The following is a 57,671-nucleotide window of genomic DNA, read 5'->3' on the forward strand; positions in this document are numbered from 1 at the left end:
GGCTGGCATTGGCTTCATACAATATTGGTTGGGGTCATGTGAACGACGCACGGATCATCACCGAGCAACAAGGCGCAAGCCCTGATAAATGGGCCGATGTAAAAAAACGCCTGCCGTTATTAATCAAAAAGAGATACTACCGAAAAACCAAATATGGCTATTCACGCGGTGATGTTGCGGTGCAATACGTTGATAATATTCGCCGTTATTACGACGCGCTGGTATGGCTCGATGAAAATGATGCGATCAGCACACCGACCACGGAACCCGATGAGGCTGAACAAATAGCTCAACCTGCGGCTCAAGCTGCTGAGATTAAAAATCAAAAGCCTGCCACAATACAAACCACGCTCTCCCCAACAAAAGATGACAGTATAGATGAGCTGTCACCGTCAAAAAAAGATAACGGCGAACAATAAAAATAACTTTAAATGCGATAGGTACTCGCAAACTAAAATATCTATTTACTTGTCATCAAATGATCACTACTGTGTAGTATCAAGTATATAATTAACTTATATCTTTTCTCACTCTCACATTTTCAGGAGCAACCATGTTAAAACGTCGGCGTACTCATTCGTTCAAACGCAACGTGATTTATTCATCATCCACACGCCGCAGAATCATGCTGCGTAATTTACATAAAAAAGTTATTTGGCGCCGTCGTATGTTTGCGATGCAGCAAATGGCAGAATTAAGTACAGCTACGCCTGTAGGTTAAGCCTTCAGGTCGCGCTGCGCTTGTTTTTTAGCTTTGATCTCTTGGCGGCGACGTTTAAAGAAGTCTGAAATTGTTTGTCCACATAATTCACTTAATACCCCAGCTTCTACATCAACTTGATGATTTAACCTTGAATCTTGCAATAAATTCATTATTGAACCCGCAGAGCCTGTTTTTTCATCCGCAGCACCAAACACTAGCCGCTTAATACGACTGTGTACCAGTAAACCCGCGCACATTGAGCACGGCTCCAACGTGACATACAGCGTACAATCGATTAAGCGATAATTATTAAGTGCCTTACCACCTTCGCGAATTGCTATCATCTCAGCGTGAGCAGAAGGGTCATTATCTGTAATTGAACGATTATACCCAGCTGCAATCAACTGGTTATTTTTAACTAGCACTGCCCCCACAGGAATTTCATCCAATTGTTCAGCCTTGTGGGCGTACTCAAGTGCTTTTGCCATCCAATATTGATCATCAAATTGCTCGGTCATCAACTTACCTTTTAACTAATTATTGTTTAATTATACTCACTTAGGCGATTAAAACGCTAAACATAGTACTTAGTGATAAAAATAAACCAAATTAAAGCAGCTTTTACATGGCTCACCCTAGGTGATATACGCTATAATCTCCCGCTTTTTTTATTTAGCTCACAACACACGGGTAGCAAATGAAATTTCCTGGACGCCGCAGGCATAAACATTATTTTCCAGTGGAAGCCAAAGATCCACTAACAAATCAACTTAACGCCAGTGATCGGTTACAGCGCAGCTATATTACCGGGATCGATCAAATCGTGGTTGATATAGAAGCTAAAGTTGATCAAGCTTTTCTTGATGAATTTCAGCTGCGTAGAGGTATGTCGCAGGTTATTAATAATGATATTACCAATGCATTATATGACCGCTTAAAACTCAACGATATGGTCGACTATGAGTTTGCCGGTGGCACCATTGGTAACACGATGCACAATTATTCAGTGCTTGCTGATGATCGCTCAGTGCTACTTGGTGTAATGAGTGAAAACATTAAAATTGGTAGCTACGCTTATCGCTTTTTATGTAACACCTCCAGCCGTGTAGATTTAGATTATTTGCAACCTGTCGATGGCCCTATTGGCCGCTGCTTCACTTTAATTGATGATACCGGCGAGCGTACCTTTGCAATTAGCGCCGGGCTGATGAATCATTTACGCCCTGAATCAATTGATAAAGAGCTAATAGAAAACTCATCAGCTTTAGTGATCAGCGCTTACTTAATGCGTACACAAGGTTCTGAGACGATGACCGAAGCAACTATGCAAGCGGTCAAATATGCTAATGATGCTGACGTGCCAGTAGTATTAACGCTTGGCACTAAATTCCTAATCGAGCAAGATCCAACCTGGTGGGCAGAGTTTGTTGCTAAGCATGTTGATATTTTAGCGATGAATGAAGAAGAAGGGCTAGCAATCACAGGTTTTGAAGATCCACTACTGGCTGCAGATAAAGCGCTAGATTGGGTCGATTTAGTGATCTGCACAGCAGGTGAAAAAGGCTTATTTATGGCAGGCTTTGTTGACGAGCAATTTAAACGGGAAACTGAATACCCGTTATTACCTGGTGCAATAGCTGACTTTAACCGCTATGAATTCTCTCGCGCTATGCGCAAAGCCGATTGCGAAATGCCAATCCGCGCTTACAGTCACACCGCCCCTTTCATGGGTGGCCCTGACTCAATTAAAAATACCAATGGCGCCGGTGATTGTGCATTAGCAGCAGTGTTACATGACCTATCAGCCAACGTTTATCACAAGCTCAATGTGGGTAACTCGGCCAAACACCAACAACCTGCAATGACCTATTCATCATTGGCACAGATCAGTAAATATGCCAACCGTGCAAGCTATGAAGTATTAGTACAACATTCACCTCGCTTATCGCGTGGTTTACCTGAGCGTGAAGATTGCTTAGAACAAGTCTACTGGGAACAGTAGACTTACCTTATCAATTAAAAGATAGAAATATCGAGCTTTTTAGATAGCAGCTCCAGGGCTGCTATCCCTGCCACTGAATTACCGTATGAATTCAACCCAGGCGAATACACCGCCACGGTAAATTTACCTGGTAGCACAGCCAAAATGGTGCCCGACACACCTGATTTACCCGGCATCCCCACTCGGTAACCAAAATCACCTGCAGCATCATATAAACCACTGGTAAATAACAAAGAGTTTAACTGTTTAGTTTGCAAGCTGGAAAGCACTCGCTTATCACTCAAATGGCAAAGACCTTTATTCGCCAAAAAATTATACGCTTTAGCTAATTCAACACAGTTAAGCTCTATTGCACAAAAATTAAAATAAGCCCACAGCACATCATCAACTTCATTATGAAAATTGCCAAACGACTTCATCAAATGCCCCATAGCAGCATTACGATGGCGAAATTCATATTCAGAATTGGCAACTTTTTTATCAATCACGATTGTTTTATTACCTGACAAAGTTCGAAAAGCTTCAAGCATTGAATGCATAGGTGCTGACAAACGACTGTATAACGCATCACAGGTCACAATAGCGCCAGCATTTATAAACGGATTACGTGGTACACCTTTTTCAAACTCAAGCTGTGTCAGCGAGTTAAACGCCGTACCAGAAGGCTCTTTGCCTACCCGTTGCCATAGTTCATCCCCATAACGCTGTAAGGCAAGTGTCAATGTCATCACTTTTGATACAGACTGAATAGTAAAACGCTGAGTACACTCACCTGCACAAAAGGTCTGTCCATCCGTTGTGTAGATAGCAATGGAAAATTGATTGGCATCAACCTCAGCTAGCGCGGGGATATAATCAGCCACTTTCCCCTGAGATAGCAATGGTTGAACTTCAGCGGTAATTTCATTTAAGACATGTTGGTAATCAGAGTTAGCCAATATCGTCCTCACTCTCTATGTTGATAAAAACAAAATTCTAACACGATAGTTGGGATCAGTTGATGCCATTTGTAGATAAAGTTTTGCGGGTTTCGGGTTTCGGGTTTCGGGTTTCGGGTTTCGGGTTTCGGGTTTCGGGTTTCGGGTTTTTCAAGATTAAAATGCAAGAGAGTTAAAAGGGCAAGCTGTATGATTACGCTCTGAGGAGTTCGTGGCGTTCTTTTATCCGTGGGTGTCAGATACTCAACCCCCGCTACGGTGTCTAGGTTGACGCTGTACGACTGAAAGCTGTGCGGCTGACGTGACTGCTTAGAATACAAAAAACCCGTCACATAGCTGTAACGGGTTTCTTTAATTTGGAGCCTGGCGATGACCTACTTTCACATAACAAATGCTACACTATCATCGGCGCTGTTTCGTTTCACTACTGAGTTCGGCATGGGGTCAGGTGGGTCCAAAACGCTATTGTCACCAAGCAAATTTGGTGTAAGTTCGATTTAATCAAACTTACTAAAATTTGGAATTTCTGATAATAAAAAGTCTTCAGTAATCTACTTTAGTTCTATTAACTTCTGCGCTTAAACTATCACATAAAAATCTGTCTGGAACAGATTTTAACGCACGTAGTGCGGCTTTAGTAATTTACATGGACGTAAATTATAAAACGCGTTTGGCGTTGTATGGTTAAGCCTCACGGGTAATTAGTACAAGTTAGCTTAACATATCACTATGCTTCCACATCTTGCCTATCAACGTTGTAGTCTTCAACGGCCCTTCAGAGACTTTAAAAGTCTAGTGAGAACTCATCTCGAGGCCTGCTTCGCGCTTAGATGCTTTCAGCGCTTATCAGTTCCGAACGTAGCTACCGGGCAATGCCATTGGCATGACAACCCGAACACCAGCGGTTCGTTCACTCCGGTCCTCTCGTACTAGGAGCAACCCCTCTCAATTCTCAAACGCCCACGGCAGATAGGGACCGAACTGTCTCACGACGTTCTAAACCCAGCTCGCGTACCACTTTAAATGGCGAACAGCCATACCCTTGGGACCGACTTCAGCCCCAGGATGTGATGAGCCGACATCGAGGTGCCAAACACCGCCGTCGATATGAACTCTTGGGCGGTATCAGCCTGTTATCCCCGGAGTACCTTTTATCCGTTGAGCGATGGCCCTTCCATTCAGAACCACCGGATCACTATGACCTACTTTCGTACCTGCTCGACGTGTCTGTCTCGCAGTTAAGCTGGCTTCTACCATTACACTAACCGTACGATGTCCGACCGTACTTAGCCAACCTTCGTGCTCCTCCGTTACTCTTTGGGAGGAGACCGCCCCAGTCAAACTACCCACCAGGCACTGTCCGTAACCCCGATTCAGGGGCCAACGTTAGAACATCAAAACTACAAGGGTGGTATTTCAAGGACGACTCCACAAAAACTAGCGTCTCTGCTTCTTAGTCTCCCACCTATCCTACACATGTAGGTTCAATGTTCAGTGCCAAGCTGTAGTAAAGGTTCACGGGGTCTTTCCGTCTAGCCGCGGGTACACAGCATCTTCACTGCGATTTCAATTTCACTGAGTCTCGGGTGGAGACAGCGTGGCCATGGTTACACCATTCGTGCAGGTCGGAACTTACCCGACAAGGAATTTCGCTACCTTAGGACCGTTATAGTTACGGCCGCCGTTTACCGGGGCTTCGATCAAGAGCTTCGTCCGAAAACTAACCCCATCAATTAACCTTCCGGCACCGGGCAGGTGTCACACCGTATACGTCATCTTGCGATTTTGCACAGTGCTGTGTTTTTAATAAACAGTCCCAGCCACCTGGTCACTGCGGCTCCCGTCCGCTTAGAGAGCAAGTCTCATCACAGATAGGAGCGTACCTTCTCCCGAAGTTACGGTACGATTTTGCCTAGTTCCTTCACCCGAGTTCTCTCAAGCGCCTTAGTATTCTCTACCTGACCACCTGTGTCGGTTTGGGGTACGATTCGGTATAATCTGAAGCTTAGAGGCTTTTCCTGGAAGTATGGCATCAGCAACTTCATCACCTTAGTGACTCGTCTCGTGTCTCAGCCTAACAGCAACCCGGATTTACCTAAGTCGCTAGCCTACTCACTTTCACATGGACTACCAACGCCATGCTTGCTTAGCCTGCTCCGTCCCCCCATCGCAATTATACCAAGTACGGAAATATTAATCCGTTTCCCATCGACTACGCCTTTCGGCCTCGCCTTAGGGGTCGACTTACCCTACCCTGATTAACATGGGATAGGAACCCTTGGTCTTCCGGCGTGCGGGTTTTTCACCCGCATTATCGTTACTCATGTCAGCATTCGCACTTCTGATACGTCCAGCATACCTCCCGGTACACCTTCAACCGCTTACAGAACGCTCCCCTACCACTTGAGCATACCCCGAAACTATCTTTTATCATCACCGACTCACGTTCGGGTGACGCTTGAACGTTGTGCGCTTCGCGCTGTCAACGTTAATCAAAATAGCTTGGGTGGTATGCTCAAATCCGCAGCTTCGGTGCATAGTTTAGCCCCGTTACATCTTCCGCGCAGACCGACTCGACCAGTGAGCTATTACGCTTTCTTTAAAGGATGGCTGCTTCTAAGCCAACCTCCTGGCTGTCTGGGCCTTTCCACATCGTTTCCCACTTAACTATGACTTTGGGACCTTAGCTGGCGGTCTGGGTTGTTTCCCTCTTCACGACGGACGTTAGCACCCGCCGTGTGTCTCCCGGATAGTACTTTACGGTATTCGGAGTTTGCAAAGGGTTGGTAAGTCGGGATGACCCCCTAGCCTTAACAGTGCTCTACCCCCGTAAGTATTCGTCCGAGGCTCTACCTAAATAGATTTCGGGGAGAACCAGCTATCTCCCGGTTTGATTAGCCTTTCACTCCTAGCCACAGGTCATCCCCTAACTTTTCAACGTTAGTGGGTTCGGTCCTCCAGTTGATGTTACTCAACCTTCAACCTGCCCATGGCTAGATCACCGGGTTTCGGGTCTATACCTTGCAACTATTCGCCCAGTTAAGACTCGGTTTCCCTACGGCTACCCTAATCGGTTAACCTCGCTACAAAATATAAGTCGCTGACCCATTATACAAAAGGTACGCAGTCACAGAACAAGTCTGCTCCTACTGCTTGTACGTACACGGTTTCAGGTTCTATTTCACTCCCCTCACAGGGGTTCTTTTCGCCTTTCCCTCACGGTACTGGTTCACTATCGGTCAGTTGGGAGTATTTAGCCTTAGATGATGGTCCACCTATATTCAGTCAAAGTTTCACGTGCTCCGACCTACTCGATTTCACTTAAAATGTCTTTTCATGTACGGGACTATCACCCTGTATCGTGGCACTTTCCAGAGCCTTCCATTAACACATAATAAGCTTAAGGGCTGTTCCGGTTTCGCTCGCCGCTACTTCCGGAATCTCGGTTGATTTCTTTTCCTACGGGTACTTAGATGTTTCAGTTCTCCGCGTTCGCCTCGTTAACCTATGTATTCAGTTAACGATACCTGCAAGCAGGTGGGTTTCCCCATTCGGAAATCCTAGTCTCAAGTGCTTTTTACTAGCTTGACTAGGCTTATCGCAAGTTAATACGTCCTTCATCGCCTCCAACTGCCAAGGCATCCACCGTGTACGCTTAGTCACTTAACCATACAACCCAAACGGGTCTTGCTTGGTCTTTGCTACTTATGCTGCCTTGCTTTCTATTTTTGCTTGGTTACATAACACGTTATGCGCCCAGCGACAAAAATATTAGCGGCGTTGCCTAAGCATCAAATCCACGTCGCAATACTAAACAATAAAGTTTAGTCATACGTTAGTGACAGTTTAACTTCGCCAGAAGTTAATATTGAATACTAAAGTAGATACCAATCAATCAACTCATAAGAGTTAACTAAATGGCACTGAATGATACTGCTATCATTCTTTTTTACTTTTGAAAACTCTGTACAAATAACACTGTTATTTATACGAATTTTATTATCAGCTTTTCCAAATTTTTAAAGAGCATATTAATTAGTTAAACCCAATGGGCAAAACTAACTAACAATCATCTGTGTGGACACTACGAACAAATAAGTTCTAAATCGTATAAGGAGGTGATCCAGCCCCAGGTTCCCCTAGGGCTACCTTGTTACGACTTCACCCCAGTCATGAATCACTCCGTGGTAAACGTCCTCCCGAGGGTTAGACTATCTACTTCTGGAGCAACCCACTCCCATGGTGTGACGGGCGGTGTGTACAAGGCCCGGGAACGTATTCACCGCGTCATTCTGATACGCGATTACTAGCGATTCCGACTTCATGGAGTCGAGTTGCAGACTCCAATCCGGACTACGACGCACTTTAAGTGATTCGCTTACTCTCGCGAGTTCGCAGCACTCTGTATGCGCCATTGTAGCACGTGTGTAGCCCTACACGTAAGGGCCATGATGACTTGACGTCGTCCCCACCTTCCTCCGGTTTATCACCGGCAGTCTCCTTAGAGTTCTCAGCATTACCTGCTAGCAACTAAGGATAGGGGTTGCGCTCGTTGCGGGACTTAACCCAACATCTCACAACACGAGCTGACGACAGCCATGCAGCACCTGTATCAGAGTTCCCGAAGGCACCAAACTATCTCTAGTAAGTTCTCTGTATGTCAAGTGTAGGTAAGGTTCTTCGCGTTGCATCGAATTAAACCACATGCTCCACCGCTTGTGCGGGCCCCCGTCAATTCATTTGAGTTTTAACCTTGCGGCCGTACTCCCCAGGCGGTCTACTTAATGCGTTAGCTTTGAAAAACAAGTCCGAGGACCCGAGCTTCTAGTAGACATCGTTTACGGCGTGGACTACCAGGGTATCTAATCCTGTTTGCTCCCCACGCTTTCGTACATGAGCGTCAGTGTTGACCCAGGTGGCTGCCTTCGCCATCGGTATTCCTTCAGATCTCTACGCATTTCACCGCTACACCTGAAATTCTACCACCCTCTATCACACTCTAGTTTGCCAGTTCGAAATGCAGTTCCCAGGTTGAGCCCGGGGCTTTCACATCTCGCTTAACAAACCGCCTGCGTACGCTTTACGCCCAGTAATTCCGATTAACGCTCGCACCCTCCGTATTACCGCGGCTGCTGGCACGGAGTTAGCCGGTGCTTCTTCTGTAAGTAACGTCACAGCTAAGCTCTATTAAAACTTAACCTTTCCTCCTTACTGAAAGTGCTTTACAACCCGAAGGCCTTCTTCACACACGCGGCATGGCTGCATCAGGCTTGCGCCCATTGTGCAATATTCCCCACTGCTGCCTCCCGTAGGAGTCTGGGCCGTGTCTCAGTCCCAGTGTGGCTGATCATCCTCTCAAACCAGCTAGGGATCGTCGCCTTGGTAAGCCATTACCTTACCAACTAGCTAATCCCACTTGGGCTAATCTTTTGGCGTGAGGCCCGAAGGTCCCCCACTTTGGTCCGTAGACATCATGCGGTATTAGCAGTCGTTTCCAACTGTTGTCCCCCACCAAAAGGCATATTCCCAAGCATTACTCACCCGTCCGCCGCTCGTCAGCAAAGGTGCAAGCACCTCTCTGTTACCGCTCGACTTGCATGTGTTAGGCCTGCCGCCAGCGTTCAATCTGAGCCATGATCAAACTCTTCAATTAAAAGTTTTTTGTCTTTCGACAGCTCAATGAATTCTGAATTATTTAATATCTTTCGATATTGAATTGACTGTGCAGCAATAAATAAATTTATTGCTGTTGGTCACTCAGTTCAATTGAGACTCTAAATTTGTTTGCGTCATCTAGCGAACTAGAATCTGCTGTTAGAACTCAATCTGTACGAGTGCCCACACAGATGATTGCTTTATATTGTTAAAGAACGTTGCGATTAAAGCGCATTGCTTTATCTCGCTAGGGCTGCGCATGTTACGCTTTCCTATTTTTTTGTCAACACTTAATTTTAAACTTTCTAAAAAATCTAAACTCAAGTTTTACTCGACTTACTAAGTAGCTCATGCCCCGCTATGCGTTGCGCTCTGCCGTCTCAGTGGGGTCGCATTATAGGGAGATCCAAAAACAGATCAACCCTTTTTTGAAGAAAACTTTAAATAAAACACTGTTCGTTCAAAAATCAAACCAAACTCTACAAAAGAGATACTTTTTTAACTTCAAAATAACTTTATGCGGTTATAAAACGCAAAAGCCCGATGAAAATCATCGGGCTTTTGTTGGAAAGCTTTAAGTATACTTAGATTAAGCTATACCATATTGCTCACGATAGGCTTTTACAGAAGCTAAGTGCTCATTCATAGTGCCTTTCGTTTCAAGGTAACTAATAAGATCTGCTAGTTTTACTATTGAAACAACTTTAGTACCAAAGTCACGTTCTACTTCTTGAATCGCAGAAAGCTCAGCTTTACCTTTCTCCTGACGATCAAGTGCTATTAAGACACCACTTAAATCAGCGCCATTTTGCGCAATGATTTCCATTGATTCACGAATAGCAGTACCCGCTGTGATCACGTCATCAACTAACATGATTTTACCTTTCAGCTCAGAACCAACTAATGTGCCGCCTTCGCCGTGTGCTTTCTTCTCTTTACGATTAAAGCAATAAGGCACATCTTTATCGTGATGATCAGCAAGTGCAACTGCAGTGGTTGTTGCAATTGGAATGCCTTTATAAGCTGGACCAAATAAAACATCGTAGTCAATCGCCGCATCTTCTAGGGCTGCAGCATAAAAACGACCAAGACGTGCAAGATCACGACCAGTATTAAACAAGCCAGCATTAAAGAAGTAAGGGCTAGTACGGCCAGATTTTAAGGTAAACTCACCAAACTTTAGCACCTGCTTTTCAAGCGCAAATTCAATAAACTCGATTTGATAATCTTTCATTACTATATAAACCTATTCTTTATTAAGCTAACGCTTGTTTTTGAACGTCAATGATTTCACGGATTGAATACTTAGCAAGAGTTAGTAACTCATCAAGCTCATCAAACGAGAATGGTTCCCCCTCTGCGGTACCTTGAATCTCTATGATTTTACCGGTTTCAGTTAGAATCACATTCATATCAGTTTCAGCGTCAGAATCTTCTAAATATTCTAAGTCTGTAATTGCTTGGCCTTTATAGATACCAACCGAAATTGCCGCGATCATAAATTTAAGTGGGTTTGAATTGATCATCCCCTTACTACGCATATGGGTAAGCGCATCAACTAATGCCACACAAGCACCACTAATAGACGCAGTACGAGTACCGCCATCAGCTTGAATAACATCGCAATCGATAGTGATGGTATTTTCACCTAACGCTTTTAAGTCAACTGCGGCACGCAGAGCACGTGCAATTAAACGTTGAATTTCCATAGTACGACCGCCTTGCTTTCCACGCGCCGCTTCACGACCATTTCGAGTATGGGTTGAGCGCGGCAACATACCGTACTCAGCTGTGATCCATCCTTTACCTTGGCCTTTCATAAAACGCGGTACACCTGATTCAACAGTTGCTGTACAAAGTACTTTAGTGTTACCAAACTCTACCAACACAGAGCCTTCGGCATGCAAAGTGTAGTTACGGGTAAATGTAACCGGTCTAATTTGGTTAGGTGTTCTTTCGCTTGGACGCATTAACGATCCCCTTAATTCATAATTTTACGTATTATAAGTCGATGTGTACTCAGATGCCATGCTGATTTAAACAAAAGCCAATTGTAAAATTCTCATCAACAAAATTTCCGCTAGAGCTTAGACGGTGTTACGGTATAATCACGTTAAAATTGTTTAAATAAAACTAGGAAACCATCCATGATCCACAGTATGACTGCCTACGCGCGTCGCGAAATTAAAGGCGATTGGGGCACTGGCACGTGGGAAGTTCGTTCAGTTAACCAACGTTACCTTGAAACCTTTATTCGCGCACCTGAGCAATTTCGTGGCATGGAGCCGGTAATTCGTGAACGTCTGCGTAAACATTTGCAGCGCGGCAAGGTCGAAGTATTTTTAAAGTTTGTTGCTAATCCTGCACATGTTGGTGAGCTTTCTATTAATGAAGCATTAGCAGCACAGCTCATTAATAGTGCTAAGTGGGTACAACAGCAAAGCAATGGTGACATAAACCCTGTTGATATCCTGCGTTGGCCTGGTGTTATGGAAGCCGAAGAGCTTGACATGGATAGCGTAAACACAGCACTTATTGCAGGTTTTGATCAAGTAATTGAAGATTTCAAATCAGCACGTGGTGATGAAGGTGCAAACCTTGAAGAAATGATCGCCACTCGCCTTGATGCTATTTTAGAACAAGTAGCCGTTGTGGAAACTCACATGCCAGAAATAGCAAAATGGCAGCGCGAAAAGCTCAACCAAAAATTAGAAGATTTAAAAACTGATATTGACGAATCTCGCCTAGAGCAAGAACTAATCTACCTTGCACAAAAGCAAGACGTAGCAGAAGAACTTGATCGTTTAAAATCACATGTCAAAGAAACTAAAAAAATCCTTAAAAAAGGTGGCGCATGTGGTCGTCGTTTAGATTTTATGATGCAAGAGTTTAACCGCGAAGCCAACACCCTCGCCTCTAAATCAATCAACAGTGATATTACCAATGCAGCGGTTGAGCTTAAAGTGTTGATTGAGCAAATGAGAGAGCAGATCCAAAATATAGAATAGTATTTCCAGCTGCTCTTAGCTGTTCACAACCCCCTAATAAACCTAGCTTTTGCTAGGTTTTTTGTTTTCCATGGTTCATAATAGTTTCTTATTGTTTGCACCCAAGTGGTTACCAAAACGGTTACTAAACGTTTTGGTAACCACTTAATCAAACTTCTAGCCTAATTAGAGCCTAGTTATTTAATGCTATTCCAGATAGGTAACTCTTGCCAGTTTTCAGGAAAGCCCATTTCTGTTACGTCTATATTATAAGTATCAATTAAGCTGGCTAACTTTTGCTTCCAATGGTGGTTAGGACTAATTAAATCCATAAAGTAAGCACACATAACTAATGTGTTGTATAACTGCTTCGTTGTATCACTAAAGCTATCAAGTAAAATTTTATCGCCATTGGTTGGCAGCTTCATGGTGAACGTAAAATCTCGATTGTATAAACGGCAGTGGTGAGCACAAATATTACGCACCGTAGTTATGTGGTGTAAAAAGGATGAAAGTATTGTTTCTTTTATTTTATATGAATCTGCAATATCATTTTTCAGTGCTCGACGCGCTATCGCATCATAGCTTCTTGAAAGCCAGCCGAAGCTCATTACTTCAGCAACAATCCAAATAGCGGGTGTTTGCTCTTCATATTTGTGGTTTTGTTTTTTTATATTGGTATCTGACGTTCGTTGAATTTCAGCACAAATATTACTAATGAAGTCCTCGTGATTAAACTTAGTTATAAAAGCAGCCGCATCTAAGTGCGCATGTGAGCCATGCTTTTTTGCTAAATGGTATGCCCATTGAGTTCGCAGAGAAACTTCTATTCGTTCAATGGCGTCAAGCAGTAACAGCCTTAGCTCTCTATCAAAAGAATACAGATTCAAAACTTGTTCAAATGTAATACCAGACTTGAAAGTATGATTTTGATGTTCTTCAATAAATGCCCACCAATAAGTGCCTAGCCTATAATAATTGATATGGCTAAGATAAAAGGCAGCTGATTCTTTATTATTAATTACTAGACCACGCTTTTCTAGAAGCTCGACTTGCTTTTCAAACGTTATAGGGGCTTTAAGGAACTGCATGAAGGCTAAATCCTTTTATCATGCTATAGAAATAATTAACCCCTCGCAGGGCGCTGAGCTTACGGGTAGCGGGAGGGGTGTTGTTACGCGTAATTATAGAGCTTAAAAGTATAATTTCAAGATATTTGTATATACCTAAGAAGTATACTTGAGTGATAAATACACTTTATAAGTATAAAATCAAACAAACGGATCTAGTAAATCTTCGTCAAACACTAAGCCTTTAAGATTGTTACTGTGGATGATGTTTTTAAACTCATCAGTACAATAAACTTTTTGAGCACCTTCCAGCTTAGACTTAAATAATAACTTGCTTTGTATGTCGTCTTGCTCAAAGGTAAGTAACTCTAAACCGTCTTCAAAGCCATCTTCGTATTTGGTTAAACACATGTCTTTTTGCTCTTGTCCGAAGGTAAGCAAATTAAACAACATCATGTTATTGCCTTCAGCTTTAACGGGTAAAAACTCTCCAAAACTTGCTAAACGCTCTTTCAATAACTCATATACTGGCATCTTCATTATTAGAAATTTGCCTAGCAGCGATATGTCATAGTCTTGCTTTTTAGCTTTACCAAAATAATCAAAATTTAACCCCTCGGGCCATAGATGACTAAATTCGATATTATTTAGTGAGGCTGACATAAACATCTTTAATACAGTATCTGGTTCAAGGTCACTGTGCTTTGAAAGTATTTTTGATAGTTCAACAATATTAAAGTCGATTACGTCGTATGTGTAAGCTTCGTTTTTGATTTGATATACAGTCACTATAAAGCCTTCCAGTTTTCGTCTTTTGGTGCAAGTAAACCTGCGGGTACAGTACCCGTTTTTATTTTAACTTTAACAGTTTTTAGCCTGTTCAAAAATAAAGCTTTAGGCGTAGCCGCATTACCAAAGTTAGTATTTATCCATGTCTCATAATTATATCTGTGTAGCTTTCGATGAGGCGGCGAAGCTGGACTATCCCAATTTTGTTCTTTATTTTTTTCAAAATTAATTAACCATACGCCGTTGATAGGATCGTTAATACCGACTCCATGTAGATGAAGGTTAAGCCTTGTTTGTAACATGTTCGCTGATTGGTACTGCCCTTTGCCACAAATAATATGATGAGCTTCGTGCAAATTAGTTGGTTTAGGTTCCCCTATTGCAGCCAAGTGACGAGCAAGCTTTTTTGTTGGATGATGCTTTTCTTGTTTTAATTGCGTAACTGAAGAACTCGCACTCAGCTCACGATATTCTTTTAAATCTGTTTGTAAGCGAGCATGAGCTGTAATTCTCTCTTTCTCTTTTTGCAAATGATTAAAGTCACGAGCCATCTTATTTTTAAGCTCTTCGCTCGCCTGCCCCTTTTGAGCTATTCGCTTGTTATGAAAATCTTTAGCTTTTAACTCATAATTATAAATAGCCATTTCTAAGGGTGAAGGGTTCTGAGGCCTTTCAGGGTGAGGGTACTGCTGTAATTGTTTCATAAAAACGCTCTTCCTTGATTATTTGATTACGATTGGGTGTATAATACAAAAACTAAACAGTTTATCAATTTTTATGTATGTTTTTCGGTACTGACTTAAGCTTACCTCCTCTTTAGTAAAATAATCTCTATGCACCAGAAACCGACTCCAAGTGGTTACCATAGCGGTTACCAAACACAGTTAAAACACTCTAAAACAAGATTAAACCATTGATAACGAAAATGTTTTAAACACCACCCCATATTCAGATCCAAAATATTGAGTAATCACTAACTCACTCAACTTGAGCAAAATCACTTAAATAAAGTACAATATGAATATTAAAGGCTTGAGTTACTCGTAACTCAAGCCTATTTATTTTTAGTAGAGAACAAATTAATGACGCAAACTCGCGGAAACTTATTTATATTATCAGCGCCATCTGGTGCAGGTAAATCAAGCTTAATTAATGCTTTATTAGCAAAGCACAGTGATATGAAAGTATCGGTTTCGCACACCACTCGCGCACCTCGCCCTGGTGAAGAAAACGCGGTGCATTATCATTTTGTATCGGTTGATGAGTTTAAAGCCCTCATTGATAAAGATGATTTCTTTGAGTGGGCGCAAGTTTTTGACAACTACTACGGCACCTCAAAACAAGCAATTGAGCAGCAACTTGCAGCCGGTATTGATGTATTTTTAGATATTGATTGGCAAGGTGCGCGCCAAGTTCGTGACTTGGTCGCTGATGTTGAGACAATTTTTATTTTGCCACCTTCAAAAGCTGAGCTTGAATCACGTTTAAATAATCGTGGTCAAGATTCGCAAGAAGTCATCGCGGGTAGAATGGCGCAAGCACAATCGGAAACGTCACATTTCAACGAGTATGATTATGTAGTGGTTAACGATGATTTTGCTACTGCACTCAAGGAAATCGAGACTATTGTGCTCGCCAAGCGCTTATCGCTACAAAGCCAAGTCATTCGTCATCAAGAGTTGCTGACTGATCTGCTTAAATAATCGTTATTTTTATTAAGCGCGTATTTTATTTGTTTAAATTAACCACAAGCTATTGGCGAATCTGACTGTGTGCAGTAAACTACGTCTTTGCTTAAAAATTTATTTGGAGTGCTGAAGATGGCTCGCGTAACTGTTGAAGATGCAGTAGATGCAATTGGTAATCGTTTTGACTTAATTTTAGTTGCGGCTCGTCGTGCCCGCCAAATCGCTGTTGGTGGTAAAAAACCATTAGTAGACCCTGAAAACGATAAACCAACAGTTGTTGCTTTACGTGAAATTGAACTTGGTTTAGTTGATAGCTCATCGATGGATCTGATTGATCGTGAGGAACAACAACACCAAGAAGCAGCTGAAATGGCTGCGGTTGCAGCAATTGTAGGCGGCAACCAATAATCTGACTTCCTTGTCTGATTTAGCCAACGGGGTAGTATTTCTACGCTAGCCGTTGGCAATCCCTTCTTTTCATCGTATATTCTTAACATACCGTTATCTATTTGCTTCACGAGAACATTGGAGTGTGAATGTATCTTTTTGAAGGTCTAAAAAAGAAAATCTCAGAATACTTACCTGCTGCTGATGTAGAGCTGGTACAAAAAGCGTACGTGGTAGCCCGAGAGGCCCATGAAGGTCAAACTCGCTCAAGCGGCGAACCTTACATTACTCACCCTGTTGAAGTAAGCCAAATTTTGGCTGGCATGCATTTAGATCATGAAACATTAATGGCTGCATTAATGCATGACGTGATCGAAGACACTGACTTTAGTCAACAAGATTTAGCCGAAATATTTGGCGATACCGTTGCCGAGTTAGTTGAAGGCGTTAGCAAGCTCGATAAACTCAGCTTTAAAGATAAAAAAGAATTCCAAGCTGAAAACTATCGCAAAATGATCATGGCAATGACTCAAGATATTCGAGTTATTTTGATCAAGTTAGCCGATCGTACACATAATATGCGCACGCTTGGTGCGCTTCGCCCAGATAAACGCCGTCGCATAGCACGTGAAACACTAGAGATTTATGCACCCATTGCAAATCGTTTAGGTATTCATGATATCAAGAATGAACTAGAGGATTTGGGCTTTCAGGCTCTTTACCCTATGCGTCATCGTGCTTTAAAGTCAGAAGTCGCTAAAGCTCGCGGTAATCGTAAAGAAGTCATTTCAAATATCCAAACAGAAATAGCAGCGCGACTTGAAGAAGCAGGTATTAAAGCAACCGTTTCAGGACGCGAAAAACACTTATATAGCATTTACAAAAAAATGCTGAATAAAGAACTGCTGTTCAATGAAGTGATGGATATATACGCCTTTAGAATTGCCGTTGAGTCAATGGACACCTGTTATCGCGTGTTAGGCGTTGCCCATAACTTATATAAGCCGATTGAAACACGCTTTAAAGATTATATCGCCGTGCCAAAAACCAATGGCTATCAATCGTTACATACCTCGTTGGTTGGCCCACACGGTATTCCGGTGGAAATCCAAATTCGTACTCACGATATGGATCATATGGCAGACAAAGGGGTAGCTGCACATTGGATGTATAAAAAAGCCGGTGATAGCGCAGGTCACACTGCGCAACAGCGTGCTCGCCAATGGATGCAAAGCCTACTTGAGTTGCAACAAAGTGCGGGCTCATCGTTTGAATTTGTTGAAAACGTTAAAACCGAACTGTTCCCTGAAGAAATCTACGTGTTCACTCCAGATGGTCGCATAGTCGAGTTACCTATGGGCGCAACCGCTGTTGATTTTGCTTATGCAGTTCATACTGATGTGGGGAATACCTGTGTAGGTGCACGCGTTAATCGCAAGCCTCACCCACTCAGTAAAGCACTCGATACAGGGCAAACCGTTGAAGTTATAACTAGCTCTGGTGCGCACCCAAATGCTACTTGGCTTAACTTTATTGTTACAGGTAAAGCCCGTTTAGGCATCCGTAACTATCTGAAAAGTCAGCATCATGAAGAGGCCTTATTACTTGGTCGCAGATTACTCGATTCAGCATTAGGTGAAACTAAGTTTGATGACTTACCGAGCGAAAATATTAACCGAGTACTTGAAGAGCATGAGCTTAATACTGTATTAGAGTTATTAGTTGAAATTGGCTGCGGTAATTTAATGAGTATGCTGATCGCACGGCGCCTATTACAAAATGACAATGATGATTTAGGCGATATGACTAAAAATGCTAAAGCGACCATTATAGGCACTGAAGGCATGTTAGTTAATTACTCTAAATGTTGTAGACCCGTGCCTGGAGATGCAATCACTGCACATATCAGCCAAGGTAAAGGCATCACCGTGCACCGCCAAGAATGTAAAAATATTCGCGGCTGGGAAACTGAGCGCTCTAAATATTTAGTGGTTAAGTGGGATGATAACCCAGAAAAAGAATATATTGCTGCACTGCGAGTGGAGATTATCAATCACCAAGGTGCCTTAGCAAAACTAACCAATGTAGTGGCAACAACCCAGGCAAACATCGTGGAAATTGCCACTGATGAAAAAGAAAGTAATTTATACGTGATAGATTTAGGGATCACCGTGAAAAACCGTGTCCATGTTGCTAATATCATGCGCCGCATTCGCGTTATGCCTGATGTACAAAAAGTCTATCGTAAAAAATAACATAGGAAAATCATGAATAAAGCATTTATTTCTACCGATCAAGCACCTGCTGCAATCGGTACTTACAGTCAAGCAGTTAAAGTTGGTACAGCCGTTTATTTATCTGGTCAAATCCCTTTAGTACCGGCAACGATGGCAGTGATCTCTGAAGACTTCGCAGAGCAAACACATCAAGTATTTAAGAATATCAGTGCGGTTTGTCAAGAAGCCGGTGGTAGCATTCAAGATTTAGTAAAAGTTAATATTTATTTAACTGACTTATCTAATTTTGCCACTGTAAATGAAGTAATGAGCCAATATTTTAAAGCTCCTTACCCTGCCCGTGCAGCAATTGGTGTTCGTGCACTTCCAAAAAACGTGCAAGTTGAAATTGATGGCATTATGGAATTACCTTCAACAAATTAACTTCATTATACCCAAGTCACATCTTATGGTGATTTGGGTATAGCAACACATCTAAGAATAAAGAATTAGCTAAACTAACCTATTCTAGTCTCACCTTCGATTTTCTTGACACCTATTCAAATCTCTAGCACTCTATCATTATATAATTATAAAAACCTTTAACTTAAATGTTGTAAAAGGATAATCCGTGTTTAAGCTTGCTCATAACGGTAATGTATTACTCGATGTTATAGAACATTCGCCACCAAGTGCTGCCTTTATTATAGAAGCACTGAAAAAATCGACATTCTGTGAATGCCGGATAGATCATGACGCCATAAACGCTTTTTTTAAAGAACCCAATAGTGAACGTAGTTTAGTTGTAGCAAGTAAACATGATGCCACCCTGACAGTAACTATTAGTGACGATAAAATGTTAGCCACTGGTGAGCTTACAACTGCACAAGGTGGTAAAGCTTTAGCGCTTGCACAAGCTAAACAACAGCTGATCAAAGCAGGCGTTGCCAGAGGCTATAAGCAGGCTTTTTTAGAACAGCTTTTACAACAGCAATTTGAATTACCAGCAGGCACAACGGCTAAAGGCATACTCGCGAAAGGTCGCTTGCCAGAAGACGGAAAATCATCAAAATTACTCCCTCAAGTACAAACCTTAAAAGAACGGTTAAAAACCCCAAAACTGCGTGAAGACGGCACTGTTGATATGCGTGATTTTGGCAAGTTAGCCAGTGTTGAACCAGGTACAATATTAGTTAGACAACAGCCTGCAACCCCAGGTAAAGAAGGTTTTACTGTCAAAGGTGATGTTTTGCCGGCAAAAGCGGGAGAAAGTAGCCCGTTAGTCGCTGGTGAAGGCAGCGAAATATCAAAAACCAATCCACTAGAGTTAATCTCAACCATTGCAGGCGTACCGGTAGAAATTAAAAATGGTATGCGCGTTGATGATATTTTTACTATTGGCGATGTCACAGTTAAAAGTGGCCATATTAATTTTGATGGTAGCGTGATTGTTACTCATAACATTGAGCCAGGCATGAAGGTTACCGCCAAAGGTGATATCACCGTTATGGGCACGGTCGAATCCGGTGAATTAACAGCCCAAGGCGATATTACAATTAAACAAGGTGTAATTGGCCACCAGCTAGATGATAAAACGCTTTCATGCAAAATTATTAGTAACGGTAATATTCACCTTTCTCACGCACAATATAGTTACCTAGCTGGCAATAATATTTTTATTGAACGCCAAGCAAGCCACTGTGCAATGAAAGCCACACAGTTATTACAAATTGGCCAAACAGATAATCCGCAAGGTAAATTATTTGGCGGTGAAATTCTTGATGCAGGGATGATCATAGCTGGTGAAATTGGCAATGAGTCTGGTGCAAAAATGCTTATCAACATGGCAGCATCAGGGCAAGCGATAACCGCTGAAACTGATGAATGCTTAAAAGAGCTCGCTAAAACTGACGAGCAACTTGATACGTTGCAAGCCACTATCGAAAAAGCTGATTTACTCAAAGATGCTGAAAAGAAAAAACTACTGTTAGCAAAAATAGGCGCCACTCAGAATCATTACTGTCAGCAAGCAGAGCAATTAGAAAAGCGCTTATCAAATTTGGAACAACATTTATATGGCTTGCTCAATAATGCTAATTTAGCGGTCAATAAAAAATTGCATTCTGGGGTCGAAATTCATATTTTCGATAAAGTATTAAAAACTAATCGCAGCTATCCTCCTTGTAACGTAAAACTGCAAGGAGGCAAAATAGAGATTGAATTTAAAACCAGTTGATCACAAGCAGATAGAGACTAACAGCTGATAGTCTCTATTTCTCGTCTACGTTATAAAATACCAGCCACTTGCTGTTTTAACTCTGCAGGCCACACGCCTACTTGTACTTGGCCTATATGCGATTTTTGCAATAACAACATAGCCAAACGTGACTGACCAATACCACCGCCGATTGTTTGTGGCAACTCTTTAGCAAGCAATTGTTTGTGCCAATCAAACTCTAAACGCCCTTCATCACCAGTAATTGCTAGCTGGGCCACTAATGCCTCGGGTGATACACGAATACCCATTGACGATATTTCGAATGCATCTTCAAGCACTGGGTTCCATAATAAAATATCGCCATTTAAGCCACTGTACTGCTCGCAGGTTTGGGTTGACCAATCGTCATAATCTGGCGCGCGTACATCATGAATTTTACCATCTGCCAATGCGCCACCAATACCAATTAGAAACACCGCACCATATTCTTGAGTAATGGCTTTTTCGCGCTGCTTAGCGGTAAAATCCGGATACATTTGACGTAGTTGCTCACTGTGCACAAAGGTAATTTCAGCAGGTAAAAAAGGGCTGATAGCAAATTCATCAGCAACAAACTGCTCAGTTGCTTTTAAGCTTTTATACAAAGCGCGTACTGTTTCTTTTAACTTGTCTAAAGATCGTTCTGTACTGGCACAAATTACTTTTTCCCAATCCCACTGATCAACATACACAGAGTGTATCGGGCTTAATGACTCTTCATCCGGACGCAATGCTTTCATATGCGTATATAAACCTTCGCCAATTGCAAAACCGTGATCTGCCAAAGTTTTACGTTTCCATTTCGCCAGTGAGTGAACCACTTCAAATTGGCTACCTGGAATGGTTTTAACATTTACCGCAACCGCATTTTCAGTGCCACTTAGGTTATCTTGAATACCATCACCTACTTTAGCCAAAATTGGGGCTTGCACTTCAATTAACCCTAATTGTTGCTCTAATTGCTGTGAAAAATACTGTTTCACTTTGCTAATTTGCTGCTGTTGCTGCATAAATTGTGAACTCATAATAATTGGCCTCATTCCCAGTTATTGTTACTTGCTAAAAGTGCATGATTGCGCTGCAGCAACCATGTCGTTAAAGCAATCCTCAAGCATTTAGCAATTTAATTCAATAACCAACAACAAAAAGAGCTTTAATATATTAATTAAATCAATTTAATGGTATAAAAAATAAAGATTCAATAATTATGACGCTTTATTTATATGGAAAATTATCAAATCGATAATCTCGATAAACAGATCCTTCACGCTTTAATGGATAATGCCCGTATTGCCTATGCAGAATTAGCCAAACGTTTCGCTGTTAGTGCAGGCACTATTCATGTTCGCGTTGAGAAAATGAAACAAGCAGGGATCATCACCGGTACCCAAGTAAGCATTAATGCCAAACAACTGGGCTATGACGTCTGCTGTTTTATTGGCATAAACCTTAATAATGCCCGTGACTACCCACAAACCTTATTGCATTTAAAGGAGCTTGAAGAAGTTGTAGAGGCTTATTACACAACCGGTAACTACAGTATTTTTATTAAGGTAATGACGCGTTCAATTGATCATTTACAAGATGTACTGATCAATAAAATTCAAGCAATCGAAGCAATACAATCAACCGAAACGCTAATATCACTGCAAAACCCAATTAGCCGCTCAGTAATGCCTTAGCTCACTAATTCCCGTATAATAGCGGCAATTTTATGAGTTCAGACAAGGCTAAAAATGGAAACTACTCGCTACCATCGTATAAAACACATACTCGATCGCCGTCAAACCGATTTAACCGTGTGCTTAGAAGATGTGCATAAACACCATAACTTGTCTGCTATTGTCCGTAGTGCAGATGCAGTGGGTTGCCATCATGTGCATGCGGTATGGCCAGAAAATCAAAAGTGGCTAACCAATAACACCTCCGGCGGCAGTAAAAACTGGATAGCCACTCATCTACATAAAGATATTGATAGTGCGGTGGCGATGATGCGCCAGCACAACCCAAAAGTACAAGTGCTTGCCACTAACTTAAGTCCTGATGCTGTTGACTATCGCGAGATTGATTACACGCTACCTACAGCGATTATTGTCGGCCAAGAAAAAACCGGCATCTCAGCGCAAGCACTCGCCCACGCGGATAAAAATATCATTATTCCGATGCAAGGCATGGCGCAGTCACTTAATGTGTCTGTAGCAGCGGCATTAATTTTATTTGAAGCACAAAACCAGCGCCTTAAAGCAGGTTTATACCAACGAACTATGCTTGACGAAACTATAAAGCATAAGATGTTATTTGAAGGCTGCCACCCGATCATTGCGCAAAAGTGTAAAGAAAAATCATTGCCTTACCCAATACTTGATGACAATGGTGAGATCATTGCGGATGAAGCATTTTGGCAGCGGTTAAAACATGCTTGATGACTAAAGCGTTCACACGTAAACTAAAAACCATCTAAAAATTAATGATTTGAGCCTATTTTGTCAAAGCCAGCTTTAAGCCGCTATCCAATCACTGATCTCAAAGGCGTTGGCCCAAAAATGGCTGAGCGCCTTAAAAAGCTGGGGATCAGCACAGTACAAGATATGCTCTTTCATTTACCGCTGCGTTATGAAGATCGCACCCGAGTTTATAATATCTGTGATTTAGCGGTGCATAGCCATGTGACGATTGAAGCAAGCATAGAAACCAGTCAGATCACTTTTGGTAAGCGGCGTATGCTGGTGTGTCAGGTAAACGATGGTACTGGCAGGCTAACATTGCGGTTTTTTAACTTCAGCGCAGCACAAAAAAATGCCATGAGTACTGGTAAGGTGATTCGCTGTTTTGGTGAAATACGCCGTGGCAGAGTGGGCTTTGAAATGACTCACCCAGAATACAGCCTTTGCGATACACCGAGTGAACAACCAACAGCAACCACGCTAACGCCAGTTTATCCAACAACAGAAGGTTTAAAGCAACTCTCTATTCGGGCTTTAAGTGATCAAGCAATTGAATTACTGAATAAATATCAAGTTGAAGAGCTATTACCAGCGCAATTTCAACATGCCGGTATGGATTTAACTCACGCACTTTTATTACTACACCGTCCAGCCAATGACGTTGATTTAAGTGCCCTTGAGCAAGGCCTGCATCCTGCACAACAACGCCTAGTATTTGAAGAGCTGCTAGCGCAAAACCTCAGCCTATTAAAATTACGCCAACAAGGGCAACAAGTAAAAGCCGTGGCACTGGATCCAATCAACCAATTAGAAAGTAAGTTTTTAGCACAACTGCCTTTTGCTCCCACCAATGCGCAAAGTAAAGTGGTTGCCGAAATTAAAGCTGATTTACAACACCCCTATCCGATGATGCGCTTAGTCCAGGGGGATGTAGGCTCAGGTAAAACATTAGTTGCCGCTTTGAGTGCCCTAACGGCTATCGCACAAGGCTATCAAGTCGCGTTAATGGCCCCCACAGAGATTTTATCAGAGCAGCACGGCATTACCTTCGAAAATTGGTTTCAAGCTTTAGGCATCACTACAGCTTGGCTAGGTGGCAAAACCAAAGGCAAAGAACGCAGTGCTACACTTGAGAAAATAGCCTCAGGTGAAGCGCAAATGATTGTTGGCACCCATGCATTATTTCAAGAGCAAGTGGTGTTTAACAACTTAGTATTAGTCATCATCGATGAGCAACACCGGTTTGGCGTTCACCAGCGCTTATCACTGCGAGAAAAAGGCCGCTTTAATGATTGCTACCCACACCAATTAGTAATGACAGCCACGCCAATACCACGCACCTTGGCAATGACTGCCTATGCCGATTTAGAAACCTCCGTGATTGATGAGTTGCCACCCGGACGTACCCCAATTAAAACCATTGCACTACCTGATACCCGTCGTGATGAAATTATTGCGCGCGTAAAAACAGCCTGTACCGAGCAAGGCCGCCAAGTTTATTGGGTATGCACCTTAATTGATGAATCGGAAGCATTGCAATGCCAAGCAGCAGAAGATAGCGCACTGCAGTTAACTCATGCACTGCCTGAGTTAACTATAGGATTAGTTCATGGCCGTATGAAAGCAGCAGAAAAGCAAGCTATTATGAGCGAGTTCAAAGCTGGAAAAATTCATATATTAGTGGCGACAACGGTTATTGAAGTCGGGGTTGATGTGCCGAATGCCAGTTTGATCATCATTGAGAATCCTGAACGGCTTGGCCTTGCACAATTACATCAGTTACGTGGCCGAGTTGGTCGTGGTGCAATCGCATCCCATTGTGTGCTTTTATACCACGCCCCCTTGTCTCATACGGCACAAAAACGTTTAGCTGTGCTAAGAGATAGCAATGACGGTTTTGTAGTTGCTGAACGCGATTTAGAAATTCGTGGTCCAGGTGAAGTGCTCGGCACTAAACAAACAGGTTTAGCGGAATTTAAAATTGCTGACTTAACCAGAGATAAACACACACTCAACTTAGTCAGACCTATCGCACTACAAATGCTCCGCCAGTACCCTGAACAAGTAGAACAACTTATCAATCGCTGGCTTGCGGGTAAATCAGTGTATGCACAAGCTTAATAGTAAACAGCCTTACTGTAAGAAGTAAGGCTTTTTCAATAGTCTCAAGACTAAAACTTGTATTCCATGCCAACACCTAAGTAATCTTGATCAACATTGCTGTCCATATCAAAATTAGTATAGAAGGCAAATAACGTGGTGTTTTTGCTCAATGAGTGATCAACACCTACTGAGATCGCAGAGTTGTTATCACCATCTTTAAAATCAATCGTTTGATACTGTAATTTGAACGTATTGCTATTCAAAGTATATGCCGCATTGACTAAATAGCCATCAGCTTCACCAGTCCCATCAACTTTTTCTTGCTTTTGATACATAGCGCCTAATTTAATATCAGCCACTTTACCTTGAAGACTTGCGCGGATGACATCATACCCATTTACTTCGCTATCAGCTGCAATAGATGCATAAAGTTTGCTTTTTTTAAGACCCGAATCTCCGTATGTAAGAGCTAATGAATAACCATTCTCTCCTTCACTGTCTTTTTCGGCAACATAAGTTGCAAGCACTTTTAAACCATTAAAGTCATTCGAAGAATAGGTAACCGTATCACTTAAGCGGTTATCACCTTTAAATAGATTTTTTATATCACCTTTAAATAGATTTTTTATATCACCTTCAAGGTCGTTAAATAAGTCCAACTTCCCTTGAGATTGCTTCAAAGCGGTATCATTGCGACCAATAACGAGTTGCCCAAAGCTGCCTTGCAAACCAACATATTGATTACGAGAAGTAAAAGTATCTTTTGAGTCATCTGATACATTGACCTGAAATTCAAATTTGTAAACAGCTTCCAAGCCTTCACGCAGCTTTTCTGAGCCTTTGAACCCGATACGAGAAGCATTACTCTTAACCTCTGTAAACGATTCATCGCCATCATCTGAGGACTGCACGGTTACATTTGCTTTACCGTACACATGTACATCCGCAAATGCCGAAAAAGATAAACCACCAAATAAAGCTAGGAATAAGCTAGACTTTGCAAATTTCATGTCGTTTCCTCAATAATCGCAACGAAAAACACATACTCGTGTTTGATTGAGCGCAGTGTGCCAGTGAAAAATGACAGAAAGATGACAACTGAAACAAAAACGTCAATTTATATTCATAAAAAGTAATTATTTTTGTAATTAAAGTATATTTTTAAGAACATGCGTTGGTTATAAAGTTAGACAGTCTGTAGTATATGTTGGACTTATTAAAACTGTACTGCACCACAACTTATAAACACATGGTCAGTTCATTATAGAAGCAATACGATTAGTTTAAACAAAAATAAATATTTTGCTATATTACAGCTTCATTTACATTTATTTACATTAACTTTATACCAAAAAATGTAACAATATAACAACACATAAAATAACTAATAATATGCTTTGCTCACTTAATACTTGCTAGTAAAGGTGATCTCCGCCAGCCATAATAAGCGCTCATTTTTTATTATCCCCATTCTCAAAATAAAAAAACAAACACAACAAAATGATAACTATTATCACTTCCAATTAAAATTCAAACATGTTATATTCGCTATGTTATAACATTTAAAAGCAATAATTACTTACACTACTTAAATTCAGGTTGGAAAAAAATGAAAAGGTCTGCTCTAACAGTAAGTGTTCTTACTGGTTTATTTTCAATGCAATCATTTGCAACTCAATCTATTGAAAAACTTGAAGTTCAAGGTACGCGTACACCACTTTATAGTACCCGAGATGTAAATGCCTCGGCACTAGGGATCAAAGATCCTCAGTTTTTACCTATTTCTATTCAATCTTTTTCTGAAGAGTTAATAACGAATCAAAGAGTAAAAACTTTGAGCGAAGTGCTTGCTAATGATGCATCTGTACAAAATACGGCTATCGGCACAGTATTTGATTTTGTCAGCCTGAGGGGCTTTCAACTCGATTGGACAAATGGTCTAAGACGAGATGGGCTCGCTCTTGCTCCTTATCAGGATGTTCCACTGGAGAATATTCAACGAATCGATATTATTAAAGGCCCATCAAGTTTGGTCTCAGGTTTTAATAATCCTGGCGGTACGATTAACTATGTAACGAAGCGCCCAACGATGGACTCCTTTTTAGATATCACGACAGAATTTCGTAGTCGTGCGGGCCGTTATATTCATGTAGATTTTGGTGGCCCCTTAGATAGTGAGCAAACTTTTGGCTATCGTATCAATGCCGCAGTAGAAAAAAATGGCGACTTTACCGGTGGTGACGATCTAGAAAGGCACTTTTTCAGCGCAGCTCTAGACTGGCAACTGTCTGACCGTATTTTTATTCGCTTAGATGGCGACTATCAAGACAAAAGCACTGTATCACAACCACTTATAGGTTTAGCGCGTGACCCAAATGATGATAGCCATTCCGTGCTCCCTCCTTATGTAGACACGAGTGAAATATTACTTGGCCAACCTTGGGCAAGATATAAAACCGAGTCCTTCAATATAGCGGCGCGAGTGGATTTTTGGCTCAATGATAATTGGCAGTGGGTTAACCAAGTCGCACTTTCTGGGAATGACAGATTCACTATTTTTCCTGATATATATTCAGTTGACTTAGAAGGAAATGTTCTATCAGCAAGTATTCAAGTCACGCCAGATGAAACCTATGATACGGTTTCTGCCCATAGCTTCTTTACAGGGCAACTTGTTACTGCAGGTATTGAACATGAACTCGTTATTGGCGCAAGTATTCGTGACTACCAATCTAAAGATGGTCGCTGGTTTGAGTTAGACAATCCTGTTGGTAACATATTTAGCCCTACACATGTAAGTAAACCTGAATTCCCAGAATACCCCGACCCAACAACAACAGACACAACCGAAAGCTCATTTTTCATTACCGATACCCTGCATTTTAATGATGTATTTTATGCGACTCTAGGGCTGCGTCATATTCAATATAAAAAAGATCAGACCGCACCAAACCAAGCTAAATCAACATTAGATAATCGCACCTTCAGCACACCTATCATTGGCTTAAATTATAACCCGAACGATCAACTCGCTTTTTATGCCAGTTACTCTGAAGGTGCTGGAGAAGGTGGCGTAGCAGTAATTGGCAGTGGAGCAATTAATGAGGGCGAATCGTTAGGGCCACAAGAAAGTGAACAAATAGAAGCCGGTATAAAATACCAAACTGACTCAATGAACTATTCCGTTGCAGTATTCGAAATTGAAAAAATGCTGGAATATCATAACCACATCACCAATTACTTTGTACAAGATGGGACTCAATCTCATAAAGGTATCGAACTTAATGCCAGCGGCTCGTTTATTAAAGGCCTATCGACAGTTGCTTCGATAACATTTATGGACCCTAGTTTGGATGAACTTGATGGTGAACCCGCACTCAATGGTAACCGTCCTGCAAATGTACCTAAATTCCAAGCAAATTTATTTTTAGATTATCAACTACCTTTCTTAGAAAACCTAAGTGTAAATGCAGGCATGTTTCATGTGGGTGAACGGGAACAAAATGTTAATAACAATTTGAACCTTCCGGCTTATACACGCTTTGATTTAGGTGCCAAATATCACTTTAGTGATTTTAACACCACACTGCGAATTAAGGCCGAAAACCTATTTGATAAAGAATACTGGCTGTCTGGCGGTGCTAAAGGCATAGATTGGGGCGTCGCGCCAGGTCGCGGCCGGACACTTATTGCATCATTAAGCGTCAGCTTTTAAGGATAAATCATGACCACACCCATTATTCAAATTAATAACTTACAAAAGCGCTTTGGAGAATATCAAGCCCTTCAAGGTTTAAGCTTGGCCGTACATCAAGGAGAGATTTTAGCGCTGCTCGGTCCTAATGGCGCAGGAAAAACAACCACCATTAATTGCCTGTTAGGTTTTTTACAACCTGATGCAGGTGAAATCAGCATTGCAGGGGTAAACCCACAACTCGATGTCGTAACAGCAAGGCAGCATTTAGCGTATATTCCCGAGCAAGTGGCTCTCTACCCTCGCCTTACTGGACTTGAGAATCTCGCCTATTTCAGCAAAGTGGCGAGCATCGAAAAAACCGATGACGAATTTCGTGCCCTACTCGCAGAAGTAAAACTACCAAGCCATGCTGTAGATAAGTCCGTTGTAACCTATTCAAAGGGAATGAGACAAAAAGTAGGGATCGCTATAGCACTTGCAAAAAAAGCTAAAGCATTGATTTTAGATGAACCAACTTCAGGCCTTGATCCATCAGCCAGCCATGAGTTTAGTCAACTCATACAATCGCTAGCGAAGCAAGGTGTCGCAATTTTAATGGCGACCCACGACTTATACCGTGCTCAAGAGGATGCGCATCGCGTTGCAATTATTAATCAAGGGCAATTAGTCGACACGTTACTTTTCGAACAATTAAAAGAAGTCCAACTTGAATCTGTATACCTTAAACATATCAAGGTGGACGCCTAATGTTACAAAGTACTTTTAAAAAAGAATGGCTCGATACTAAGCGGCAAGGTCAAGTACTCTGGCTGAGTGGCATTGCTGTTTTGTTATTATTACTGGCTTGTGTGACTGGTTTTAAGAGCCATCAAGGCTATCAGCAAGCCGTAAACGAGGTATCTCAATCAGAGCAATTACGCTGGCTGAACCAAGGTGAGAAAGGCCCCCACTCTGCAGCTCATTACGGCATTTATGTCGTTAAGCCTACCACGCCACTGGCAGCACTCGATGATGGATTACAAGCTTACCAAGGAAATGTATTGAGGTTAGAGGCGCACATTCGTAACGATAGCTTATTTAGAAGCGCACAAGATAACTTGCCATTGTCGCGCTTTGGGAGCTTATCACCCGCCTTCGTGTTGCAAGTATTATTACCCTTATTGATCATTTTAATTGGCTACCCATTACTTGCACGGGAGCGTGAGCAAGGCACTTTAAAACAACTACTTGCAGCAGGTGCAAGCCCTGCAAAGTTGTTTTTTGCTAAATGTGCTTTGCTTTTCACACTTTCATGCCTGTTCTTGCTACCTGTTGCACTTTTTTTACTTTATAGCCAAACTGCAAACGAGGCGCCTTATACGCTAAGAAGTGCTCTATTTTTACTCTCTTATTTAATTTATCTATTACTTTGGTCATTGATCACTACGACACTCTCTAGCCTACTTCCTACGGCACGACGCGCATTAATTACATTACTTACTATTTGGGCATTCACAACATTATTAATGCCAAAACTTGCAATGAATATTGCAACCACCTTGCATCCTCAAGGGTCTGGTCAAACGTTTCAGGCAAAACTTGAAAGCGAGGTTTATACCGATGCACGCCTCGATGCGATTGAAAAATTTAAGCAGCAAACACTCGCCCAGTATGGCGTCAGCCAAGTAGCTGATTTACCCTTCGATTATGCAGGAGCACAACTCCAATTTGGTGAACAATACGCCGACAAAATATTTGATCGCTTATTTAAAGCCCGTTTAGAACAGCTTGAAGCACAGTCACAAAGCTACCAGTTGGCAGGGTTGTTAACTCCCTTTATCGCAGTACAAACACTCTCGATGGCGACCGCAGCCACTGATTTTAGCCACCAGCAATCTTTTGAAAATGCAGCAGAGCAACATCGTCGTCTTATGCAAGAAGTCCTTAACTTTAATCAAAGAGATCATGGTCATAAGGCTGAGGGACATTACTCCGCAGGAAAAGAGCTATGGCAGCAGATCCCTAAGTTTTCATACCAATACCCACGTTTTGCTCACTACCTGCCTCACTACGTTATTAGCCTCATAAGTCTTGGCTTTTGGCTAATTGTACTGGTGCTACTTAGTTTATTTGCAATTAAAAAGCTACGTTTAGAGGAACAAAGATGAAGCGCCTAATATTAGCTACTGAGCTTAAAAACCTATGGCGAGAGAAACTCGTACTCACACTTTTTCTTACCACCAGCGTGCTTGCACTCGTGGCATTCTTTAATGCCCATTATTTTACTAATAAGCAGCGCGACATAGTACTTGCTGCCCAACAAATGCAGCAACAAACAATTCAAAATGCTAAAACAGGATTACCCGAGAGGCTCGCGAGTACCGAAAATCATAAATGGTGGGAAGACCCGTACGACCTACGCGGACAAGCTTTTTACTTGATGCAAAATTACGCTACCAAAACTCCGCTCGCAACGGCTCCTATCGCAACGGGACAAGCTGATGTATTACCGTATTATTTTAAAATGCTGATTAAAGAAAAGCAGCATATTGTTCATCAATATGATTATGTCCACCCGCTTTCACTGTTACTTGGTCAGTTCGATTTAAGCTTTGTGGTGATCTATTTACTGCCATTGCTCATAATTAGCATTTGTTTTAATGCTTTAGCGAGTGAACGCCAAGGCGGACAGTTAAGGCTACTAATGCTTCAAGGTGGCAGTGCCACGCATCTACTCACCTACCAATTACTACTACGAAGTGCGTTGATTCTAATGCCATTTCTACTCATAAGTAGTCTACTTTTGGTTATCATAAGAGACCAAATAGGTGTTACTGAACTACTGAGCTATAACCTTATTGTACTGTGTTATTCTGGGTTTTGGATTGCTTTAACAGCTTGGATTAATAGCCGGGCCAAAAGTGCCGCAAACAATGCTGCGACTCTCGTTACCTGTTGGCTCGCTTTGGTGATTGTTGTTCCAGCTTTGGTCAATACAAGCATTGCTTTACTCGACCCAACGCCTTCACGTATTCACTATATAGATAGTCTTCGAGCAGCCAGCGATGACGCTCAAAAAGCGAGTGAAAAAACCTTAGCTCAGTATTTTCAAGACCACCCAGAGCTTGCAAAAAATGGCAGTGGCGCCAGTGATTACGCCACCAAAAAAATTGCAACAATAAACTCTGTTGAACGCGCAATGGAAGTTCAAGATGCACGCTTTTTAAACGCGCAGCAAGCACAACAACAAAGCGCCCAAAAACTACAGTATCTTTCCCCTGCGCTTATTGTCCAAACACTATTGGTAGATTTAGCTGGAAACGGTTTGACGCGTCATCACGCTTTTATGAGCGAAGTTGAAGCTCATCATCATGCACTACAACGTTTCTTTGCCAACGAGATTGCCAAAGCTAATCAAAGAGGAGACTTTGCACCATGTGATGGTTGTAGCGCAAAGCCAACGCTCACGAATCTTGCGGATATTCCTCAATTTAGCAGCAAATTTGCTACACCTGTGTACAGCTACACACCATTAACCTGGTTGCTGCTACTAGCCGTTGGCCTTCTCCTTATAGCAAAACGTCGCGTTAACAAACTAGACAGTGCGAATAACAAAGAGGTGTTAGTAGTATGAATTATCTATTTTTTAGATGACGAAGGGATTTATATAGCCAGTTACCAAATAGTAACTGGCTATAAGGACACTTTTATATTCAACAGGAACTACTTATAACTTATTTTTAGCTCCATCAGGAGGTTGACCAATTTTTCCAGTAGTGGGGTTTGTTCATTGTCTCTATGATATGCAACAAACACATCCCGGGATGTGTGGGCCACATCTTCAACATGATAAAGCTCACCTGCCTTTAATTGCTCCCAAACAAGCAACTGAGGAATAAACGCACTGCCGCCGCATTTTAAAATTAAATCGAGTGCTATACGCCCTGTACTGGTTCTAAAATAAGGAGGTGCGTGACCATTAAACTCACGTGCATGCCATAACGAAAAGGACGTTCCCCAATCAACATACACATACTGATTATCGAAAAAGTTCTCACTATTTGCAGCTTCAAAGGCACTAACAGGAATGATTGGTAATTCACATATTCGCTTAACAACAAGTTCATCAACCTTCGGAGGGTCGAACAGCACAGCAAGATCTAATGTACGCTCTAGTAATAAACGAGTGCTTTCTTGTTGAGCCTTAACTTCAGCCACAAGTGACACACCCGGCATCGCAGAGACAATATTAGTAATACCGAACTGCAAAAATGCATCCCAAACATTTGGGGTGCCTGCTAGGCAAATTTGCTTGTGCATATTATCTGCAAGCGCAACATCAACTTTTGCTCTTTGCATTCCGGTTATAATCATTTGTGCGTGGGGTAACAAGCGCTCGCCGGGGGCGGTCAATTGGATATTATTGCGTTGGCGGATAAATAAATTAACCCCTAACCCTTGTTCTAGTTGACGAATACGAAAACTCACCGCAGACTGTGTAATATAAAGGTTTTCTGCTGCTTTGCCAAAGTGGCGAGTACGCACTACTTCGACAAAGGTTTTCAATAAATCTATATCCAATTACTTATCCTCACGATAAAAATTTTTTGTTTAATAAATTACGCAACTTGATCCATACTCCAGCCAGTATATAGGGCATGAGGAAACAGCCATGAGCAACGATATTTCACTACTTCGCCAAGCATTTGTAAGCCAACGTCAGTTTTATGATGACCAGAATTTCCCACGCGGATTCGGCCGCAGCGGTAATTTCACTTTATTAGAAGCTAACATACTTGAACAACACGGCGTGGTACTCAAAGGGTTATACAACAAAATCCTTGAACCACAAAACGAAATTCAAGCACAATTTCTTGCTGTTGTTTCAGGTAGTCAAGAGCCAACTAACGCAATTGAGCGAACTTGGATAAAATACCTCAAGCTAACGACCTGTAAAACTAAATTTCATACGCTATTTGGGCGCTCTCGGATCTCAAGTCCAACGCCACAGAGTCAAGACTACTATTCGGAGTCAGATAGCCTATAAAAGTAATGGTGCTATTTGCTTTTTCGTGTTTTAACAGTTACAACTTGTATAAGCAATACTATTTGGTCCGGCCAAAAAACAAGGTGTTACGTGACACGGAAAATACTCATCATTGAAGATACGCCAACTATAGCGCGAGTGCAAAAACACATTGCAATTAAAGTTGGCTATGATGCCGATATAGCAGACTCATTAGCGCAAGCGAAAGAGTTGATCAGTAAAAATCGCTATTTTTGCGCTGTTGTAGATTTTATTTTGCCTGATGCTCCGCAAGGTGAAGCAGTTCCCTGCACTATTGCAGCTGAAATCCCCACGATTGTAATGACTGGCAACATCGATTTAAAAACCCGTAATACTGTTGAAAAATACCCTATCATTGATTACATCACTAAAGAGAATAAACAAGCTTATCTATATTTAGAAAAACAATTGCAACGCCTACCTCGCAACGAAAATGTTAAAGTATTGGTGGTTGATGACTCAGTTGCTACTCGACGCCATATTTGTAACTTACTTAAACGTCATAAGTATCAGGTTTTAGAAGCTAATGATGGCATTGAAGCACTTGCCATTCTGGAGCAAACCCCAGATATAACGGTGATCATTACCGATAACGAAATGCCCAATATGAATGGTGATGAATTATGTACTGAGATCCGCCGTTTATACAGCAATGAGGAAAAAGCCATTATTGGTATTTCCGGTTCTGATACATCTCATCTTTCAGCACGCTTTTTAAAAAATGGCGCTAACGATTATTTACGTAAACCATTTAACAGCGAAGAGTTTTATTGTCGTTTGAGCCAAAACGTTGACATGTTAGAGCAAATTAACACTATTCGCTTGCAAGCCAATACTGACTATTTGACTAAATTACCTAATCGCCGTTACTTCTTTGAAGAAACAACTAAATCGTTAAAGCAACTGCAGCAACAAGGATTAATAACTTCTCTAGCGATGCTTGATATTGACCATTTTAAATCAATCAACGATAACTATGGCCATAATGCCGGCGATGAAGTACTGCGGGGACTGGCTAGCTGTTTTGCTAAATATTTTAAAAAGCATTTAGCCGCACGTTTAGGCGGTGAAGAATTTGCGGTTTTTTTTGCTGATACAGATAAAAATGAAGTAGTAAAACGCCTAGAGGGTTTTCGTCATTTCATTGAGCTCAATAGCCCTGAATTTAGTCAACAGAAAATTAAATTCACGTTATCTATTGGTTACGTACACCAACCTGTTTATCAAATCGATGAATTATTAAAACAGGCTGATATTAAGCTTTATGAGGCTAAAGAAACTGGCCGCAATAAAGTCAGTGCTTAAACTGGCTTAGTGGGTGCAGGGATATTTTCACGTTTGCGCTTTTGTGATTGTCGATATGAATCGTAGCTAAAAATTGCCAGCGCACTCCAAATACAGGCAAATGTTACTATGCGCTCACCGCTGAATACTTCACCATAAAACACCACGGCTAAAATAAACATTAAGCTTGGCCCAATGTACTGAAAAAATCCTAAGGTAGTATATTGCAATCGCTTAGCGGCGCCTATAAAGCACAATAACGGTAACGTCGTAATAACACCTGCGCTGATCAACAACGCATTGGTATGCCAATCATTAGCTGTAAAATCGGAGCTTACAGTAGGTACCATTAACCACCAATATACTAAAGCAACGGGCAATAAGATTAACGCTTCAAGTAATAACCCTGGTAATGATTCGATTGGCAATTTTTTACGTAGTAAGCCGTAGATCGCAAATGAGCTTGCTAATGACAAGGCAACAACCGGGAAAGAACCAAAGCTAATCACTTGGATCAGTACGCCACACAATGCCAACGCAACAGCAAACGCCTGCCATTTACGAAGCTTCTCTCCTAAAAATAGCATGCCGAGTAACACATTTAATAATGGATTAATGTAATAACCCAAACTCGCATCAAGCATATGGTCATTATTGACGGCCCAAATAAACAACCCCCAGTTAAAGCCCAGTAATGCGGCCGTGAGCACTAACATGGCAATTAACTTAGGTTGCTTGAAAATATATTGGACTTTATGCCACTGCTGCAACACAGCAACTATGATGGCGATAAATAATACCGACCATACTACTCTGTACATTAGTATTTCAAATGCCGAAATGTGCTGTAGTAATTTGAAGTATATAGGCGCTAAGCCCCACATAAAAAAAGCCATACAGGCTAAGATAACGCCTTTACGCTGTTCAGGATTAGTTGGCATAAATAAGTTCTAAACGTGTAAAAGGCGGCTAGTTTACTCTTCGAGTACAGTTTTATCCAACTAAATAAGTCCCTGTACCAAATGCTATTTGCACACTTTGTTCATTATGCAGCTCCATTCTACAGACACACACCTTGTTACCTGAACGAATAAGTTTTGCACTCGCAGTAAATTCGCTACCTTTACCTGGTCGCAAATAATCAGTTCGTAAGTCGATGGTACCTAAAGTAGCCAACTTTTTTTGTACGTTTGATATATCAAGCTCAGTGAGTTTATCAATCATTGCAGCCGCAGCAAGCATTCCACCAACATTATCTAGCACCGCTGATATCACCCCGCCATGGAGAATTTTTTGCGCCGGATTACCTATAAATACATCCTGCCAGGGGAAACTTATTTGCGCTTGCTCTGCATCTAAAAATTTTACTTTAATTTGTAAAAACTGATTAAACGGCATTTGTTCAACAAATACTTTTGCAACTTGATCAATTAAAATAGCTTTATTCATTATTATTAACCGCTTTTTATACCCAAACCACCTCAAAATACACGTTTCAGTTGGAATTAAAAGTGATTTAGGCAAGGCATTGATTGCAGGTAATAGTGGTTCTATTGTTAAAATCAATAACACAGTATAAATCGCTTTTAAACCAACCCCTTGGGCGTTTCACAGGCACTTACTCTCATCGTTGTTACTTCTTAAAAGGGAGTGCCATTCTTGCAAAGTAACGCCTTGATATTAAGCACCTGTGAAACGCTGAATTCTGCATCTTGAGGTGGTTTGGGTATATGACTGGTAAGATGAGTAAAGCACAACTAAAAAGAAAGTGCGATAAAAAGCACCTATGCAAGGTCGCCTAAAAGCTCTAAAATGAGCGTGATGAATACACCAATCCCCACACCAAGCGCCGTTGTGCGCAGCCCCGCCGCTATACTCAAACAAGTGTTTGGTTATAGCGAGTTTCGTGACGGCCAAGAAACGGTAATTAATGCAGCCCTTAACGGCCAAGACACCCTAGTATTATTACCCACAGGTGGTGGTAAATCTGTTTGCTATCAAGTACCAGCATTAGCGTTGAGTGGCTTAACCGTAGTGATTTCACCGCTGATCTCATTAATGCAGGATCAAGTGTCACAACTGCGAGCGCTTGGAGTAAAAGCGGCGTATATCAACAACAGCCTTAACCGCGACGAGCAACAACAGATATACCAACAACTGCACAGTGGTTTGATCAAACTTCTGTATGTTGCGCCTGAAAAAGTACTACAACACGAATTTAAAGAACGCTTAAGTCACCTGAATATTAGTTTATTTGCGATTGACGAAGCTCACTGTGTGTCACATTGGGGCCATGATTTTCGCCCGCATTACTGTCGACTAAGCGAGCTTAAACAGCATTTTCCACATGTGCCGATGATGGCGCTGACTGCCACTGCCGATAAAGCCACCCGCTTTGATATTGTTCAGCAGCTTGGTTTAACCACCCCCTATATTCATACTGGCAGTTTTGACAGACCCAATATTCGTTACACCATAGAAGAAAAGTTCAAGCCGCTGGCGCAATTACTTCGCTACTTAAAAGAACAACAAAATCAAAGTGGCATCATTTATTGCACCAGCCGTAAACGGGTTGACGAAATAGCAGAAAAAATTGCCGATGCAGGCATGAATGCAGCGGCTTACCACGCAGGGATGAGTAATGAACAGCGCCAATTTGTACAAACAGGCTTTGCTCGCGATGATATTCAAATCGTGGTTGCCACAGTGGCGTTTGGCATGGGGATTAATAAACCCAATGTACGGTTTGTACTCCATTACGATATTCCCAAAAGTATTGAGTCTTACTATCAAGAAACTGGGCGAGCTGGACGTGATGGTCTTGCGGCAGAAGCAATCATGTACTTTGATCCTGCTGATATTGGCCGGGTAAGACGTTTTTTTGAAGACATTGAAGATGAACAGCGCCGCCGCGTTGAAGAGCAACGCTTTAATGCCATGGCAAGCTTTGCAGAAGCACAAACCTGCCGCCGCCAAATACTGCTTAACTATTTTAGTGAATACCAACGTGAACCCTGTGGTAACTGTGATATTTGCCTGAACCCACCAAAAAGCTTCGATGGTACCTTAGTTGCCCAGCAAGCTCTGTCATGTGTGTATCGCGCCGAACAGCGCTTCGGTTTAGGTTACATCGTAGAATTACTACGCGGAGCTAACACCAGCCGTATTCGTGATAATAATCACCACCAGCTCAGTACTTATGGCATAGGCAAAGATCACAGTAGTGAATTTTGGCTGAGTATTTTACGCCAACTCATTCACCAAGGTTTGCTAAGTCAAGATATCACCCAAGGCTCTGCGCTGCGCTTAACTGAAGGCGCACGTGCCATTTTTAAAGGTGAATATGCGCTGCAATTGGCTGAGCCGCGCCTACAAGCTAAACACGTTTACCAAGATAAATTGGCTCAATTTAACTATGATAAAAAGCTGTTTGCAAAACTTCGTGCTCTGCGTAAAGAACTTGCTGATGCCGATGATGTGCCGCCATATGTGGTATTTAACGATAAAACACTCGCTGAAATGGCGCAGTTAATGCCAACCAATGACAGTGAGTTTCTCAAAGTCTCTGGGGTTGGCTTTACCAAACTTAACAAATACGGCAGCCCCTTTTTACAAGCTATTCGTAACTATTTAGCGGCTTCCTAAGTACAGAGTAACAGCATGACTGAATTTCAATTAGACACCCGCCATAATGCAATCATTATTAGCCCGAGCGAAATGCCTAATGATGATGACTTTGAACTATGGGCGCATTTATTTCTCCACGCACCCGAGATCACAATAAGCGAGTTTGCCAGTGGCGCGGACCGCCATCAATGCCGCTTTAGCTATGCAAACCAAAACTTTAATTTAAACTTCGAGCATTATAGTAATAGTGTCTGGATCAATGCAGAAGGTGTTGAAGCTGAGCAATTATTAGCTGTACTTGTCCATTATTTTCTTACCCAAATGCAACAATGAGGTGGACTTATACTGCAAGTTAGTGTGTAGTAAGCACAGACTAAAGTTCATTTTCAAGGATTTAAATGGCCGTAAGCAGATGTTTTAAGTTTCTACTTTTTAGCTGTTCAAGCTACCTGCTCTATGCCCCCTATTGTCTTGCGCAATCTGAGGCTCAAACCCAGCAAAGCTGTGATAAGCAACAGACTATTACTGCATCTGAAAAGAACTTATACCGCCAACTTGATGGCGAAGAGCTATTACCAGAAAAAACCCCCGATGCCAAAATAGCAAACATCAAACTTAATCAGCTCAACGTGTTTAATACTGAACTCGAAGAAGAAAATAACGCGCTATTTCGATTTGCTAATCGTGCACATATGACCACAGAACCTGATGTTATTAAAAGCATTCTGTTATTTGCCCCTGAAGATAACTATGAGCCAAGAAAACTGGCTGAATCAGAACGTTTATTACGTCGCCAAGGTTACTTATATGATGCCAATATTAGTGCCGAAACTAATTGCGATGGGCATATTGATGTCACTGTAGAAACCCGCGATTTATGGACATTACTGCCTGAGATAAGCTTTAGTCGCAGCGGCGGCGAAAATAAATCGAGTATCGGCTTTCGTGAGTCTAATTTACTTGGCTGGGGGAAACGCCTCTCACTGTCACGCACATCCGATGCCGAGCGCAATGGGTATTTATTTGTATACGATGATCCAAATATACTGTCTAGCCGCTACCGTGGCCGCGTTGAGTATTCTGATAACGATGATGGAAAACGCCATTTACTCGAGTTAACTTACCCGTTTTATTCCATTGATACACCTTATAGCTATGGATTGTTGAGTTACTCAGATCAACGCACCGAGTCGCTCTATAAAAGAGGCGAAGTGTTCAGCCAATTCTCCCAAAAAACCGAGTATAACCGTATTTACTTTGGCCACTCCAAACACCTTAGCAATAATTGGACGCAGCGTCTCAATGTAGGTTATACCCACGAACAACAAAGCTTTGCTAGCACTTCAGAAACCAATACGCCACTGGCTGAAAAACGAGAGTTAAGTTACCCCTATATAAGCGGCCACTGGTTTGAAGATCGCTTTGTAAAAGTAAGAAATTTCGACAGCATTTATCGCACTGAAGATCTCAATTTAGGGTGGAATCTACAAGCTTTACTCGGTTACTCCAGTGAAGAAGTAAGCAATGATGCAAGTCGTGCCATTTATTCCTTCAATGCTAAGAAAGCGCACTTTAGCGGTAATGATACGTTGTGGCGCTTTCATGCCAGCCTCGATGGTTATTGGAACGAAGAGCAAGGCAAAGTAGAGAACCTGTTAGCTAGTAGCCAAGTGCAATATTATTTAAATACCAGTTTAGAGCAATCCTGGTATGCCAGAATACGGCTTGATTATGCAAATAATCTCACTCCAGATCAGCAACTGAGCCTAGGCGGTGAAAATGGTTTACGTGGCTACCCGTTAGATTATCAACAAGGTGATCGCAGCTTTTTGGTCAATTTAGAAAAACGTTACTACTGGCAGTACGACTTGCTGCAACTTTTTAAGGTCGGTGGCGCTGCGTTTTTTGACATTGGACGTGCATGGTTTAACGATAAAAATAACGGCGATAATGGTCAAGTATTGAAAAATGTTGGCGTAGGTTTAAGACTCGCACCTAGCAGAGCCAATGCCGGTACAGTGATCCATTTAGATATTGCCGCTCCCCTTGATAAAGATGATGATGTGGATTCAATCCAATGGCTTGTCACGGTAAAAAATACCTTTTAAAGGTCATAAAAAACGCTAAAATACGGCTCTGATTAAACTGATTGGGACAACGTGTGGAACTACTTGATATTCTTAGTATGCAATATAGATGGGTGGTAACATTAGTTGCCTTACTGGTATTCCCATTGCTGTTAAAACTTACCAAAAAGCTGCTCGAAAAAACCATCAAAGGTAAGGTCGATATTCATCGTAAATACCGCGCAGAACTGCTACTAAAAATTATCCTCGCATTTGTAATGCTTTGTTTAGTCTTGGTGTTTTGGGGCATAGAGTTACGCGGTTTACTGGTTCTTGGCTCATCTTTGTTTGCCATGTTAGGTGTTGCACTGTTTGCTGCTTGGTCACTGTTAAGCAACCTCACCTCTTTTTTACTGATGTTTATTCAAAATGATTGCCGTGTTGGCTATTGGGTTAGAGTGATTGATGGCGCTAACTTTGTGGAAGGACGTATTGTTGAAATGGGTTTAATGAATGTGGTGCTCGAGCATATTGATGGTCATCGCGTTATTTACCCAAACAACTTGTTTGTTACTCGTCCAGTGATGGTGTTAAGCAATGAGCCAAAACCAACAAAAGTGGCTGCTACTAAACGTATTATTGGCCCCAAAAAGCCATCATAAATAGCGACTAGCTCAAGGTAAAAAAAAGCCGCTAAAGAAAGTCTCTTCAGCGGCTTTTTAATCAACCCGTTAAATTAGCTTAATTATTTAAATCAGCTGTTTTTAACTCATCTTCAATATCACTTATTTCATCAATAAAGGTTTCTAATTGCTGTTCAACTAAGCTATTTGCATGAGCAAAATACGCTAAGTGGAACACTGCATCACCTTCATTAACTAACGGCATGGTTTGCTGGCCGATCACGATACCACTGCGTGGTGCTAATAGCTCAAGCTCTGAGTCACCTAATGGGCTACTGATATACGCCAATATTTGGCCTTTCATCACTCGCTCACCCAGTGAGACTTGCGCGCGAACAATACCATCAACCTCGGCACGCACCCAACTAGTGGAGCTTGCAATAATCGGTTCAGGTAACTTTTTAGCGCGCTTACCACGGATCATTTTTAAATGTCGCATAACGTAATCTACGCCTTGCATACCTGCTGCAATGGCTATTGGATCAAAGCGTAATGCTTCACCGGCTTCATAAGTAATGACTGGAATACCAAGGTTAGCAGCTTCGCTGCGAAGTGAGCCATTACGTAAAGAAGCATCTATTACCGCCGGCGTACCAAATGCTTTCGCCATTTGTGCCGTGGCTTCATCACTTAAATTGGCACGTATTTGTGGCAAGTTAGTGCGATGAATCGCCCCGGTATGTAAATCAATAATGTGCGTACAATGAACAGCCACTTGCGAGAAGAACATATGTGCCATACGCCCAGCAAGCGAACCACGAATAGAACCCGGAAAACTACGGTTCATATCGCGACGATCCGGTAAATAACGTGACTTATGGATAAAACCAAATACGTTAACAATCGGCACAGCAATCAGCGTACCACGCAGCTGGTTAGCATCTATTTTTGCTAATAATTGGCGCACTACTTCTACGCCATTGAGTTCATCACCATGAATCGCTGCGCAGACCATTAATACTGGCCCTGCTTGCACACCATTCACCACTTCGATAGGAATATTTAACGGTGAGTGGGTATACAGCTTTGCAGCTTCCAAGGCCAGGGTTTTACGCTCGCCTACCCCCACCGTTTCGCCTAATAAAGTAAACGCACTATTGATTTTAACCTTTGCCACGCGTTGCGGTCCTTTTAGTCGCAGCGGTTTTTTCGATAAATTCGATCACCATGCCTGCAATATCTTTTCCTGTTGCTACTTCAATACCTTCAAGACCTGGTGAAGAGTTAACTTCCATTACCAAAGGTCCGCGAGATGAACGAAGTAAGTCAACCCCAGCGACATTCAAACCCATCGCTTTCGCTGCTGCCACTGCTGTTCTACGTTCTTCTGGCGTGATACGTACTAATGTTGCACTGCCACCGCGGTGTAAATTAGAACGGAACTCACCGTCTTGTGCTTGACGCTTCATCGCAGCAATCACTTTATCACCGAGTACGAAACAGCGGATATCAGCACCGCCTGCTTCTTTAATATATTCTTGTACCATGATATTAGCTTTTAAGCCCATAAAGGCTTCAATAACACTTTCAGCCGCTTTGCGCGTTTCTGCTAACACCACACCAATGCCTTGCGTGCCTTCCAATAATTTAATTACAACCGGAGCACCACCCACCATTTCAAGTAAGTCTTTTACGTCATCTGGCTTACTAGCAAAACCCGTTACCGGCATGCCTACGCCTTTACGCGATAATAACTGTAATGAACGTAATTTATCTCGCGAACGTGAAATTGCCACTGATTCATTCACAGGAAACACATTCATCATTTCGAATTGGCGTAAAACCGCACAGCCATAAAAAGTAACCGAAGCACCAATACGCGGAATGATAGTGTCAAAGTCTTTTAGATTTTCACCGCGATAGTGGATCTCTGGTTGCTCAGAGTTAATGTTCATATAACAACGCAGCGCATCGATCACTTTCACTTCATGGCCACGCAGCTGGGCAGCTTCGATTAAACGACGTGTTGAATATAAATTCTTATTACGAGATAAAATACCGATTTTCATAGTTAAAACCTTAACTATCTAATAAATGAGATAAAGCCGGATCAACGACTATACGATTTTCCATGGCTGTGCGCCCTAATAACATTCTGAACTTCATGCTTGCTCGGCTCGTTAAAGTCACCTCTATAGGCCAACTTTTATCACCAGCACAGAGCGTTGTTTCAATAAAATACCGTAGCTCTCGTTGCCCGCTTGAGCTCGTTACATACTTCATCTTTTTTACTTTAGCATGACACTGCACTTGAGTGTGTTCATCTTCTTGCAAAGGCTGGGCTATAAATTTAACCCACTTTTCACCTTCTCGCTCATATTCTTCAATATTAAGAGCATGAATACATGACGTACGGGCGCCTGTATCAATCTTAGCTTTAATTTGATTAATGCCAAGCTCAGGTAAACTCAGCCACTCACGCCAACCAACAATTATCTTTGCCGTCATAAATGTGCCCTTTAATAAAAAACTGTCTTATACGCTACACGCATTAAAACACCAATGAAATAATTTTATCAATTCGATTAGCCTATTTAATTGACCTAAGTCTCTCAATAGTCAACTATATTAACCATACAGTATTAACGAGATATTACTATGTTCAATGGTTTACTACATGCACTTATCCTTGATGAACAAGGCGGGGCACATACAATAGAGAACAGTGCAGAGCTAAATAATTGGCAACCAGCCCAAGGAAAACTTTGGGTTCACTTGGATTATAGTCAAACTGAAGCGATTGAGTGGCTAAGAAACAGCGAACAACTGACTGATTATGAACTTGCTTCATTAACAGCAGATGAAACACGCCCACGCATAACCCAAGCGACTAACGGCTGTATGTTATTTTTACGCGGCGTTAATTTAAATCCTGCGCAAAACCCTGAAGACATGGTGTCGATTCGTTTATTCATTAATGAAAATATTGTGATCACCACTCGAAAACGCCGTCTTCTTTCGATGCAAGATGTGCTAGCCTCATTAACAGCAAAAAATGGCCCGTGCAATATCTCGGAACTGATTTGCCAATTAACCCATAACCTCACTTCGCGTATGCAAAGTGTTATTGATGATCTGGACGATAACTTAGACGAATTTGAAGATGAAATTGACCAGCCAACTAAACGTTTCGATAATCAAGGCCTATCGCAATTACGTCGTCAAACTATTGGTTTAAAGCGCTATCTAAAGCCGCAAAAAGAAGCGCTAAGTACGCTAATAGTAAACAAATATAACTGGTTGGATGAAAGCGATAAAGCAAAATTGAATGAAACAACTCATTTGCTGATCCGTTTTATTGAGGAACTAGACAACTCAATCGAACGTGCGCAGATTATTCAGCAGACCGTTACCAATCAAGTTTCTGAGCAACTCAACCAGCGTATGTATGTGATGTCAGTGGTTGCCGCGTTGTTTTTACCACTTGGCTTTTTAACCGGCTTACTCGGCGTCAATGTGGGTGGTATTCCAGGTACCGAAAGCCCTTATGCATTTAGTGCATTTGTGATCTTTTTAATCGTATTAACGGGCGGGATCGGCGTGTATTTTAAAAATAAGAAATGGCTTTAATTTCATCAAGGCGGACTTTATGTTCGCCTTTTTCTTGACGTTCAATGAGTAAAAACTCACCTTGTCCCTTTAGGTTAAGTAAGTTTTTTGCGTTGCCAATTAACTCCTGATCATCTGTGGTGATAATTTTAACCCGCGCTGATTGCATGCAAAGCAGCTCATATTGATCATAATCGCCACATTTTATTGGTTGGTATTTCATAAATGTCCACTGTGAGTAAAAAGCTAAGTATAGCAAGCACAGCAAAAGAAAAGGCGCTATTACAGCGCCTTTATACTAACTTAGAAGTTGTAGCTAAAGCTTACTGATACACTTCGCGGTGCACCATAGCGATATAGGTTTGAGCTACCCGCAGTCATATAGTTATAGTACTTTTCGTCAAACAGGTTGTTCACGTTAGTTTGTACTTTCATTGCTTCGTTGATGTTATAACGAGCCATTAAATTAACCAGCGCGTATGAACCTTGCTCTACGTTAACAGTACTGCCTTTGGCATAGGATTTACTTTGCCAATTCAGGCCACCACCAATTGTTAGCTCAGGTAATTGATCAACAAATTGATAGGTGGTAAATAATTTAAACTGCTTACGAGGTGCTGTGGTGTTTATTTTAACATCATCAGCATCTTCAGCTTCAAACTGTGAATAACCGGCAGAGATGTTCCAACCATCAACAGGTTCCCCTATAGCTTCAAACTCAAAACCACGACTTTGCGTACCCTCAGCACCATAGTATGCTGACATTTGTTCTGCAGTCGGTACGTAATTAGGATCTTCAACGGCTAAGTTGTCTTGTTGAATATCAAAGATCGCAATTGAAGTTTGTAAGCGATCGTCAAAGTAAGCACTCTTTAAGCCAATTTCACTTGCTTTACCATCGATTGGATCTAAGTATTCACCGCTCGCATCTAAGTTATTCTGCGGTTTGAATATTTCTGTGTAGCTTGCATAAATACGGTGCTGAGAGTTCAGATCATATAAAGCACCAAAGTAAGGTACAAACACACCAGAATTACCGTAGTCTTGCTGTGCACCATAGTAGTAACGCTCGCGCTCCCACGATGAAATGCGACCACCACCAATCACTTTAAATGAATCGGTGATCGAAATACGTGTTGCAACGTAAAAGCCTTTTTGCTCAGTGTCATTATCATCTTGCACTGTCGCTTCTTCAGTCCAGTTTGGCTCTGCAATTGAGTCACCTTGGAAGTTATAAAAGTCTTCAATTGGAACAGCATCCCATGCAGAGCCACCAATAATAGGATCTGGGTCACGTGTACTTGTATCTCCTTTTTGTTTTGAATAAAGCGCGCCAACTACAAAGTCATGAGTTTGTTCAAACAGGTTATATTGACCTTTAAGTTGTATATCAACACTGTCTTGCTCTGTTGTGCCAAATGCAAAGTAACGTTGCCCAGTAAGCCCAGCCCCCGTCTCTTTATCTAACGCACCATATACATAAAATAATCGACTCTCTTTATCATATTTTGAGTGATTGTAATTTGCTGTTAGCTGCCAACCATTTGAAAACAAGTGATCAACCGAGGCAAAGTAGTTGGTATGTTCAGTCTCCCAGCGAGTCCAATCAACCGCCGTGGTCTTTGATACATTCCAATCAGTCTCTGTACCATCGGTATAGTAAGCTGGCAATGCGCCCCACACAGGCCCATGAGGATCACTTTTTTGATAGCTTCCGCCTACGCGAAAAGTGGTATCTGCAGATAAATCGGTTTCTAATACACCGTAAAAAATCTTTTTATTTTCTTCGTATAAGTCAATGTAAGATTCACTATCAACCACTTTAGCAACAACACGTCCTCGCACTGAACCACTGTCATTCAAGCCATTGGCAAGATCAACTGTTAGCTCCTTTTTATTCCAGCTTCCTATCGATAAATCAACATAGCCAGTTAAATCTGTATTACTCGCACGCTTACGAACGAGGTTTATTGAAGCAGACGGATCACCCGCTCCTGTTAATAAGCCTGTTGCACCGCGTACAAACTCGACACGCTCATAGATGGCGACATCTGCGGAGGTTTCACCAGAATCTCCAGCCAAACTCCATGATAATGGCACACCATCAATTTGATAATTAGATACGCTAAATCCACGTGACTGCATGGTGTTACGGACGTTATCCATTTTTGATGATGATAAACCCACAGTGTTATCAACCGCATCAATGATGGTATCAAGATCTTGGTCACGAATACGTTCGGCGGTAAAGACCGTAACTGACTGGGGGGTTTCACGGATAGATAAACCTAAGCCGGTCGCAGTATCTATATTTTCATTAACAACATATTTGCCATTAACAGTGATTTTTTCAATTTTATTTTCATCTTGGCTATCGTTTTCTGCGGCAGCTAGATTCATTGACATAAGCGCGACACTAACAGCTGTCGCAATTGGCAGTAGGGTAAAATGCATGGCGATACTCTAAGTAGAAGAAAAACAACAGCATTAACTTATCACGAATGATAATTAATTTCATCCTGATTTGTAGTATAATACACATTTAATTAAACTATTTTGCACGCTAACTTAATGTCTTAGCAAAAACAAAGATGGGAAGGCGAACAATAATTGAAAACAGCATTAAAATTTTATCGCGGAGTACGACTGGCAGATGAACATTAAAATCTTTATTAATATGAAAAGTCAGCACTACGAGACGAGGTTAGCTAGATAAGCAAAAATAATTGAGACAATAAGAAAGTGCACGATTTAGTTAGGAAAAACTATTTATAAGCAAATGGCGCTCTCGGTAGGGATCGAACCTACAACTTAGCCTCCGGAGGGCCACGTGATATCCATTTCACCACGAGAGCACATTTGTGCCACCACACCAACTCGCGATATCAGTGTTTAGGCACAGCAATAATAAAGGCATCTGCAACTAAATGCCAGCATCTATCGCCTAGATGATTATTAATTAAACGAAAAAGAATAAATTACTTCACAAGCAAGCAAAAAACGGCTATTAAATTATACTTAATAAAAACTAATAACCATTTTGCAACATATCCATCCCTGTCTCATTATCTAAAGGCGCTTGTAAAAGGTTTAACATGAGGAAGTATTTATGAGTTTAATGTCAACCGAGCAAGTGGCTGAGTTTTTAGGGGTTAAAGCTGAGCGTGTAAAGCGTTTAGCCCGAGAAAGTCTACTGATCGCAAAAGGTGAAGACGCTAATGGCGATCCGCAATTTGATGCCGATGAAGTAGCAAAATATAAAGAGCTTGCTGCTCGTTTTGGTGGCCTCTAACCTCCGCGTTTTCAATTAATCAAACTATCTAACTGCGTACGTAATAATGTTACTTTATCTTCGACTGAGCGTGCGCTGTACCAACAGATACACAAGACTAAAAATACTACCTGATAACACTCCAGCTTATTCACGCTATTATAGAAACACTGCGTATTAGGCAAGTGTCGTTGATAGTCATCCAGCAAGCGCTGCTTTTGTGCGTCACCGAGTGTGAAACTGACAACCAAGGCAGCTAAATCAAAGTAGACGTCATTGCTCTTAGCGTATTCAAAATCAATTAAAAACATGCCTTGCGGGTTTACTATAATGTTTTCTTTCACCAAATCATTATGGCAAAAACCTTCATCACGAGGAAATATAGCTATTTGCTGCAATGCGTTAGTCACACTTGTATGGTAACGCTGGAATAAAGCTGTGTGTTGGTAAAAAGCTAACTCGTCGCTGATGTCCATTGCCACGGTCTGCATATTGTAGCCATGTAAAGCTGCTAATTTTTGTAGCAATTCAGTGCTGTACTCGCCTTGTGCTATATCACCCTCTAGGTAATCAAAAATCGCGACTTTATTGGCTTCATCAGTCCAAACTGGCTGCGGACATATACCTTGTGCTGCAAATGCTGCTTGCGCCGTCAAACCAACAACAGGCCAATGCTCACGATAGCACTTTAATAAATAAGCCTGTGACTGTTGCCCGAGCTGGGCGCGCACTAAGAAGTTATCGTTACTTAAACCACTGTGTAATCGCTCATTGCTAACAATGTTTAATTGCGAGTTAAAAGCGGCAAAAATGCCGCTAATTTCATGACTTGTCATACAGTTTCTTATAATTGTGCTAACGGCTTAGCTTGGTTTTGCTCGTACTCTTCGTACCAGGTTTTAAATGCCCAAGCAGCCATAATGGTGTAAAACACAAACAGCACAAGCGTCGGGTAATAACCTTTCTCATAGTATAAGTACATTGACGCGGCATCGATTACTATCCAATACAGCCAATTTTCCAGCACTTTTTTAGCTACTAAATAAGTAGTCACAACCGCAAAACAGGTTGTAAAACTGTCTAAATAGGCAAAGTCTGCGTGAGTATAATTACTCATTACATAACCCAGCACCACAGCCACAATAGACGTACCTGCAATGATCAGTAAATGCTGATTTATACGCCATGAGGTAATCGCTAATTCATGTTTATTAGCGCCACCTTTACGCCATGCAAGCCAGCCATATACCGCCATATACATATAATAAAAATGCAATAACGACTCCATTAATAAAGCGCCGTTCCAATACATAATGGTATAAATTAGCGTACTAAAAAATGCCGCAGGCCAACACCAAAGGCTTTCTTTAATTGCCAGTAGTAAATACGCCATAGATAAGGCCACAGCGATATACTCCCAATGGGACATTGCCGTAAAACCGGTAAGCGTTTGCGTAATAAAGTCCATATTGACTCGCTAGGTATTAAAGTTTATTCAGGAGAAAGATCACCATTGAGAAATTTACACACAAAAATAGCTTTTCCAAACTCTTCATATGAACGCTTAATTTCAGTGCTAAGCACCAACATCACTAAATCATAATCACCAAAGATTTGTGTCGATAAGGTGTTAGTAATCACTTTTAAATCATCGTAAGTATTTAATCGGTCGATAAAACCTTTAATAAATGGAATGTAATCTTGGTGTAGTGGGTACTTACTGATCTCAACAGATAATTTCATGATGTTCCTTAGCATTGCCTACAAAATAGGACGACATTGTAACTTGAGCTTGGCCACAAGTCATTCAAAGGTAGAGCAGATGGCGAAGAAGGTGTAAAATCAGGGTAATTTAATTTATCGACACGAGTTTACAATGGCACGACGCATTACGTACAAGTTTAAAAACCAACCACGTGAGATTAACTTCGCTAAAGATAAGTACCACGACATGTACCAAGCAATTGCTGCAGCCGAAGGCATTGATCTAACAAATTACTTAAACATGGTTCAACAAATTGAAATGACCTCTAAAGGCTCAGCGGCAGTGCGTAATTTTCGTGATCAAGAATTTGCCCGCATGGGTTTTAGTGATGTGTACTTTATTAAAGAGTAACCGTGATACGTTATTCTAAATACTCATAACTTACCCGTGGGGTTATATTACACAGTAACTCGTAAGGAATTGTTGTCGCACATTGGGCAATTTCTTCAACGGGAAGCTCTGGACCCCACATTACCACTTCATCGCCCACTTTAATATTGTCGCTGTTATCGCCAATATCAACACTGATCATATCCATTGAGACGTTACCAGCAATGCCGTAGCGCTTATTTCCTATTACCACCGGTGTACCATGTTTAGCATGACGCGGATAACCATCGCCATAGCCCATAGCCACAACAGCCAGCTTAGTTGTTTTGGTACTTTGCCAACGACCACCATAGCCAACGCATTGCCCGGCTTCCACATCACGAATTGCAATCACCTTAGTGGTTAAACGCATCACCGGTTTTAAGCTATGTTGTGCCCCGGTGCAATTAAGCATAGGTGACACACCATACAGCATTAACCCTGGCCGTACCCAATCACCATGTCCAGCTGGCCATGCGATTATACCTGCCGAATTCGCTAAGCAATGTGCTTGTTGCTTACCGGTCACTAACGAGTCAAACAAGCTAATTTGCTGTGCGGTTTTAATATCATTGACATCATCTGCACAAGAAAAGTGAGTCATTAAATTAATAGCATTGTTGGCATTTTTAGTCGCACGTAAACGCTGATAAAAATCTTCAAACTGAGTCGCGGCAATACCTAATCTATGCATGCCGGTATTAATTTTCAACCAACAGTTGATCGGGGCATCCAATTGCGCTTTTTCAAGCGCGGCTAATTGGTTTTCATCATGAATAATGGTTTGAAAATTATTAGCCAATAAAATGGGTAAATCATCTTGATGAAAAAAGCCTTCTAACAACACAATTGGCTTTGTTAAGCCACCGGCACGCAGCGCCAATGCCTCATCTATGCGGGCAACAGCAAACGCATCTGCGGCATTTAAATGTTGCGCAATTTTTACTAAGCCATGGCCATAAGCATTGGCTTTTAAAACCGCCATAATCTTACTGTGCGGCGCAAACTGTCGCACTTGCGCTAAATTATGAGCAAGTGCCTGTAAGTTAATTTCGGCTATGGCTAAACGCATTAGTAATCATCGTCTATGGCAGGACCTGCGTAATTATCAAAACGCGAGAATTGGCCTTGGAAGGTTAAACGTACTTTACCGATTGGGCCGTTACGTTGTTTACCTATGATGATTTCAGCCACGCCTTTTTCGGTGCTGTCTTCGTTATACACTTCATCACGGTAGATAAACATGATCAAATCGGCATCCTGCTCGATAGAGCCTGATTCACGTAAGTCGGAGTTAATTGGCCGTTTATCGGCACGTTGCTCTAGGGTACGGTTTAGCTGCGACAGTGCAACCACTGGGCATTGTAGCTCTTTTGCTAACGACTTAAGTGAACGTGAGATTTCAGCAATCTCTAAGGTACGGTTATCAGAGAGGCTAGGTACGCGCATTAACTGCAAGTAATCGACCATGATCATACTGATACCACCGTGATCGCGCGCAATACGACGAGCACGAGAGCGCACATCGGTAGGGGTTAGGCCTGATGCATCATCAACATACATCTTACCTTTTTCCATTAATAAGCCCATGGTAGATGATAATCGCGCCCAATCTTCATCATCAAGCTGACCGGTACGTACTTTAGTTTGGTTAATTCGACCAAGCGATGCCAACATCCTCATCATGATCTGCTCCGAGGGCATCTCTAGTGAGTAAATTAACACCGGTTTATCTTGAGTCATCGCCGCGTGTTCTGCGAGGTTCATCGCAAAGGTGGTTTTACCCATTGACGGACGCGCGGCAACAATAATCAAGTCAGAAGGTTGTAAACCTGTGGTCATTTTATCTAGATCAGCATAGCCCGTGCTTACCCCTGTCACACCATCTTGCGGTGACTGGTAGAGCTCTTCGATTTTATCAACGGTTTTTTCTAGAATGCTGTGTAAGCTTTGTGGGCCATCGTTGCTTTTGGTGCGCTGCTCAGCAATTTTAAACACTTTACTTTCTGCAAAGTCGAGTAAATCATGACTGGTGCGCCCTTCCGGATTGAATCCGGCTTCGGCGATTTCATTGGCTACGCCAATCATTTCACGTACCACGGCACGTTCGCGCACGATATTCGCATAGGCGTCGATATTCGCCGCACTTGGCGTATTTTTAGCAATTTCAGCTAAATAAGCAAAACCACCAATACCACTGAGTAAATTCTTTTTCTCTAAGCTCTCTGAGATGGTGATCAAATCAATTGGATCACCTATTTCTGCAAGCTCGACCATGGCCTCAAAAATTAGCTTGTGGGTACGGGTATAGAAATCTTGCGAAACTACCAACTCGGCAACACGGTCAAAGGCTTGATTATCAAGCATTAAGCCACCTAAAACAGATTGCTCTGCTTCAATGGAATGAGGAGGAACTTTAAGAGTGTCGACTTGTTTATCTGGTTTAGCCATAACTTCGCAATACTAACAATGAATGGCCTCTATTCTATCGACTTGGCTAAGCCGTGCAAAGAGCAAAGCAGAATTTCTTTTCCTGCTTTGCTAAGGGGGATTAGTTTTTCTTACGTAATTCAATGCGCCCGCTGATTGTATCGATTTCAATATCAGCATCACCACCGTTAACAGTAAACTCTAAATCACTTGATGGCCCGTACTTGGCTTTTTTCACCTTATCATTGCTCAGCTCGTTAATGATTTTGCCATTGGCATGGGCTTCAATTTCAAAGCGTGCAGAGACATTAGCAGGAAAGTAAAAATCGGCATCACCACTGACTGATTCATAGGTAACTTGTGCGCCCTTTAATAACTTATTAATGTGAATTTCACTTTCGCCATTCACTGTGCTAACGCGTAAACTTTTTAATGCTGCAAAAGCAAAATCGATATCACCGTTCACGTTTTCTAAGCGGACTTCTTGTGCTGCTGTTTTTGATTTAATATCGCCATTGACGGCGGTAAAGCGAAGTGTTCCTTCAGAGTCTTTATCATTGATTTCACCGTTAACGGTTTCATAGCGGATATCACCTTTTAAGCCAATCGCACTGACATCACCATTGACGGTATCAACGCTAATATTGCCGCTGATAGTGTGCAAGGTGATATCGCCATTAACAACGTCGATATCTGCGCCTGCATACAAATCTTTTGCATTGATGTTGGCATTTACCCCTGTAAACTCAAGTTCACTACTTTTTGGCATATAAATAGTCAAGTTTGAGCCATCCCCACTGTTCCAACCATTATTGTTGCGTGGCATTTTAACGATAAACTCAATACGGCCGTTTTGCTCCTCTAAACGGTATCCTTGTGCTTTATCATCAAGTTCACCGGTGATCTGCAGTTGTGGCTTATCCCAGCCTTCAATACGTATATTACCGCGTTGATTATCGATAAAAATGCGTTTATTGGCTGGCACTTCAATTTGTTCATTGATCTTTTCGCCTGCGGTGGCTAAAAACGGCAATAAGGTCAGTGCTAATAATAATGTTTTCATGGTTGTTACTCCTAAATTTGTTGCCATTTTGGTGCGTGCACCTTATTGATTAAATCTAATTGTTGTTGGTAAACCTGTGCGAGCATTTTTAACAGCGCAGGGCTTTGAGGCTCATTTTCTAGTGCTTGCTTAATTGCTCGCTCAGCATCTTCTAATTCAGCCAATTGCTGTTGCCAGTTATCTGTCAGCGCCGGTTGGTTTTGATACTGCACTAACAAGGTTTGTTTTTGCTGGGTAAAATACTCACTCATCGCCACACTGGTTGCAGGCTCAGCATCAGAAAATAACAACTGCACGGTTAATAAAGCTGCAACTGAACATGCAGCCACGCCAGTGATTTTAGGCCAAAGAGAGGCTTTAACCTGCGGTTGCGGCGCATGTGCTAACGCTTTTTCTATACCTGGCCATAAATCTTTTTGTGGCGTAATGTCTGAGTCAGAGTTATTAATCGACTCTGCTAAAAAGGTGTCAAAATCTGGCTTATTCATTTTCATACCACTCTTTTAATAACTGACGGGCGCGATGAAATTGCGACTTACTAGAACCCACTGCCATTCCTAACATGGTGGCTATCTCTTCATGGCGATAACCTTCAATGGCGTGTAAAACAAATACCATCCGCGCTCGCTCAGGCAACCGTAAAACTAACTTATCCAGACCATTGAGTCCTTGGCAATCTAGTGCACTTTGCTCGTCCATGCCGCTTTGTTCGAAGCTCACTACTTTTTGCAACCAGTTTTTATGCTTGCGCAAATAACTAATCGCAATATTGCTGGTAACGCTGTGCAACCAAGTAGAAAACTGCGACTGCCCTTCAAAACTAGCGATTTTATGCCACAGCTGTACAAACACTTCTTGGGTTGCATCTTCTGCATGTTCGCGATCTGCTAATAAACGTAAGCACAAACCATAAACCCGCTTTACATGTAACTCATAAAGTGCCGCATAAGCATTTTGGTCGCCACTTTTAACACGGGTAATAAGTGTCTCTTCACTTAGCTGTGTAAAAGCCTGTTTTGCATCTATCAACATCGTTGATGTTGTCCCTTTATGATTATTGTTCTGAATTTAGTGTATTAGACGTCAGCTAGGATCGAAAAGGTTTAAATGAAATAAAATTATTTTTGAAAAAGAGGCTAACTGAAAAGTTAGCCGTTATTAGAGGAGATTAAATTGTCGGTTCTATTGGCTCTTCAGGTGGCTCTTCAACTGGCTGAACAGGTGTTTTATATGACCAGCCTAAAAAAGTAATTTTAGCACTGCTACTGGAGCCTCCGCCTGATGTAATATTCTTTAATGCCACATCATAGCGTGTTTCACCATTACCGCAGTTTGACACACTACCACCTCGAATCGAGCCAGTGAACTGAGCCCCCGCATCAACCCGCACATCAGTATCGGGAGCATAAATTGTGGCATACATTTCAGTATTCGATGCAATATAAATACCAAACTTGTCGCTGACACCATCTTTATCCTTACATGATAAAGAGCCATCACCTGATTTATACCCAGAGTAAATATTAAGTGCATAGGCATCAGATGACGTGAGTTTAACAATCGTTTCTTCAACTATTGGGCTAGTACGAATATGAATTTTACCCATTACATATAGGCTTAAACTCACTCCCTTATGTATTTTAAAGTGTGATTCACCACTGGCTGTAATTGTAAAGTCACCTGCAACATAAACAGCCACTTTCTTATTTTCGGCCCCAGCTAAAAGCGCATCTAAGCTGCCACCATAAAGAATATCTGGAATATCAACCGTACTATGGTTTACATGTACACCATTATTTAGCGTCAAATTCTTTTCAGTACGAACATAGCCATTCACCATCATATCTTTAAGTTGAACATTGCCATTAGCTAAAATATTGCCATTAATTTTTGTACTCCAAGTGCTAGTACCTGACGGAAAAGTTATATCCTTATTAGCCCACAAATCTCCTTCCACTGATTGTGAGGAGCTGACAATAATCGAGCCCGTTGACGCAACACTGCCCTTTATTGTGCCGGTTCCATTTAATGTTACATCAGCATTGTGAACTGTAGTTCTCACATCAGCATCATTACCAACATACGTTGGATCAGTAGAGTCATAGCTAGTTATTTTCCCCGATCCCCCCAATGACACACCGCGACAACCAATGATTGCATCTGAGTAAGGAGTCAGACTATTTCCTGGCGTAAAACCAAACCGTGCCACTAAGCTACTCTGCGCATCGCCCTCATAACGTTCGCCAATACTGGCAATTTCCAGCTCACCTGCGGCATTTTTACTAATACTTGCGTTGTAAGTTGCATCACTGCCGATTAATCCAGTGCCTGTGGCATTACCAGTAGCGGCAATTAAGCCATCTATATCTAAGTTTTTATCATTTTGTAAAGCTTGCTGTAACAATTTGGCTTCTTCAAAAACACCTTTTTCAGCCAGTAACCGACTATTCATCTTCTTCTGGAAATTACCGCTCATACGCTCTTGAACAATATTTTCGCGCAATGAATTAAGCACCACAATACTTGCCATACTCGTAAGTATAAGCACTGTAATAAGTGTAAATCCGTGTTGCTTATTAATCATTACGCACCGCCAAAGGCATTATTTAAAATTACATTAGATACAGCAATATCAATCGTAATGGTGTTGCCAAATTGAGTAGGTAAATTCTCAGGCCCAACTTTAATGGTGACTAGATTATTATCTATCGCAAAATTCAGTTGGCTAACACCAGCCAATAAAAACGCTCCTGCGGCAAGTGCGACCATTAATTCGACAAGGGTATAACCTTGACTACGTGATTGAGAGCTCATTAAATACACCCTGCAGGTAGTTCAGGGTAACTGGCGTTTAAAGTAATTTGATTTTCTAACTTGGCAGGATCCTGTTGTTTGATCCGCTCATCGCTCCAAGAAACAGTAAGTTGCATATCATGCGTATACGCCGCAGGTAAGCTAAGCTGGTAATCATAGATTTGCGGGCCCAACGAAGCGCGAAAATTAGCATCCGTAAATAATGCTGGGTTTGTTGTTTGCAATTCACACAAACGAGGCCAAATACGCTCTAAGGTATTTTGCCCTTGCACTAAAGGCACTGTGTAATTAAAGCTGTTGGTCGCGTACTGTAGTGACTTTAGTTGCGCAGCCGCCAATCCTAATACCAGCAATTACCACTGACAACATAACTTCTAATAATGAAAAACCATTTTGCTTATACATTACGCACACGCCACTGACTGTTCAGCCAGCCAATTTTGGCCGCTTTTTAAAATACAAAGGTAATAATCCACGGTGTTGTCGTTATCATCTTTAATCAATATTTCGCTAGCCGCCGATATTTCGCCCGTAGACCAGACAGTAAGGTCGACTAAGCCAACCGTTACACCTTGATGTTGAATAACAAATTCTTTTAAAACCGTCTCCACCCCATCAACAGAGGCTTTTACTTGCCAATTCTCACCGCTAACAACCAATTTAATATCACGGTCACGCTTTACTGCTTCACTACGGGCATATTTATAAACACTGTTTAATTGGTTTGCCGTTGTGACCACACGATCTTGCATAATTTGCTGGCTAAA

The 57,671-nt window shown here is 41.7% G+C and carries 55 protein-coding genes, 1 tRNA gene and 3 rRNA genes (2 of these 59 running past the window's edge); 25 read left to right on the forward strand and 34 right to left on the reverse strand.

The window, feature by feature from the left end; translation table 11 throughout:
* Window positions 1-419, forward strand: the end of a protein-coding gene (mltF, locus tag NDQ71_RS09095; RefSeq protein WP_064668036.1) for a membrane-bound lytic murein transglycosylase MltF. Its footprint begins 1,102 nt before the window's first position; only the last 419 of its 1,521 coding nucleotides appear in the window; its start codon lies off the left edge, out of view; the stop codon is at window positions 417-419.
* Between the two features lie 134 nt (window positions 420-553).
* The gene (locus tag NDQ71_RS09100) at window positions 554-721 is read left to right on the forward strand and encodes a hypothetical protein (protein WP_167542981.1); all 168 of its coding nucleotides are present in this window, start codon (window positions 554-556) and stop codon (window positions 719-721) included.
* Here the strand turns inward: NDQ71_RS09100 and tadA are convergent.
* Complete coding sequence (tadA, locus tag NDQ71_RS09105; protein WP_064668037.1) at window positions 718-1,221, reverse strand: tRNA adenosine(34) deaminase TadA; 504 nt, start codon at window positions 1,219-1,221, stop codon at window positions 718-720. The two genes, NDQ71_RS09100 and tadA, sit on opposite strands and share 4 nt — an antisense overlap.
* A 179-nt stretch (window positions 1,222-1,400) precedes the next feature.
* On the opposite strand from tadA, the gene NDQ71_RS09110 reads away from it, so the two are divergent.
* Window positions 1,401-2,705 (forward strand): inosine/guanosine kinase, encoded by a 1,305-nt coding sequence (locus tag NDQ71_RS09110; RefSeq protein ID WP_192541808.1) that lies wholly within the window; start codon window positions 1,401-1,403, stop codon window positions 2,703-2,705.
* A 14-nt stretch (window positions 2,706-2,719) separates the two neighbouring features.
* Here NDQ71_RS09110 and glsB read toward each other — a convergent pair whose 3' ends face one another.
* The 6 genes from glsB to rph form a co-directional block, all read right to left on the reverse strand.
* The gene (gene glsB, locus NDQ71_RS09115) at window positions 2,720-3,643 is read right to left on the reverse strand and encodes a glutaminase B (RefSeq protein ID WP_192541807.1); all 924 of its coding nucleotides are present in this window, start codon (window positions 3,641-3,643) and stop codon (window positions 2,720-2,722) included.
* A 361-nt stretch (window positions 3,644-4,004) separates the two neighbouring features.
* Window positions 4,005-4,119, reverse strand: a 5S ribosomal RNA gene (gene rrf, locus NDQ71_RS09120).
* A 204-nt stretch (window positions 4,120-4,323) separates the two neighbouring features.
* Window positions 4,324-7,312, reverse strand: a 23S ribosomal RNA gene (locus NDQ71_RS09125).
* 442 nt (window positions 7,313-7,754) lie between these two features.
* Window positions 7,755-9,296: ribosomal RNA gene (locus tag NDQ71_RS09130) — 16S ribosomal RNA — on the reverse strand.
* Together the 16S, 23S and 5S rRNA genes form the textbook arrangement of a ribosomal RNA operon.
* A 591-nt stretch (window positions 9,297-9,887) precedes the next feature.
* Window positions 9,888-10,532, reverse strand: coding sequence for an orotate phosphoribosyltransferase (pyrE, locus tag NDQ71_RS09135; protein ID WP_064667927.1), 645 nt, complete (start codon window positions 10,530-10,532; stop codon window positions 9,888-9,890).
* A 22-nt stretch (window positions 10,533-10,554) separates the two neighbouring features.
* Complete coding sequence (rph, locus tag NDQ71_RS09140) at window positions 10,555-11,268, reverse strand: ribonuclease PH (protein WP_192543187.1); 714 nt, start codon at window positions 11,266-11,268, stop codon at window positions 10,555-10,557.
* Window positions 11,269-11,445: 177 nt separating this feature from the next.
* Between rph and NDQ71_RS09145 the strand changes: the two genes are divergently transcribed.
* Window positions 11,446-12,306 carry a YicC/YloC family endoribonuclease gene (locus tag NDQ71_RS09145; RefSeq protein ID WP_064667925.1) on the forward strand — a complete coding sequence of 287 codons (861 nt, stop codon included), beginning with the start codon at window positions 11,446-11,448 and terminating at the stop codon, window positions 12,304-12,306.
* Between the two features lie 176 nt (window positions 12,307-12,482).
* On the opposite strand, the gene NDQ71_RS09150 is transcribed toward NDQ71_RS09145, so the two are convergent.
* From NDQ71_RS09150 to NDQ71_RS09160, 3 genes are all read right to left on the reverse strand, one after another.
* On the reverse strand, window positions 12,483-13,376 hold the full coding sequence (locus NDQ71_RS09150; protein ID WP_301562633.1) for an Abi family protein: 894 nt from the start codon (window positions 13,374-13,376) through the stop codon (window positions 12,483-12,485).
* Between the two features lie 180 nt (window positions 13,377-13,556).
* The gene (locus NDQ71_RS09155; protein ID WP_128583649.1) at window positions 13,557-14,144 is read right to left on the reverse strand and encodes a hypothetical protein; all 588 of its coding nucleotides are present in this window, start codon (window positions 14,142-14,144) and stop codon (window positions 13,557-13,559) included.
* Window positions 14,144-14,848 (reverse strand): AHH domain-containing protein, encoded by a 705-nt coding sequence (locus NDQ71_RS09160; protein ID WP_301562634.1) that lies wholly within the window; start codon window positions 14,846-14,848, stop codon window positions 14,144-14,146. Before NDQ71_RS09160 ends, NDQ71_RS09155 begins: the two co-directional genes overlap by 1 nt.
* Before the next feature lie 378 nt (window positions 14,849-15,226).
* Between NDQ71_RS09160 and gmk the strand changes: the two genes are divergently transcribed.
* From gmk to NDQ71_RS09185, 5 genes are all read left to right on the forward strand, one after another.
* On the forward strand, window positions 15,227-15,847 hold the full coding sequence (gene gmk / locus NDQ71_RS09165) for a guanylate kinase (protein WP_064667924.1): 621 nt from the start codon (window positions 15,227-15,229) through the stop codon (window positions 15,845-15,847).
* Between the two features lie 117 nt (window positions 15,848-15,964).
* A complete protein-coding gene (gene rpoZ / locus NDQ71_RS09170) occupies window positions 15,965-16,240 on the forward strand; it encodes a DNA-directed RNA polymerase subunit omega (RefSeq protein WP_064667923.1) in 276 nt (91 codons plus the stop codon).
* Between the two features lie 128 nt (window positions 16,241-16,368).
* Window positions 16,369-18,474, forward strand: coding sequence for a bifunctional GTP diphosphokinase/guanosine-3',5'-bis pyrophosphate 3'-pyrophosphohydrolase (gene spoT / locus NDQ71_RS09175; RefSeq protein WP_064667922.1), 2,106 nt, complete (start codon window positions 16,369-16,371; stop codon window positions 18,472-18,474).
* Between the two features lie 12 nt (window positions 18,475-18,486).
* Window positions 18,487-18,879, forward strand: a complete 393-nt coding sequence (locus tag NDQ71_RS09180) for a RidA family protein (RefSeq protein ID WP_064667921.1) — start codon at window positions 18,487-18,489, stop codon at window positions 18,877-18,879.
* A 187-nt stretch (window positions 18,880-19,066) separates the two neighbouring features.
* The gene (locus NDQ71_RS09185; protein ID WP_301562635.1) at window positions 19,067-20,671 is read left to right on the forward strand and encodes a DUF342 domain-containing protein; all 1,605 of its coding nucleotides are present in this window, start codon (window positions 19,067-19,069) and stop codon (window positions 20,669-20,671) included.
* Window positions 20,672-20,721: 50 nt separating this feature from the next.
* Here NDQ71_RS09185 and asnA read toward each other — a convergent pair whose 3' ends face one another.
* Window positions 20,722-21,717 (reverse strand): aspartate--ammonia ligase, encoded by a 996-nt coding sequence (asnA, locus tag NDQ71_RS09190; protein ID WP_192542745.1) that lies wholly within the window; start codon window positions 21,715-21,717, stop codon window positions 20,722-20,724.
* A 198-nt stretch (window positions 21,718-21,915) separates the two neighbouring features.
* On the opposite strand from asnA, the gene asnC reads away from it, so the two are divergent.
* From asnC to recG, 3 genes are read left to right on the forward strand one after another with little or no spacing between them, the layout of a single operon-like run.
* Window positions 21,916-22,374 (forward strand): transcriptional regulator AsnC, encoded by a 459-nt coding sequence (gene asnC, locus NDQ71_RS09195; RefSeq protein ID WP_064667918.1) that lies wholly within the window; start codon window positions 21,916-21,918, stop codon window positions 22,372-22,374.
* Between the two features lie 54 nt (window positions 22,375-22,428).
* Entirely contained in the window at window positions 22,429-23,115 is a 687-nt protein-coding gene (gene trmH, locus NDQ71_RS09200; RefSeq protein ID WP_064667917.1) for a tRNA (guanosine(18)-2'-O)-methyltransferase TrmH, read from the forward strand.
* Between the two features lie 60 nt (window positions 23,116-23,175).
* Window positions 23,176-25,257, forward strand: a complete 2,082-nt coding sequence (recG, locus tag NDQ71_RS09205; protein ID WP_301562636.1) for an ATP-dependent DNA helicase RecG — start codon at window positions 23,176-23,178, stop codon at window positions 25,255-25,257.
* 50 nt (window positions 25,258-25,307) lie between these two features.
* Here recG and NDQ71_RS09210 read toward each other — a convergent pair whose 3' ends face one another.
* Entirely contained in the window at window positions 25,308-26,249 is a 942-nt protein-coding gene (locus NDQ71_RS09210; protein WP_301562637.1) for a porin, read from the reverse strand.
* A 599-nt stretch (window positions 26,250-26,848) separates the two neighbouring features.
* Here NDQ71_RS09210 and NDQ71_RS09215 point away from each other — a divergent pair.
* Genes NDQ71_RS09215 through NDQ71_RS09230 form a run of 4 tightly spaced genes read left to right on the forward strand, consistent with a single transcriptional unit; the run spans window position 26,849 to window position 32,549 of the window.
* On the forward strand, window positions 26,849-28,954 hold the full coding sequence (locus NDQ71_RS09215; RefSeq protein ID WP_192542749.1) for a TonB-dependent siderophore receptor: 2,106 nt from the start codon (window positions 26,849-26,851) through the stop codon (window positions 28,952-28,954).
* Between the two features lie 9 nt (window positions 28,955-28,963).
* Complete coding sequence (locus NDQ71_RS09220) at window positions 28,964-29,683, forward strand: ABC transporter ATP-binding protein (protein WP_192542750.1); 720 nt, start codon at window positions 28,964-28,966, stop codon at window positions 29,681-29,683.
* Window positions 29,683-31,083 (forward strand): DUF3526 domain-containing protein, encoded by a 1,401-nt coding sequence (locus NDQ71_RS09225; RefSeq protein WP_192542751.1) that lies wholly within the window; start codon window positions 29,683-29,685, stop codon window positions 31,081-31,083. Before NDQ71_RS09220 ends, NDQ71_RS09225 begins: the two co-directional genes overlap by 1 nt.
* Complete coding sequence (locus NDQ71_RS09230) at window positions 31,080-32,549, forward strand: DUF3526 domain-containing protein (RefSeq protein WP_192542752.1); 1,470 nt, start codon at window positions 31,080-31,082, stop codon at window positions 32,547-32,549. Before NDQ71_RS09225 ends, NDQ71_RS09230 begins: the two co-directional genes overlap by 4 nt.
* Window positions 32,550-32,638: 89 nt before the next feature.
* On the opposite strand, the gene NDQ71_RS09235 is transcribed toward NDQ71_RS09230, so the two are convergent.
* Window positions 32,639-33,496, reverse strand: coding sequence for a LysR family transcriptional regulator (locus NDQ71_RS09235; RefSeq protein WP_192542753.1), 858 nt, complete (start codon window positions 33,494-33,496; stop codon window positions 32,639-32,641).
* 91 nt (window positions 33,497-33,587) lie between these two features.
* On the opposite strand from NDQ71_RS09235, the gene NDQ71_RS09240 reads away from it, so the two are divergent.
* Entirely contained in the window at window positions 33,588-33,962 is a 375-nt protein-coding gene (locus tag NDQ71_RS09240) for a DUF413 domain-containing protein (protein ID WP_192542754.1), read from the forward strand.
* Window positions 33,963-34,052: 90 nt separating this feature from the next.
* On the forward strand, window positions 34,053-35,288 hold the full coding sequence (locus NDQ71_RS09245; RefSeq protein WP_301562638.1) for a response regulator: 1,236 nt from the start codon (window positions 34,053-34,055) through the stop codon (window positions 35,286-35,288).
* Here NDQ71_RS09245 and rarD read toward each other — a convergent pair.
* Together rarD and NDQ71_RS09255 are read right to left on the reverse strand one after the other, a co-directional pair.
* Window positions 35,285-36,208: an EamA family transporter RarD gene (gene rarD, locus NDQ71_RS09250; RefSeq protein ID WP_301562639.1), complete on the reverse strand. Its 924-nt coding sequence runs from the start codon at window positions 36,206-36,208 to the stop codon at window positions 35,285-35,287. The two genes, NDQ71_RS09245 and rarD, sit on opposite strands and share 4 nt — an antisense overlap.
* Window positions 36,209-36,260: 52 nt before the next feature.
* Window positions 36,261-36,716, reverse strand: coding sequence for a thioesterase family protein (locus tag NDQ71_RS09255; protein ID WP_192541107.1), 456 nt, complete (start codon window positions 36,714-36,716; stop codon window positions 36,261-36,263).
* A gap of 372 nt (window positions 36,717-37,088) precedes the next feature.
* Here NDQ71_RS09255 and recQ point away from each other — a divergent pair, with 372 nt between their 5' ends.
* The 4 genes from recQ to NDQ71_RS09275 all read left to right on the forward strand — a co-directional run bounded on the left by recQ (window position 37,089) and on the right by NDQ71_RS09275 (window position 41,622).
* Complete coding sequence (recQ, locus tag NDQ71_RS09260) at window positions 37,089-38,912, forward strand: DNA helicase RecQ (protein ID WP_192541108.1); 1,824 nt, start codon at window positions 37,089-37,091, stop codon at window positions 38,910-38,912.
* Window positions 38,913-38,927: 15 nt separating this feature from the next.
* Entirely contained in the window at window positions 38,928-39,227 is a 300-nt protein-coding gene (locus NDQ71_RS09265; protein WP_064667909.1) for a DUF3630 family protein, read from the forward strand.
* Window positions 39,228-39,292: 65 nt separating this feature from the next.
* Window positions 39,293-41,002 (forward strand): BamA/TamA family outer membrane protein, encoded by a 1,710-nt coding sequence (locus NDQ71_RS09270; RefSeq protein WP_192541109.1) that lies wholly within the window; start codon window positions 39,293-39,295, stop codon window positions 41,000-41,002.
* Between the two features lie 77 nt (window positions 41,003-41,079).
* Complete coding sequence (locus NDQ71_RS09275; protein ID WP_192541157.1) at window positions 41,080-41,622, forward strand: mechanosensitive ion channel domain-containing protein; 543 nt, start codon at window positions 41,080-41,082, stop codon at window positions 41,620-41,622.
* Window positions 41,623-41,701: 79 nt separating this feature from the next.
* Here the strand turns inward: NDQ71_RS09275 and NDQ71_RS09280 are convergent, their stop codons facing one another.
* From NDQ71_RS09280 to NDQ71_RS09290, 3 genes are read right to left on the reverse strand one after another with little or no spacing between them, the layout of a single operon-like run.
* Entirely contained in the window at window positions 41,702-42,760 is a 1,059-nt protein-coding gene (locus NDQ71_RS09280) for a succinylglutamate desuccinylase/aspartoacylase family protein (RefSeq protein WP_192541110.1), read from the reverse strand.
* On the reverse strand, window positions 42,747-43,652 hold the full coding sequence (gene rimK / locus NDQ71_RS09285) for a 30S ribosomal protein S6--L-glutamate ligase (protein WP_192541111.1): 906 nt from the start codon (window positions 43,650-43,652) through the stop codon (window positions 42,747-42,749). The genes NDQ71_RS09280 and rimK overlap by 14 nt, the downstream gene beginning before the upstream one ends.
* A 10-nt stretch (window positions 43,653-43,662) precedes the next feature.
* On the reverse strand, window positions 43,663-44,091 hold the full coding sequence (locus NDQ71_RS09290) for an ATP-dependent zinc protease (protein WP_192541112.1): 429 nt from the start codon (window positions 44,089-44,091) through the stop codon (window positions 43,663-43,665).
* 150 nt (window positions 44,092-44,241) lie between these two features.
* Between NDQ71_RS09290 and NDQ71_RS09295 the strand changes: the two genes are divergently transcribed.
* Window positions 44,242-45,213 carry a zinc transporter ZntB gene (locus tag NDQ71_RS09295; RefSeq protein WP_192541113.1) on the forward strand — a complete coding sequence of 324 codons (972 nt, stop codon included), beginning with the start codon at window positions 44,242-44,244 and terminating at the stop codon, window positions 45,211-45,213.
* Here the strand turns inward: NDQ71_RS09295 and NDQ71_RS09300 are convergent.
* From NDQ71_RS09300 to NDQ71_RS09310, 3 genes are all read right to left on the reverse strand, one after another.
* The gene (locus NDQ71_RS09300) at window positions 45,191-45,415 is read right to left on the reverse strand and encodes a Rho-binding antiterminator (RefSeq protein WP_192541114.1); all 225 of its coding nucleotides are present in this window, start codon (window positions 45,413-45,415) and stop codon (window positions 45,191-45,193) included. The two genes, NDQ71_RS09295 and NDQ71_RS09300, sit on opposite strands and share 23 nt — an antisense overlap.
* 80 nt (window positions 45,416-45,495) lie before the next feature.
* Complete coding sequence (locus NDQ71_RS09305; protein ID WP_192541115.1) at window positions 45,496-47,646, reverse strand: TonB-dependent siderophore receptor; 2,151 nt, start codon at window positions 47,644-47,646, stop codon at window positions 45,496-45,498.
* Window positions 47,647-47,972: 326 nt separating this feature from the next.
* Window positions 47,973-48,047 (reverse strand) — tRNA-Arg (locus NDQ71_RS09310).
* Window positions 48,048-48,301: 254 nt separating this feature from the next.
* On the opposite strand from NDQ71_RS09310, the gene NDQ71_RS09315 reads away from it, so the two are divergent.
* Window positions 48,302-48,484 (forward strand): helix-turn-helix domain-containing protein, encoded by a 183-nt coding sequence (locus NDQ71_RS09315; RefSeq protein ID WP_192541116.1) that lies wholly within the window; start codon window positions 48,302-48,304, stop codon window positions 48,482-48,484.
* Window positions 48,485-48,495: 11 nt separating this feature from the next.
* On the opposite strand, the gene NDQ71_RS09320 is transcribed toward NDQ71_RS09315, so the two are convergent.
* From NDQ71_RS09320 to NDQ71_RS09330, 3 genes are read right to left on the reverse strand one after another with little or no spacing between them, the layout of a single operon-like run.
* Window positions 48,496-49,299: a phosphotransferase gene (locus NDQ71_RS09320; protein WP_192541117.1), complete on the reverse strand. Its 804-nt coding sequence runs from the start codon at window positions 49,297-49,299 to the stop codon at window positions 48,496-48,498.
* Between the two features lie 8 nt (window positions 49,300-49,307).
* On the reverse strand, window positions 49,308-49,931 hold the full coding sequence (gene pnuC, locus NDQ71_RS09325) for a nicotinamide riboside transporter PnuC (RefSeq protein WP_192541118.1): 624 nt from the start codon (window positions 49,929-49,931) through the stop codon (window positions 49,308-49,310).
* Window positions 49,932-49,954: 23 nt separating this feature from the next.
* Window positions 49,955-50,206: a hypothetical protein gene (locus NDQ71_RS09330; RefSeq protein WP_192541119.1), complete on the reverse strand. Its 252-nt coding sequence runs from the start codon at window positions 50,204-50,206 to the stop codon at window positions 49,955-49,957.
* 133 nt (window positions 50,207-50,339) lie between these two features.
* Between NDQ71_RS09330 and NDQ71_RS09335 the strand changes: the two genes are divergently transcribed.
* The gene (locus NDQ71_RS09335; protein ID WP_064667897.1) at window positions 50,340-50,579 is read left to right on the forward strand and encodes a DUF2960 domain-containing protein; all 240 of its coding nucleotides are present in this window, start codon (window positions 50,340-50,342) and stop codon (window positions 50,577-50,579) included.
* 10 nt (window positions 50,580-50,589) lie between these two features.
* On the opposite strand, the gene alr is transcribed toward NDQ71_RS09335, so the two are convergent.
* The 10 genes from alr to NDQ71_RS09385 all read right to left on the reverse strand — a co-directional run.
* Complete coding sequence (gene alr, locus NDQ71_RS09340; RefSeq protein WP_192541120.1) at window positions 50,590-51,669, reverse strand: alanine racemase; 1,080 nt, start codon at window positions 51,667-51,669, stop codon at window positions 50,590-50,592.
* A complete protein-coding gene (gene dnaB, locus NDQ71_RS09345; protein ID WP_192541121.1) occupies window positions 51,669-53,048 on the reverse strand; it encodes a replicative DNA helicase in 1,380 nt (459 codons plus the stop codon). The genes alr and dnaB overlap by 1 nt, the downstream gene beginning before the upstream one ends.
* Window positions 53,049-53,148: 100 nt before the next feature.
* The gene (locus NDQ71_RS09350; RefSeq protein ID WP_192541122.1) at window positions 53,149-54,090 is read right to left on the reverse strand and encodes a DUF4097 family beta strand repeat-containing protein; all 942 of its coding nucleotides are present in this window, start codon (window positions 54,088-54,090) and stop codon (window positions 53,149-53,151) included.
* Window positions 54,091-54,101: 11 nt separating this feature from the next.
* Window positions 54,102-54,584 (reverse strand): hypothetical protein, encoded by a 483-nt coding sequence (locus NDQ71_RS09355; RefSeq protein WP_192541123.1) that lies wholly within the window; start codon window positions 54,582-54,584, stop codon window positions 54,102-54,104.
* Window positions 54,571-55,122 (reverse strand): RNA polymerase sigma factor, encoded by a 552-nt coding sequence (locus NDQ71_RS09360; RefSeq protein WP_192541124.1) that lies wholly within the window; start codon window positions 55,120-55,122, stop codon window positions 54,571-54,573. Before NDQ71_RS09360 ends, NDQ71_RS09355 begins: the two co-directional genes overlap by 14 nt.
* Before the next feature lie 136 nt (window positions 55,123-55,258).
* Window positions 55,259-56,674, reverse strand: a complete 1,416-nt coding sequence (locus tag NDQ71_RS09365) for a hypothetical protein (RefSeq protein ID WP_301561517.1) — start codon at window positions 56,672-56,674, stop codon at window positions 55,259-55,261.
* A complete protein-coding gene (locus NDQ71_RS09370) occupies window positions 56,674-56,904 on the reverse strand; it encodes a prepilin-type N-terminal cleavage/methylation domain-containing protein (protein WP_192541126.1) in 231 nt (76 codons plus the stop codon). The genes NDQ71_RS09365 and NDQ71_RS09370 overlap by 1 nt, the downstream gene beginning before the upstream one ends.
* Window positions 56,904-57,242 (reverse strand): prepilin-type cleavage/methylation domain-containing protein, encoded by a 339-nt coding sequence (locus NDQ71_RS09375; RefSeq protein WP_225736519.1) that lies wholly within the window; start codon window positions 57,240-57,242, stop codon window positions 56,904-56,906. Before NDQ71_RS09375 ends, NDQ71_RS09370 begins: the two co-directional genes overlap by 1 nt.
* Window positions 57,193-57,309, reverse strand: a complete 117-nt coding sequence (locus tag NDQ71_RS09380) for a type II secretion system protein (RefSeq protein ID WP_225736520.1) — start codon at window positions 57,307-57,309, stop codon at window positions 57,193-57,195. Before NDQ71_RS09380 ends, NDQ71_RS09375 begins: the two co-directional genes overlap by 50 nt.
* Window positions 57,309-57,671, reverse strand: the 3' portion of a protein-coding gene (locus NDQ71_RS09385) for a GspH/FimT family pseudopilin (RefSeq protein WP_192541127.1). 87 nt of this gene lie beyond the right edge of the window; the window shows 363 of its 450 coding nt (coding positions 88-450); its start codon lies beyond the right edge, outside the window; its stop codon occupies window positions 57,309-57,311. Before NDQ71_RS09385 ends, NDQ71_RS09380 begins: the two co-directional genes overlap by 1 nt.

This window comes from Pseudoalteromonas sp. KG3 (assembly GCF_030436385.1).
Lineage (GTDB): Bacteria > Pseudomonadota > Gammaproteobacteria > Enterobacterales > Alteromonadaceae > Pseudoalteromonas > Pseudoalteromonas prydzensis.

Bases quoted from the DNA above. Each gene is read 5' to 3' on its own strand.
- NDQ71_RS09100 (WP_167542981.1), top strand. From the start codon at position 554: ATGTTAAAACGTCGGCGTACTCATTCGTTCAAACGCAACGTGATTTAT.
- tadA (WP_064668037.1), bottom strand. From the start codon at position 1,221: ATGACCGAGCAATTTGATGATCAATATTGGATGGCAAAAGCACTTGAG.
- NDQ71_RS09110 (WP_192541808.1), top strand. From the start codon at position 1,401: ATGAAATTTCCTGGACGCCGCAGGCATAAACATTATTTTCCAGTGGAA.
- pyrE (WP_064667927.1), bottom strand. From the start codon at position 10,532: ATGAAAGATTATCAAATCGAGTTTATTGAATTTGCGCTTGAAAAGCAG.
- rph (WP_192543187.1), bottom strand. From the start codon at position 11,268: ATGCGTCCAAGCGAAAGAACACCTAACCAAATTAGACCGGTTACATTT.
- NDQ71_RS09145 (WP_064667925.1), top strand. From the start codon at position 11,446: ATGATCCACAGTATGACTGCCTACGCGCGTCGCGAAATTAAAGGCGAT.
- NDQ71_RS09150 (WP_301562633.1), bottom strand. From the start codon at position 13,376: ATGCAGTTCCTTAAAGCCCCTATAACGTTTGAAAAGCAAGTCGAGCTT.
- NDQ71_RS09160 (WP_301562634.1), bottom strand. From the start codon at position 14,848: ATGAAACAATTACAGCAGTACCCTCACCCTGAAAGGCCTCAGAACCCT.
- gmk (WP_064667924.1), top strand. From the start codon at position 15,227: ATGACGCAAACTCGCGGAAACTTATTTATATTATCAGCGCCATCTGGT.
- rpoZ (WP_064667923.1), top strand. From the start codon at position 15,965: ATGGCTCGCGTAACTGTTGAAGATGCAGTAGATGCAATTGGTAATCGT.
- spoT (WP_064667922.1), top strand. From the start codon at position 16,369: ATGTATCTTTTTGAAGGTCTAAAAAAGAAAATCTCAGAATACTTACCT.
- NDQ71_RS09180 (WP_064667921.1), top strand. From the start codon at position 18,487: ATGAATAAAGCATTTATTTCTACCGATCAAGCACCTGCTGCAATCGGT.
- asnA (WP_192542745.1), bottom strand. From the start codon at position 21,717: ATGAGTTCACAATTTATGCAGCAACAGCAGCAAATTAGCAAAGTGAAA.
- asnC (WP_064667918.1), top strand. From the start codon at position 21,916: ATGGAAAATTATCAAATCGATAATCTCGATAAACAGATCCTTCACGCT.
- trmH (WP_064667917.1), top strand. From the start codon at position 22,429: ATGGAAACTACTCGCTACCATCGTATAAAACACATACTCGATCGCCGT.
- NDQ71_RS09210 (WP_301562637.1), bottom strand. From the start codon at position 26,249: ATGAAATTTGCAAAGTCTAGCTTATTCCTAGCTTTATTTGGTGGTTTA.
- NDQ71_RS09215 (WP_192542749.1), top strand. From the start codon at position 26,849: ATGAAAAGGTCTGCTCTAACAGTAAGTGTTCTTACTGGTTTATTTTCA.
- NDQ71_RS09220 (WP_192542750.1), top strand. From the start codon at position 28,964: ATGACCACACCCATTATTCAAATTAATAACTTACAAAAGCGCTTTGGA.
- NDQ71_RS09225 (WP_192542751.1), top strand. From the start codon at position 29,683: ATGTTACAAAGTACTTTTAAAAAAGAATGGCTCGATACTAAGCGGCAA.
- NDQ71_RS09230 (WP_192542752.1), top strand. From the start codon at position 31,080: ATGAAGCGCCTAATATTAGCTACTGAGCTTAAAAACCTATGGCGAGAG.
- NDQ71_RS09240 (WP_192542754.1), top strand. From the start codon at position 33,588: ATGAGCAACGATATTTCACTACTTCGCCAAGCATTTGTAAGCCAACGT.
- rarD (WP_301562639.1), bottom strand. From the start codon at position 36,208: ATGCCAACTAATCCTGAACAGCGTAAAGGCGTTATCTTAGCCTGTATG.
- NDQ71_RS09255 (WP_192541107.1), bottom strand. From the start codon at position 36,716: ATGAATAAAGCTATTTTAATTGATCAAGTTGCAAAAGTATTTGTTGAA.
- recQ (WP_192541108.1), top strand. From the start codon at position 37,089: ATGAATACACCAATCCCCACACCAAGCGCCGTTGTGCGCAGCCCCGCC.
- NDQ71_RS09265 (WP_064667909.1), top strand. From the start codon at position 38,928: ATGACTGAATTTCAATTAGACACCCGCCATAATGCAATCATTATTAGC.
- NDQ71_RS09270 (WP_192541109.1), top strand. From the start codon at position 39,293: ATGGCCGTAAGCAGATGTTTTAAGTTTCTACTTTTTAGCTGTTCAAGC.
- NDQ71_RS09275 (WP_192541157.1), top strand. From the start codon at position 41,080: ATGCAATATAGATGGGTGGTAACATTAGTTGCCTTACTGGTATTCCCA.
- rimK (WP_192541111.1), bottom strand. From the start codon at position 43,652: ATGAAAATCGGTATTTTATCTCGTAATAAGAATTTATATTCAACACGT.
- NDQ71_RS09290 (WP_192541112.1), bottom strand. From the start codon at position 44,091: ATGACGGCAAAGATAATTGTTGGTTGGCGTGAGTGGCTGAGTTTACCT.
- NDQ71_RS09295 (WP_192541113.1), top strand. From the start codon at position 44,242: ATGTTCAATGGTTTACTACATGCACTTATCCTTGATGAACAAGGCGGG.
- NDQ71_RS09300 (WP_192541114.1), bottom strand. From the start codon at position 45,415: ATGAAATACCAACCAATAAAATGTGGCGATTATGATCAATATGAGCTG.
- NDQ71_RS09305 (WP_192541115.1), bottom strand. From the start codon at position 47,646: ATGCATTTTACCCTACTGCCAATTGCGACAGCTGTTAGTGTCGCGCTT.
- NDQ71_RS09315 (WP_192541116.1), top strand. From the start codon at position 48,302: ATGAGTTTAATGTCAACCGAGCAAGTGGCTGAGTTTTTAGGGGTTAAA.
- NDQ71_RS09320 (WP_192541117.1), bottom strand. From the start codon at position 49,299: ATGACAAGTCATGAAATTAGCGGCATTTTTGCCGCTTTTAACTCGCAA.
- pnuC (WP_192541118.1), bottom strand. From the start codon at position 49,931: ATGGACTTTATTACGCAAACGCTTACCGGTTTTACGGCAATGTCCCAT.
- NDQ71_RS09330 (WP_192541119.1), bottom strand. From the start codon at position 50,206: ATGAAATTATCTGTTGAGATCAGTAAGTACCCACTACACCAAGATTAC.
- NDQ71_RS09335 (WP_064667897.1), top strand. From the start codon at position 50,340: ATGGCACGACGCATTACGTACAAGTTTAAAAACCAACCACGTGAGATT.
- alr (WP_192541120.1), bottom strand. From the start codon at position 51,669: ATGCGTTTAGCCATAGCCGAAATTAACTTACAGGCACTTGCTCATAAT.
- dnaB (WP_192541121.1), bottom strand. From the start codon at position 53,048: ATGGCTAAACCAGATAAACAAGTCGACACTCTTAAAGTTCCTCCTCAT.
- NDQ71_RS09350 (WP_192541122.1), bottom strand. From the start codon at position 54,090: ATGAAAACATTATTATTAGCACTGACCTTATTGCCGTTTTTAGCCACC.
- NDQ71_RS09355 (WP_192541123.1), bottom strand. From the start codon at position 54,584: ATGAAAATGAATAAGCCAGATTTTGACACCTTTTTAGCAGAGTCGATT.
- NDQ71_RS09360 (WP_192541124.1), bottom strand. From the start codon at position 55,122: ATGTTGATAGATGCAAAACAGGCTTTTACACAGCTAAGTGAAGAGACA.
- NDQ71_RS09365 (WP_301561517.1), bottom strand. From the start codon at position 56,674: ATGATTAATAAGCAACACGGATTTACACTTATTACAGTGCTTATACTT.
- NDQ71_RS09370 (WP_192541126.1), bottom strand. From the start codon at position 56,904: ATGAGCTCTCAATCACGTAGTCAAGGTTATACCCTTGTCGAATTAATG.
- NDQ71_RS09380 (WP_225736520.1), bottom strand. From the start codon at position 57,309: ATGTATAAGCAAAATGGTTTTTCATTATTAGAAGTTATGTTGTCAGTG.